This window comes from Lentzea sp. NPDC054927, from assembly GCF_053610285.1.
Window position 1 is genome coordinate 55,334 of record NZ_JBSGXZ010000029.1, and the last position, 57,671, is coordinate 113,004.

Annotated in this window: 45 protein-coding genes (2 of these 45 running past the window's edge); 22 read left to right on the forward strand and 23 right to left on the reverse strand. The window is 68.5% G+C overall.

What is annotated here, in order from left to right:
• The 3 genes from ACWGE0_RS30525 to ACWGE0_RS30535 form a co-directional block, all read right to left on the reverse strand.
• Positions 1-747, reverse strand: the 5' portion of a protein-coding gene (locus ACWGE0_RS30525; protein WP_452264350.1) for an AAA family ATPase. The gene continues 2,127 nt to the left of window position 1, outside the view; 747 of the gene's 2,874 nt are visible here — the first part of the coding sequence; the start codon lies at positions 745-747; its stop codon lies beyond the left edge, outside the window.
• Positions 748-835: 88 nt separating this feature from the next.
• Positions 836-1,024, reverse strand: a complete 189-nt coding sequence (locus ACWGE0_RS30530; RefSeq protein ID WP_452264351.1) for a hypothetical protein — start codon at positions 1,022-1,024, stop codon at positions 836-838.
• Entirely contained in the window at positions 1,021-3,630 is a 2,610-nt protein-coding gene (locus ACWGE0_RS30535; protein ID WP_452264352.1) for a type 2 lanthipeptide synthetase LanM family protein, read from the reverse strand. Before ACWGE0_RS30535 ends, ACWGE0_RS30530 begins: the two co-directional genes overlap by 4 nt.
• Positions 3,631-3,772: 142 nt before the next feature.
• Between ACWGE0_RS30535 and ACWGE0_RS30540 the strand changes: the two genes are divergently transcribed.
• Positions 3,773-5,068, forward strand: a complete 1,296-nt coding sequence (locus ACWGE0_RS30540; protein WP_452264353.1) for a helix-turn-helix domain-containing protein — start codon at positions 3,773-3,775, stop codon at positions 5,066-5,068.
• Positions 5,069-5,095: 27 nt separating this feature from the next.
• Here ACWGE0_RS30540 and ACWGE0_RS30545 read toward each other — a convergent pair whose 3' ends face one another.
• The gene (locus ACWGE0_RS30545) at positions 5,096-5,683 is read right to left on the reverse strand and encodes a superoxide dismutase family protein (RefSeq protein ID WP_452264354.1); all 588 of its coding nucleotides are present in this window, start codon (positions 5,681-5,683) and stop codon (positions 5,096-5,098) included.
• 13 nt (positions 5,684-5,696) lie between these two features.
• Positions 5,697-8,090 (reverse strand): hypothetical protein, encoded by a 2,394-nt coding sequence (locus ACWGE0_RS30550; protein ID WP_452264355.1) that lies wholly within the window; start codon positions 8,088-8,090, stop codon positions 5,697-5,699.
• 118 nt (positions 8,091-8,208) lie between these two features.
• Between ACWGE0_RS30550 and ACWGE0_RS30555 the strand changes: the two genes are divergently transcribed.
• Positions 8,209-10,083, forward strand: a complete 1,875-nt coding sequence (locus ACWGE0_RS30555) for a S41 family peptidase (RefSeq protein ID WP_452264356.1) — start codon at positions 8,209-8,211, stop codon at positions 10,081-10,083.
• Positions 10,084-10,133: 50 nt separating this feature from the next.
• Here ACWGE0_RS30555 and ACWGE0_RS30560 read toward each other — a convergent pair whose 3' ends face one another.
• Together ACWGE0_RS30560 and ACWGE0_RS30565 are read right to left on the reverse strand one after the other, a co-directional pair.
• Positions 10,134-10,727 (reverse strand): hypothetical protein, encoded by a 594-nt coding sequence (locus ACWGE0_RS30560; RefSeq protein WP_452264357.1) that lies wholly within the window; start codon positions 10,725-10,727, stop codon positions 10,134-10,136.
• A 73-nt stretch (positions 10,728-10,800) separates the two neighbouring features.
• Positions 10,801-11,727, reverse strand: coding sequence for a LuxR C-terminal-related transcriptional regulator (locus ACWGE0_RS30565; RefSeq protein WP_452264358.1), 927 nt, complete (start codon positions 11,725-11,727; stop codon positions 10,801-10,803).
• Positions 11,728-11,909: 182 nt separating this feature from the next.
• Here ACWGE0_RS30565 and ACWGE0_RS30570 point away from each other — a divergent pair, with 182 nt between their 5' ends.
• Complete coding sequence (locus tag ACWGE0_RS30570; RefSeq protein ID WP_452264359.1) at positions 11,910-13,700, forward strand: S8 family serine peptidase; 1,791 nt, start codon at positions 11,910-11,912, stop codon at positions 13,698-13,700.
• Between the two features lie 55 nt (positions 13,701-13,755).
• On the opposite strand, the gene ACWGE0_RS30575 is transcribed toward ACWGE0_RS30570, so the two are convergent.
• Entirely contained in the window at positions 13,756-14,991 is a 1,236-nt protein-coding gene (locus ACWGE0_RS30575; RefSeq protein WP_452264360.1) for a glycosyltransferase, read from the reverse strand.
• A 100-nt stretch (positions 14,992-15,091) separates the two neighbouring features.
• Between ACWGE0_RS30575 and ACWGE0_RS30580 the strand changes: the two genes are divergently transcribed.
• On the forward strand, positions 15,092-15,841 hold the full coding sequence (locus ACWGE0_RS30580; RefSeq protein WP_452264361.1) for a PIG-L family deacetylase: 750 nt from the start codon (positions 15,092-15,094) through the stop codon (positions 15,839-15,841).
• A gap of 52 nt (positions 15,842-15,893) precedes the next feature.
• On the opposite strand, the gene ACWGE0_RS30585 is transcribed toward ACWGE0_RS30580, so the two are convergent.
• The 4 genes from ACWGE0_RS30585 to ACWGE0_RS30600 form a co-directional block, all read right to left on the reverse strand.
• The gene (locus ACWGE0_RS30585; protein ID WP_452264362.1) at positions 15,894-16,520 is read right to left on the reverse strand and encodes an LPXTG cell wall anchor domain-containing protein; all 627 of its coding nucleotides are present in this window, start codon (positions 16,518-16,520) and stop codon (positions 15,894-15,896) included.
• A gap of 131 nt (positions 16,521-16,651) precedes the next feature.
• Positions 16,652-19,516, reverse strand: a complete 2,865-nt coding sequence (locus ACWGE0_RS30590) for an AAA domain-containing protein (protein WP_452264363.1) — start codon at positions 19,514-19,516, stop codon at positions 16,652-16,654.
• A gap of 92 nt (positions 19,517-19,608) precedes the next feature.
• Complete coding sequence (gene ku / locus ACWGE0_RS30595; protein ID WP_452264364.1) at positions 19,609-20,271, reverse strand: non-homologous end joining protein Ku; 663 nt, start codon at positions 20,269-20,271, stop codon at positions 19,609-19,611.
• A 105-nt stretch (positions 20,272-20,376) separates the two neighbouring features.
• The gene (locus tag ACWGE0_RS30600; RefSeq protein ID WP_452264365.1) at positions 20,377-21,762 is read right to left on the reverse strand and encodes an SDR family NAD(P)-dependent oxidoreductase; all 1,386 of its coding nucleotides are present in this window, start codon (positions 21,760-21,762) and stop codon (positions 20,377-20,379) included.
• Positions 21,763-21,798: 36 nt separating this feature from the next.
• Here ACWGE0_RS30600 and ACWGE0_RS30605 point away from each other — a divergent pair, with 36 nt between their 5' ends.
• The 4 genes from ACWGE0_RS30605 to ACWGE0_RS30620 are packed head-to-tail and all read left to right on the forward strand — an operon-like array spanning position 21,799 to position 24,815.
• Complete coding sequence (locus ACWGE0_RS30605; protein ID WP_452264366.1) at positions 21,799-22,518, forward strand: HAD family hydrolase; 720 nt, start codon at positions 21,799-21,801, stop codon at positions 22,516-22,518.
• Positions 22,515-22,673, forward strand: coding sequence for a hypothetical protein (locus tag ACWGE0_RS30610; RefSeq protein WP_452264367.1), 159 nt, complete (start codon positions 22,515-22,517; stop codon positions 22,671-22,673). Before ACWGE0_RS30605 ends, ACWGE0_RS30610 begins: the two co-directional genes overlap by 4 nt.
• Before the next feature lie 43 nt (positions 22,674-22,716).
• Positions 22,717-23,919, forward strand: coding sequence for a hypothetical protein (locus ACWGE0_RS30615; protein WP_452264368.1), 1,203 nt, complete (start codon positions 22,717-22,719; stop codon positions 23,917-23,919).
• Positions 23,916-24,815 carry a hypothetical protein gene (locus tag ACWGE0_RS30620; RefSeq protein WP_452264369.1) on the forward strand — a complete coding sequence of 300 codons (900 nt, stop codon included), beginning with the start codon at positions 23,916-23,918 and terminating at the stop codon, positions 24,813-24,815. Before ACWGE0_RS30615 ends, ACWGE0_RS30620 begins: the two co-directional genes overlap by 4 nt.
• A 290-nt stretch (positions 24,816-25,105) precedes the next feature.
• Here ACWGE0_RS30620 and ACWGE0_RS30625 read toward each other — a convergent pair whose 3' ends face one another.
• Positions 25,106-25,789 carry a DUF2306 domain-containing protein gene (locus tag ACWGE0_RS30625; protein ID WP_452264370.1) on the reverse strand — a complete coding sequence of 228 codons (684 nt, stop codon included), beginning with the start codon at positions 25,787-25,789 and terminating at the stop codon, positions 25,106-25,108.
• A 90-nt stretch (positions 25,790-25,879) separates the two neighbouring features.
• Here ACWGE0_RS30625 and ACWGE0_RS30630 point away from each other — a divergent pair, with 90 nt between their 5' ends.
• The 9 genes from ACWGE0_RS30630 to ACWGE0_RS30670 all read left to right on the forward strand — a co-directional run bounded on the left by ACWGE0_RS30630 (position 25,880) and on the right by ACWGE0_RS30670 (position 38,564).
• Positions 25,880-26,095 (forward strand): RNA-binding S4 domain-containing protein, encoded by a 216-nt coding sequence (locus ACWGE0_RS30630; RefSeq protein ID WP_452264371.1) that lies wholly within the window; start codon positions 25,880-25,882, stop codon positions 26,093-26,095.
• Between the two features lie 422 nt (positions 26,096-26,517).
• Positions 26,518-27,972, forward strand: a complete 1,455-nt coding sequence (locus tag ACWGE0_RS30635; RefSeq protein ID WP_452264403.1) for a sugar transferase — start codon at positions 26,518-26,520, stop codon at positions 27,970-27,972.
• A gap of 14 nt (positions 27,973-27,986) precedes the next feature.
• On the forward strand, positions 27,987-29,009 hold the full coding sequence (locus ACWGE0_RS30640) for a Gfo/Idh/MocA family protein (RefSeq protein ID WP_452264372.1): 1,023 nt from the start codon (positions 27,987-27,989) through the stop codon (positions 29,007-29,009).
• Positions 29,009-30,040, forward strand: a complete 1,032-nt coding sequence (locus ACWGE0_RS30645; RefSeq protein ID WP_452264373.1) for an NAD-dependent epimerase/dehydratase family protein — start codon at positions 29,009-29,011, stop codon at positions 30,038-30,040. The genes ACWGE0_RS30640 and ACWGE0_RS30645 overlap by 1 nt, the downstream gene beginning before the upstream one ends.
• Positions 30,041-30,188: 148 nt before the next feature.
• Entirely contained in the window at positions 30,189-31,331 is a 1,143-nt protein-coding gene (locus tag ACWGE0_RS30650; protein WP_452264374.1) for a DegT/DnrJ/EryC1/StrS family aminotransferase, read from the forward strand.
• A gap of 148 nt (positions 31,332-31,479) precedes the next feature.
• Positions 31,480-36,261, forward strand: a complete 4,782-nt coding sequence (locus ACWGE0_RS30655; protein ID WP_452264375.1) for a DUF4082 domain-containing protein — start codon at positions 31,480-31,482, stop codon at positions 36,259-36,261.
• 22 nt (positions 36,262-36,283) lie between these two features.
• On the forward strand, positions 36,284-36,931 hold the full coding sequence (locus ACWGE0_RS30660) for an acetyltransferase (RefSeq protein ID WP_452264376.1): 648 nt from the start codon (positions 36,284-36,286) through the stop codon (positions 36,929-36,931).
• The gene (locus tag ACWGE0_RS30665) at positions 36,928-38,010 is read left to right on the forward strand and encodes a DegT/DnrJ/EryC1/StrS family aminotransferase (protein ID WP_452264377.1); all 1,083 of its coding nucleotides are present in this window, start codon (positions 36,928-36,930) and stop codon (positions 38,008-38,010) included. Before ACWGE0_RS30660 ends, ACWGE0_RS30665 begins: the two co-directional genes overlap by 4 nt.
• Complete coding sequence (locus ACWGE0_RS30670; RefSeq protein ID WP_452264378.1) at positions 38,007-38,564, forward strand: acyltransferase; 558 nt, start codon at positions 38,007-38,009, stop codon at positions 38,562-38,564. Before ACWGE0_RS30665 ends, ACWGE0_RS30670 begins: the two co-directional genes overlap by 4 nt.
• A 375-nt stretch (positions 38,565-38,939) precedes the next feature.
• Here ACWGE0_RS30670 and ACWGE0_RS30675 read toward each other — a convergent pair whose 3' ends face one another.
• On the reverse strand, positions 38,940-40,118 hold the full coding sequence (locus tag ACWGE0_RS30675; protein ID WP_452264379.1) for a DUF222 domain-containing protein: 1,179 nt from the start codon (positions 40,116-40,118) through the stop codon (positions 38,940-38,942).
• Positions 40,119-40,239: 121 nt separating this feature from the next.
• On the opposite strand from ACWGE0_RS30675, the gene ACWGE0_RS30680 reads away from it, so the two are divergent.
• Complete coding sequence (locus ACWGE0_RS30680; RefSeq protein ID WP_452264380.1) at positions 40,240-41,100, forward strand: helix-turn-helix domain-containing protein; 861 nt, start codon at positions 40,240-40,242, stop codon at positions 41,098-41,100.
• Between the two features lie 34 nt (positions 41,101-41,134).
• On the opposite strand, the gene ACWGE0_RS30685 is transcribed toward ACWGE0_RS30680, so the two are convergent.
• Both ACWGE0_RS30685 and ACWGE0_RS30690 read right to left on the reverse strand, forming a co-directional pair.
• On the reverse strand, positions 41,135-42,466 hold the full coding sequence (locus ACWGE0_RS30685) for an O-antigen ligase family protein (protein ID WP_452264381.1): 1,332 nt from the start codon (positions 42,464-42,466) through the stop codon (positions 41,135-41,137).
• The gene (locus ACWGE0_RS30690) at positions 42,445-43,302 is read right to left on the reverse strand and encodes a hypothetical protein (RefSeq protein WP_452264382.1); all 858 of its coding nucleotides are present in this window, start codon (positions 43,300-43,302) and stop codon (positions 42,445-42,447) included. The genes ACWGE0_RS30685 and ACWGE0_RS30690 overlap by 22 nt, the downstream gene beginning before the upstream one ends.
• Before the next feature lie 137 nt (positions 43,303-43,439).
• On the opposite strand from ACWGE0_RS30690, the gene ACWGE0_RS30695 reads away from it, so the two are divergent.
• Entirely contained in the window at positions 43,440-44,405 is a 966-nt protein-coding gene (locus ACWGE0_RS30695) for a hypothetical protein (RefSeq protein WP_452264383.1), read from the forward strand.
• On the opposite strand, the gene ACWGE0_RS30700 is transcribed toward ACWGE0_RS30695, so the two are convergent.
• Genes ACWGE0_RS30700 through ACWGE0_RS30710 form a run of 3 tightly spaced genes read right to left on the reverse strand, consistent with a single transcriptional unit; the run spans position 44,398 to position 48,088 of the window.
• Positions 44,398-45,591 carry a rhamnosyltransferase WsaF family glycosyltransferase gene (locus tag ACWGE0_RS30700; RefSeq protein WP_452264384.1) on the reverse strand — a complete coding sequence of 398 codons (1,194 nt, stop codon included), beginning with the start codon at positions 45,589-45,591 and terminating at the stop codon, positions 44,398-44,400. The genes ACWGE0_RS30695 and ACWGE0_RS30700 overlap by 8 nt on opposite strands.
• Complete coding sequence (locus ACWGE0_RS30705) at positions 45,588-47,105, reverse strand: lipopolysaccharide biosynthesis protein (protein WP_452264385.1); 1,518 nt, start codon at positions 47,103-47,105, stop codon at positions 45,588-45,590. Before ACWGE0_RS30705 ends, ACWGE0_RS30700 begins: the two co-directional genes overlap by 4 nt.
• Positions 47,063-48,088 carry a glycosyltransferase gene (locus tag ACWGE0_RS30710; protein ID WP_452264386.1) on the reverse strand — a complete coding sequence of 342 codons (1,026 nt, stop codon included), beginning with the start codon at positions 48,086-48,088 and terminating at the stop codon, positions 47,063-47,065. The genes ACWGE0_RS30705 and ACWGE0_RS30710 overlap by 43 nt, the downstream gene beginning before the upstream one ends.
• A gap of 110 nt (positions 48,089-48,198) precedes the next feature.
• On the opposite strand from ACWGE0_RS30710, the gene ACWGE0_RS30715 reads away from it, so the two are divergent.
• Positions 48,199-49,044 (forward strand): glycosyltransferase, encoded by an 846-nt coding sequence (locus tag ACWGE0_RS30715; RefSeq protein WP_452264387.1) that lies wholly within the window; start codon positions 48,199-48,201, stop codon positions 49,042-49,044.
• Here the strand turns inward: ACWGE0_RS30715 and ACWGE0_RS30720 are convergent.
• From ACWGE0_RS30720 to ACWGE0_RS30730, 3 genes are read right to left on the reverse strand one after another with little or no spacing between them, the layout of a single operon-like run.
• Positions 49,016-50,242 (reverse strand): MFS transporter, encoded by a 1,227-nt coding sequence (locus ACWGE0_RS30720; RefSeq protein WP_452264388.1) that lies wholly within the window; start codon positions 50,240-50,242, stop codon positions 49,016-49,018. The two genes, ACWGE0_RS30715 and ACWGE0_RS30720, sit on opposite strands and share 29 nt — an antisense overlap.
• A 5-nt stretch (positions 50,243-50,247) precedes the next feature.
• On the reverse strand, positions 50,248-52,071 hold the full coding sequence (gene asnB / locus ACWGE0_RS30725; protein ID WP_452264389.1) for an asparagine synthase (glutamine-hydrolyzing): 1,824 nt from the start codon (positions 52,069-52,071) through the stop codon (positions 50,248-50,250).
• A 5-nt stretch (positions 52,072-52,076) separates the two neighbouring features.
• The gene (locus ACWGE0_RS30730) at positions 52,077-54,083 is read right to left on the reverse strand and encodes a glycosyltransferase (RefSeq protein WP_452264390.1); all 2,007 of its coding nucleotides are present in this window, start codon (positions 54,081-54,083) and stop codon (positions 52,077-52,079) included.
• Positions 54,084-54,194: 111 nt separating this feature from the next.
• On the opposite strand from ACWGE0_RS30730, the gene ACWGE0_RS30735 reads away from it, so the two are divergent.
• Both ACWGE0_RS30735 and ACWGE0_RS30740 read left to right on the forward strand, forming a co-directional pair.
• Entirely contained in the window at positions 54,195-55,526 is a 1,332-nt protein-coding gene (locus ACWGE0_RS30735; protein ID WP_452264391.1) for a glycosyltransferase family 4 protein, read from the forward strand.
• On the forward strand, positions 55,526-56,821 hold the full coding sequence (locus tag ACWGE0_RS30740) for a UDP-glucose dehydrogenase family protein (RefSeq protein ID WP_452264392.1): 1,296 nt from the start codon (positions 55,526-55,528) through the stop codon (positions 56,819-56,821). The genes ACWGE0_RS30735 and ACWGE0_RS30740 overlap by 1 nt, the downstream gene beginning before the upstream one ends.
• A gap of 279 nt (positions 56,822-57,100) precedes the next feature.
• Here the strand turns inward: ACWGE0_RS30740 and ACWGE0_RS30745 are convergent, their stop codons facing one another.
• A protein-coding gene (locus tag ACWGE0_RS30745) for a PIG-L deacetylase family protein (protein ID WP_452264393.1) crosses the window boundary here: on the reverse strand, positions 57,101-57,671 show its 3' portion. 125 nt of this gene lie beyond the right edge of the window; the window shows 571 of its 696 coding nt (coding positions 126-696); the start codon falls outside the window, past its right edge; the stop codon is at positions 57,101-57,103.

Sequence of the window (57,671 nt, forward strand, 5' to 3'; positions counted from 1 at the left end):
CACCATGCCGTGCAGCAGTTCCTCGATGACGAACGGGTTTCCGGCGCTGTCCGTCCACAAGCGATCTGTGAGCTCGGCCGGCACCCGGTCGCTTTCCAGGCAGGCGGCCGTCATCTGCCCGACCTCGTCCTGCGTCAGCCTGCGCAGTTCCATCAGGCTGCCGGAGCCGCGCTGCACCATCCGGTGGATCAGCTCCAGTGCGTTGCCCGGCTCGGTGCGGATCGTGGCGAGCAGCAGAACCGGTTGCTCCTCCAGGTTGTCCGCGAGGTACTCGATGACGGCGAGCGTCTCGGCGTCGGCCTCGTGCAGGTCTTCGAGGACGAGCAGGCACGGCGTCTTCCGTGCGACGGACCCGAGCAGTCTGAGCACCGCTTCCGCCAGCACGAGGACGGATTCCGACGTGGACCTGTGGTCGTTCCACTCCGGGATCAGCTTGCCCAGCACGGGTTTGTACGGCCCGAGCGCGGAGTCGTCCGGCGGTTCACCGCGGAAGAGGCCCAGAAGGGCCTCCGCGATTGGACGAAACGGCACCATCGGGCCGATCGTCGTGCCGCGTCCTTTCAGCACCCGCATGCCCAGCTCGAACGCCCGGCCGGCGGCGTAGCGGGCCAGCCGGGACTTGCCGATGCCGGCCTCGCCGGTCAGGAAGACCGCGCCACCACGGGATCCGCGCGCGTGTCCGAGTGCCCCCGTGATGGCCGCGACCTCTCGATCACGGCCGACCACGTGGGGCGCTCGGGTCTGCATGGCTGGACCCTAGCGGCCGGGACGTCCGTTCCGTATCGGCTGCCCAGGCATATTCGACGTCGAAGTTTCTACCCCGAGTGTGTTGGGTCTACTGGACGCTGACGCTCGTGTCCGACAGCGTGGGCGTGATCGACGCGAAGGCACCCACCGCCAGCGTCAGGCCCACCATCGCGCGGGCCCGCGCACCCGCGAAGGTCTTCGGGGTGAGCTCCATGTCCCCGATCACGTGCTCGACCTCGTCGGTCTGGGCGGCCGGGCGGTGCAGGGATTCGTTCATCTGGTGCACTCCTCGATGTGTTGTGTTGGTTCCAGCAGCAGGACCGATGGCACCGGGAACCCTTGGCGCAGCAGGCCGTGGCCGATTCCGGCCAGGCCCGTGAGCAGGCCGGGCGATGGCACGCCGCCAGGCGTGGCGCAGCGCGGGCCGTGGTCGTCCAGGGCTCCCAGCAAGAGCGCCGTGCGGCGGGTCGCGGCGCTGGGGTGGTACGCGGCCAGTGCTTCGACGATGCCCAGTTCGCCGTGGCAGAGACTCATGTCCCGCAACGGTTCCCGTGATGCCAGCAAGCCGGCCAGGCGTTCGTCGTCTCGTGCCACGGCCACGCCCGCGAGACCACCGCACCAACCGGAGTCGGTCGGGTCGATGGCGTCGCTCTCCAGGAAGGCCAGGCCTGTCACATCTGTTGACTCGTTCGAAACCGTTGCCGCGTAACGCCGCAGAGCCCATCCGATTCCCGCATGACCACGGGCGAAGCCATTCGTGGAACAAATCGCCCCACGTAGGACCGTCGCGTAGTGGTCCGCGAGCGCCAGAGAATCACGGGTACCGACGGCGAGCATCGCGGCGAGCGAGCCCGCGACACCGTCCACTACGCTCATCGACGAATCTTCCAGCGGCATCAGCGACACCGCCGTTGAGAGCAGTGCGGGATCGAGGCTGAGCAACGGGGTCAGCCGCGCCAGCCCGTAACAGATGCCGCCCAGGCCGTGCAGTCCTCCGCCGGCCGCCGAGACGAGTTCCGGCGTCGAGGCGAACAGCTCCAGCAGCGCTGGCAGGGGGCGCATCGCGTCCACGGCGAAGTCGACGTACCTGGCCGCCCCGGTCAGCGCTCCCAGCTCCGCGAGGAACAGCGCGACACCCGTGTAGCCGTTGGACAAACCGGCTCCGAGCGGCTGCACCGCCCAATGCCTGTCGTCGACCAGTTCGAGCCCGAGCCAGTTGACCCGGTTCTCGCCGGTGACCGCGTGCGCGAGGATCTGGTCCGCGATCCCGCAGGCGGCGACCAGCAGCCGTGCCGGATCGGGGTCGACCGGGGCGACGTCGCAGGACAACGAGGCGGCGGAGTGGTGCGAGACCGGTCTCGGCCGCGACGCGAGCGCCGCCGCGATCACCCATTGCTGGTCGTGCCGGTCGACCTCGCTCATCGCCGCGATCTTGCGTTCGACGGCGTGCAGTCCGGGCTCCGGCAGCATCCCCGGCAGCCGGAGCCCGGACCCGGTCCACAGGTCGCGGGAGCCCGGCCGGCAGGTGAACAGCGGCACGTCACCGCGCCACAGATCAGCGACCTCGAACGGCACCAGCCGATCGAGCAGGGGATCGTCGACCACGAGAACACCAAACGCCAGATCGCGGTCCAGCGCATCGGCCAAGACAGACGGATGTGTCGACTCGTCGAGCAATCTTGCGTATTGACGCGTCGCCCGCGCCACGAACCGCACCTCGTCGTCCGCGCACGCCCGCACCAGCCGCAGCAACTCGTCCCGATGCGCCACGATCGCGTCGTAGCCCGCGCGGAACCCCGCGAGCAGCGAGTCCTGGTAGTCGGCGGGCTCGGCCGGGGTCCCGTGCAGCAACGGCCGGTTGAACGCTCCAGCGGACACGCTGGGCCGCCGCACGAGCCGCATCCGGTCCGTTCCCGCGTCGGCCCAGTCGACGACGTCCAACGGCGACGGCGCGCCCCGGTCACCGCCGACGCCGCCCACGTCCACGACGCCGTTGTCGCCCAGCAGCACGTGGGGGAGCAGTGCCGTGCGGTACACCGAGCGGGCCAGCGCCAGTGCCGCCGGGTCCTCGGACCCGCCGGGCGTCGGGTGGAACAGCGTCTCCACGTCCACGAGCACCGGCTGGTCCCCGCACGCGATCAGGTTCTCGTAGTGCATGTCCGTGCCGTCGACGGCGTAGAGCAGGGCCAGCAGCGCACCCAGCCGGCGGTAGAACTCGGCGACCCCGGCCACGTCCGCGCACGGTTCGTACTCGACGTGTTCGAGCCACCCGTACCCGTCGCGGGTGAGCAGCCGTGGCGATCGGAAGGCGATTCCAGTCCGCGTGGAAAGCCATGCCAGTTGGGCGACGAACCGGACGTGCAGGTCGGCCGGTCGTGGCCGGTAGACCAGCTTCGTCCCGGACTCGAAACTCAGGATCGCGACCGTCCGCCCCTGCAGGTGCGGATCCCCCAGGCCCGTCTCGATCGACACCAGCGCACCGGGATCGAGCCCGCCGAACACCTCCCGGACGATCTCCGCCCGGTCGCGGGTGAACCGCGACGACAGCTCGTGGTGCACGGAAACGGCCTGCTCACAGGCCTGTGCGAGCAGCCGCGCCAGCACCGGGTAGCGGGAGAAGACCGCGGACAGGTCGAGCGTCCGGGTGAAGTCGTCGAACCGCTCGGCCCCCGTGCTCCCGTCCAACGTGCCGCGGGCCCGGTGCAGCTCCAGCACCAGCGTGCGGGCCGCGATGCCCACCAGCCGCCGGCCGAGTTGCTCGGCGAACGCGGCGTCGAACGGCGGCGCGATCTCGGTGCGGGCAGCGTCGATCAACGGGCGCAGCGCGTGCGCGAAGGCCGCTGTCCAGCTCTCGCCTGTGCTGGTCTCGGCAGCGGAGGTCACACCGGAGAACTTCGCACGCGCGACCCGCGAGCACATGGGGACGAGACCCCCAGATTTGCGTCCGGACGTGAATATGGGGGACCACACCCCATGTTTCCCCGCTCCCACGGCCTGAGACTCGAGGTCCGAGGAGGGAACGGGCATGAGGGAGTTCGGCGAACTACTGCGCACGCACCGCATCCACGCTGGCCTGACCCAGCAACAGCTGGCTGACTTCGCGATGGTGAGCGTGCGGGCCATCCGCGACCTGGAATGCGGGCGCACCCGGTCGCCACGCGCCGAGACGGTGCGCCTGCTCGCGGACGGGCTGCGGCTGGACGAGGGCAGCCGCGCGAACCTGCAACAGGCCGGCGGAAGGCCGGTGGGCCCGGTGCCGGTGGCACCGCCCGCGCCGACCGCGGTGATCGTGGGCCGCGAGGTGGAAACCCTCGCACTGATGGACCTGCTGGCCGAGTCCCGTGCCGCGGAGGGTGCGGTCGTGGCTCGGGGCCGCCAGGGCGGCACGGCAAGTGGTGGTGTGGTCTCGGACGGCGCGCTCGCCGAGGGGAACGGGACCGAGGGCCCCACCCGGTCCCCAGGTCGTCTTCCCGGCGGCGCGGCGCTGACGGACCTGCTGGCGACGGGCGTCGGTGCGATGGCCGAGGGGTGCGCTGCGGACGGGGCGTGTGCCTCCGGGCGGGAGGCGGGCGCGGGACGGCGGCTGGTCACGATCACGGGCGTCAGCGGGGTCGGCAAGACACGGCTCGCGCTGGAGGTGGCGGGCGAGCTGCACTTCCGGCTCGGCTGGTCGGTGTTGTGGCATCCGACGCGCACGCCGGTGATCGACGACGACCAGGACACCGTCCTCGTCACCGACCGCCTGCCCGACCTGTGCCTGCTGGCCGCCCACCCGCGGCTGCGGATCGTGGTCACCGCGCTGGCACCGGCCGGGCTGCCCGGCGAGCACGTGTTCCCGTTGGCGCCGTTGGGTGATGACGCCGCGGTGCGGTTGCTGCTCACGCACGTGCACCGGGTGCGGCCGGGGTTCCGGGCGGAACCCGGCAACCAGGCCGCGCTGACCGGGCTCGTGCACGAGCTGGACGGGTTGCCGTCGGCGCTGGAGTTCGCCGCCGGGTGGTTCATGGTCTACTCGCCGCAGCACCTGCTGGAACGGCTGCGGTCCAACCCGATGGACCCGACGTCGGCGCACCTGCGCGACTCGCTGCGCCGCTCACTGTCCACATTGGACTCCGACGAGCTCGCGCTGCTCACGCGGATGGCTGACGGGCACGACGCCGGGTACGACACCGGCGACGACGACGCGCGCGGCTTGTGCGTGCGCGGACTGGTCCGCCGCGCGGGACCCCGATACGAGGTGCTCAACCTCGTGCGCGCGGCGGTGCTGGAACCGGTGTCAGGGCCACACCTCGCTGGGGGTGTGGCCCTGACCTGGCCCTGACCTGGCCTGTTAGGGATCTGCGAACGGCTAGAACTGAGCGGTCAGGCAGGCGAGGCGGTCACCGGCGGTGCCCGCCTTGCCGTGCTCGGTGCTGGAGTGCGTGGCGTGCACGATGACCGCGTTCGCCTCGCCCTTGCGGAACTCCCACTTCACCGTCGCGGTGCCGGTCGCGGCGCCCTGCGCGTCGGTGGTGAAGTCGAGCCAGATCTCGTTCTGGGCGTTGGCGTACTTCGGGTCGACGCTCGGCGTCACCGGGTCCTTCTCGTTCTGGTAGTGCGGGCCCGAGTCGGCGGGCTTGGCGCCGCACGGCTTGGTGTGCACGTGCGAGCCGTACTTGGTGTTCGGCAGCAGGCCGGACACCTTCAGTTCGACGGTCGTCTGTCCACCTGAGACGGACGAGCCAACGGAGAGCTTGGCGCCCAACGGGATTCGCTTGACATCGTAGGTGATGCCCTTCGGCTGGTCGCCGGAGCCCGCGGGGGCCGCGACGTCGGTCTCGGCCACCGGCTTGATGGCGGGCGGCGCCTGAGAGGAGGACGGGGCCTCGCTCGAGCAGGCGGCCAGTCCGGCGGTGAGCAGTACGGCACCCACGAGGGCGGCCACAGTCGTGCGCATGTCTCTCCTTGAGTCAACGGCTTTCCAGGTTCCCACCCCCTCCACGTCCACCATCGGGTGACTGGTTCAGATCAATTGAGACGAGGTCGGTGAACGCCTGCCGATAGGCCGCACACAGGTGATAACCGCCGTGAGTCTCCACTTTGTCCGGAGAGCCGTCCGTCTCATTTGCCCGGCGATCAAGCGGGTTGTCCTCCCAGCCGTGCACCGGGAAGCCGAGATAATCAGTGCGGCGCCACAGGTTTATCCAGTTCTCGCCCAGCAACGTCGTGAGGCCGCGTTCCGGCGCCTCGCCAGGCTTTCGCCGCCACGGATCGCACGAGAACAACGCGCCCGCCCGCACCTCGGGCGTGCCGAGCACGGCGGGACCGAGCAGTTCGGGGAAGATCCGCCCGAAGTACGGCCGCAGCTGCACGCCGTACGTCAGCAGCTGAACCCGCCGCAAATACCCTTCCGGCAACGCGAACAGCGCCGCCACGGCCAGCACCGCGCCCAGGCTGTGCGCGGACAGCACCACGCGATGATCAGGCGACTCGTCCAGGAACTCGCGGGAGCGGTCGGCGATCTCCGGCACCGCGCGCTCGGCATAACAGGGCGGTGCGAACGGATGCGCCGTGCGCGGCAGGAAGCACATCAGGTCCCACAACAGCCCGAGCGGCCGGCGGTTGGTGAGCATTCCGGCTCCGACGAACGACCCGATCACCGCGACCCCGGCGAGCCCGGTGATCCAGTCGCCCTTGCCCGCCACCCACGTCACGCCCTGCCACTGCGACCACGAAGGCGCGTCGAACGTCAGGTAGCAGGTCAGGATCAACGCGAGCACGCCGAGCGTCGACAGCACGCCGACGACGTTCTCCGAACGGTGCGTCACGGCGACCATGTGCCGCACCCGCACGACGAGCACCTCGGCCTCGCCGTCGAGCACGGCGGGCGCGAGCAGCCGCGACAGCAACGTGACGGCCTGGGCGATCACCAGCAGCACCAACGGAACCAGCGCCACCGCGAACGCCGCGCTGAACCACGAGTAGAACGACGGTGCCCGCAGCCCGGTCCCCACCCAGCCGCGGAACGTCAGCACCAGCACCGCCGACAACATCACCGACGAGGTCAGCGACAACCCCAGCAGCACACCGGGTCCCGCCCCGCGCCACGCCTGCCACTCGTCACCGTGCCGCGGCCGCGCCCGCCACGCGAGCACCCCGCCGGCCACCGCCGCGCCGACCCAAGCGAGTGAAACCCAATACGTGGCAACCATGAACACGACGAACAGCACGAGCAGAATCAAAGGCCCCTTGGCGTCGTTGCGCCGCCACGACCACGCCGCCAGCACCGATCCGAGCAGCGCCACCGTGACGACCGGCGGCCCCCACGACGTCAGCCACAGCGGGCCGGTGAAGTCCGGCGCGATCGCGTACAGCGCGAACCCGTGCGCCACCAGCACGATCACCGACGAGATCATCAGCAGCCACGACCACAGGCCGCCCTTCTCGGTCGACGGCACGTCCGGGCAGTCCGTCGCCGTCACCACCACGCGACCCATGACCAGGGCCAGCAGTCCACCGGCGAGCACGGTGAGTATCAGGAAGAACGCGTGCTGCAACTGCTGAGCGCTCGTCACCAGCACCACCACGCAACACCCGGCCGCGATGTGCAGGCGGGTGAGCCGGCGGATCCGCGGGCTGCCCTCCCACATCGACGACCGGCTGAGCATCACGCCGGGTCGCCGCACCGGCTTGCGCCGCATCGTCGTCCCCTCGTACCTGCTGCGGGACAACGACGTCAGCGCGAGCAACCCGAGCAACAGCAACACCGGCACGGCGGACGCGGCGAGCACCCTGACGTGCCGCGCCGGATCACCGAGCAGGTCCAGGAACTCCGGCAGCCGCTTGCAGGTCGTGCCCGGCAACGAGCATTGGACGGCGTAGATGTCGATCGCCACCTCGCACACGGACAGCACCAGCAGCACCGTGAGCCCCAGCCCGAACAACCGCGTGGAGGCCGCGCCGCGCCCGGCGTTCCACCACACCATGTGCTTGGTCGTGGGCACCGAGTCATCCGGCAACCGACGTGACCAGTAGGCCACGTTCGCCAGCCCGAACGGCAGCAGCAACGCCCACCCGATCCGCCCCAGCACGTTCGCGAGCACCGACGGCACCCCGCTGCCCGGCACCCCGGGAGTGCTGCGCGCCATCCCGCCCCACGAGTACGCCTCGCGCCGCACGTCCGCGGGCACCTGCCCGGCGTGGTCGGGCGGCAGATCGGCGAGTTTGTCCGGCTTGGGCCTCCAGAAGCTGCCGAACCGGTCGCCGCGGAACTGTTCGACCGCGTGATCGGGGAGCGCCAGCATGGCGTCCGGGGGCGTGTTGTTGACCCCGTGGATGCGCAGTTCCAAGGCCCGTGGACTCATCGCCGGCCTCCCTTTACTCCAGTTGTCGTCCGGAAAACTGCTCCAATTAGCGGCCGAACGGGTGAAAAAGGTGTATCCAGCCGCCCTGGAAAGCCTCTACTTGGCAAGGAGGCCCGCCATGACCGCAACCGCTCACCCGAATGTCGCAAACTCCGTCGGACTCGCCGAGTTCCTCGCGACGTCGGGCACGCTCACCCTCGCGCAGCGCAAGCTGATCGTCGACCAGGCGCTCGTGCTGCTGGAACAGAACTACGCGCATCTGCCCCTCAAAGTCGCGATGCACGCGGTGAACCCCGTGCAAAGACTCAGGGTCTTACGAGCCAGACTCGAACGGCAGACCGACGCCACGGCCGAGCCCGAGTGGCAGTTCCACCGCGAGCTGTCGAGCACCTTCCACTCGGTGCGCGACCTGCACACGAACTACCTGCTGCCCGCCCCGTTCGCGGGCAAGATCGCCTTCCTGCCGTTCCAGCTGGAGCGCTGCTTCGCCGAGGACGGCACCGAGGAGTACCTCGTCGCCCGCACGGTCGCGAACTTCTCCGGTCTCGCCGCCGGTACCGAGGTGACGCACTGGAACGGCATGCCGATCGCCCGCGCCGTCGCGTTGAACGGCGCGATCTTCGCCGGCAGCAACACCGCCGCGAACCTCGCCCGCGGCCTCGAGTCGCTCACGTTGCGGCCCTTGGTGATCCAGCTCCCGCCGGACGAGGACTGGGTCGTCGTGACCTACCGCGGCCCGGCCGGTGCCGAGGAGATCCGGGTCGACTGGCAGGTCACCGACAACCTGCCGCCGATGACGGACGTCGACTCGCTGTCGCCCGCCGCGGCCGCGCAGGGCGTCGATCTGGACTCCGACGAGAAGGCCCGCGCCAAGAAGTTGTTGCACGCGCCCAAGGTCGTGCAGGCCGAGGCCTCCGGTGGGGCCGTCGCGATGGCCGCGCAGGACGTCCCGACGACCATGCCCGGCGTGTTCCGCGCCCGTCCGGTCAGCACGCCGTCCGGCGAGTTCGGCCACTTGCGGATCTTCACGTTCAGCGTGGACGACCCCGAGGCGTTCCTCGCGGAGTTCATCAGGCTCGCGGCCCTGCTGCCGCAGAACGGGCTCATCGTCGACGTCAGGGACAACGGCGGCGGCCACATCTTCGCCTCGGAGTTCCTGCTGCAGACGATGACGCCGCGGCGGGTCGACCCGGAACCCGTGCAGTTCCTCAGCACGCCGCTGAACCTGCGGATCTGCCGCCGGCACGCGGACGACCCGACCGGGCAGATCGACCTCGGCCCGTGGTTCCCGTCGCTCGACTCCTCGACCGAGACCGGCCAGGCGTTCTCCTGCGCGCACACCATCACGCCGGTCGACGGCGCGAACGCGGTGGGCCAGACCTACCACGGCCCGGTCCTGCTGATCACGGACGCGCGCTGCTACTCCGCCACCGACATCTTCGCCGCGGGCTGGGCCGACCACGAACTGGGCCCGATCCTCGGCGTGGACGACAACACCGGTGCCGGCGGCGCGAACGTGTGGACGCACGGGTTGTTGATGACGCTGCTGAAGATCCCGGCGCCGGGCGACACCGAGTCGCCGTACAAGGCGTTGCCGGGCAAGGCGAACATGCGCGTGTCGATCCGCCGCACGCTGCGGGTGGGCAAGCTCTCCGGCACGCCCGTGGAGGACCTGGGTGTGCGGCCGACGCACCAGCACAAGGTGACGCGGGCAGACCTGTTGCAGGGCAACGTGGATCTGCTCGCCAAGGCGGGCTCGCTGCTCGCCGCGATGCCGGTGCGCAGGCTCGGCGTGGCGGTCGACGGGACGACCGTCTCACTGGACACCGTGAACCTCGACCGGGTGGACGTCTACGTCGACGGCCGCCCCGCCACCTCGCAGGACGTGACCGACGGCGCGCACATCGTGACGTTGACCGCGGCCGGGCGCGAGGTGCGCGTCGAAGGGTTCGCGGAAGGGCAGCTGGTGGCCGCGCGCAAGGTCACCAGTTGAGAGAGCGGGCGCTTCCGGTGACTCCATGACCGGAAGCGCCCGCACCAGACCTACCTGGTGAACGTGTAGGCGCGGTCGGCGGCCACGACCGCCAGTTGAACCCGGTTGTCCTGCTTCGAGCCCTGCGTCCAGACGACCTCGCCGTTCGGGCGGAAGTTCGTCGCGATGCTGATGTTGTACTGGTCGAGCTCGCTGAAGACGATCACGCCACCCCGGTGATCGCTGACCGTGCCGGTGCACTTCTCGCGCTCGCAGAGCTGCTGTGGCGAGTCCCTGTAGAAGCCGGGAGCGTTGACCTGCGTGATGACGCTGACCTTCCGGCCCTGGTACGTGAACGAGACGTCGTTGGCCATGTACTGCATGTCGTCGAACACGCCCGCGGCCTCGCCGCCCCACGGTCCCGGCGTGATGTGCTGCGCGCCGGGGTAGACCCTCTTGTAGCTCTTCTGCTGGTGGGCGGAGAACTCGTCCGCCTGCTTCTGCAGCTCCGCCTTGGTCTTGTGGACCGGCGTGATGTCCTTCGGCGGCCACACGAGATCCGTGGAAGCCGAAGCCGGGTCCGATGCCGACGCCGTCGCCGTGCCCGCGAGACCGATGAGTGCCAGGCCCGTCAGGGCAGCCGCCATCACGTTGCGCATGCGCATGTATCCCCCTGGTGATGTGTGCTTGCACAGAGGGAGACGCCGCAAGATCACCAAAGGTTGCTACGAGTTCTTGCTAGAGCCAGCCTCGCCGCATCGCCTGAACTCCGGCCTGGAACCGGGTCTGCGCGCCGCACCGGTCCATCAGCTGCCGCACCCGCCGCTGCACCGTCCGCGGCGCCAGCCCGAGCTGCCGTGCGATCGACTCGTCGGTCAGGCCGGCCGCGAGCAGCCCGAGCAGGTTCGGGTCGATGTCGGCCGCCGCCGCGTAGATCCCGCCGGGGCTGAACGGGATTCCCTTGTCCCAGTACAGCTCGAACGTCGACCGCAGCACGTCCAGCAACGCCGACGGCCGGATCAGCAGCACCTTGTCGATCACGTCACCGGACGCCACGGGCAGCACGGCCGCGTGCGCGTCGATCACGGCGAGCTTGAACGGCAGCGTCGGCGTGACGCGGGCCCGTTCGCCTGCCGCGACCAGTTCGATGATCTCGGTGACCCGGCCCGGCAGGTCCACCGCGGACCTGTCGTAGACCACCCGCCACTGCACGTCCCGTTGCCGCGTCGAGTCCTCGAGCTCGGCGTGTTCCTCCTGCGGCGACAGGTACGGCGGCTGGTCCAGCACGCAGACCTCTTCGCGCGCACCGCCCAGCAACGTCCGCCACAGATCGCGCACAGCGTCCTTTCCGGACACCACCTCGACGAACGCGTTGTCCGCCAGCTCCTCGTCGCGGTTGCGCAGGTACAGCTCCATCAACGGGCCGACGTCCGCGCGGGCCCGGCGGTTGGCCTCCTCGCGGGCCGCGATCAGCGCCTCCACGGCGAGATCGGGCGGGACGGCCTGCCACACGTCGCCGGGCAGGTGCCGGACCATGCCGAGCTCCCGCATCGACTCCAGCAGGGAGGCCGAGGCGCCGATCTCGTCGGTCGTGCGGCTGCCGCCCGTTACCAGAAGCTCGTAAACAGCGGTCTGTTCCGCGTTGACGCCCAGGTGTCCCAACACGGCCACATTGTGCGCCATTCAGACCAATACCCCTGTCGTGAACACGCCAGTGTCGTCAAACAGCCTCCTCTAGACCTGTTTTCGCAGGTGTGACCCGGCTTACGGTCCCTCCACCTCCGCAGCCGGTTCAGAACACTGACGCCCTCAACGGCACGCGAAGGCCCTGCGTGGAAGGACCTCACGTGAACGGATTGCGACGCACGACCCTGTGCGCCGCGGCAGTTTCCGCCGCCGTGTTCAGCGTTGTCTCACCCGTCAACGCCGCTCCATCTCAAATCCAGTCCCAGCCGGACTCGACCCAGGTGAACCGTCCCTTCGAGCGGCTGATCGTCGGCTACAAGCCCGGCACCGCCGAGGCCTCGTCCGACACCGCTGCCTCGGACGACGCCCGCAAGAAGGGCAAGTCCGTCCACCGCCGCACGGCGAGTGGCGCGGTCGTCGTCGACCTCGGCGCGAAGACCATGAACGCCGACAACACGATCCAGGCGTTCAAGAACGACCCGAAGGTCGCCTACGTCGAGCCGGACCTGCTGATGCAGCCGTTCGCCGACCCGAACGACACCGAGTACTCCCGGCAGTGGGACCTGTTCGAGGCCACCGCGGGCATGAACGTGCCCGGCGCGTGGTCCAGCACCACCGGCTCCGGTGTGACCGTCGCGGTCATCGACACCGGCTACGTCGCGCACAGCGACCTGGCATCCAAAGTCGTCGCGGGGTACGACTTTGTTTCCGACTCCGCTCGTGCTCGCGACAACAACGGCCGTGACTCCAACCCGGCCGACGAGGGCGACTGGACCGCACGCGGTGAGTGCGGCACCGACGCCAACGGCCAGCCCGTTCCGCCGTCCGACCAGGGCTCGTCCTGGCACGGCACGCACGTGGCCGGCACGATCGCCGCGTCCACGAACAACAGCAAGGGCATCGCGGGCATCGCCTACGACGCCAAGATCCAGCCGTTGCGCGTGCTCGCCAAGTGCGGTGGCGCCACCTCGGACATCGCCGACGCGATCACCTGGGCGTCCGGCGGCACGGTGAGCGGCGTGCCCGCGAACGCGACGCCCGCCAAGGTCATCAACATGTCGCTGGGCGGTCAGTCGTCCTGCTCGACGACCTACCAGAACGCGATCAACGGTGCCATCAACCGCGGCACCACGGTCGTCGTCGCGGCCGGCAACTCGAACGCCAACGTCGCGAACTTCACCCCGGCCAACTGCAACGGCGTGGTGACCGTCGCGGCACTGGGCCGTGAGGGCAACAAGGCGTTCTACTCGAACTTCGGCACCCGCATCGACGTGGCGGCGCCCGGCGGCGAGACCCGTCGCGGCACCGACACCCCCGGCACCATCACCACGCCGGAGAACGGCATCTGGTCGACGCTGAACGCCGGCGCGACCGTCCCCGGTGCCGAGAACTACAAGCCCTACCAGGGCACGTCGATGGCCGCACCGCACATCGCGGGCCTCGCGGCACTGCTGGTGGCGAAGAAGCCGTCGCTGACCCCGGCCCAGGTCAAGGACCTGATCAAGACCAACGCCAGGGCGATCCCCGGCACGTGCAGCGGTGGCTGTGGCGCCGGCCTGGCCGACGCGACCAAGACCGTGAACGCGCTCGACACCACGCCGCCGCCGAGCGGTGGCCTGGAGAACACCACGGACGTGGCGATCGTCGACCTCGGCACCGTCACGTCCTCGATCAGCTCCACGGTGACGGGCAACGCCTCCGCCACCACCAAGGTCGGCGTGGACATCGTCCACACCTACCGCGGCGACCTGGTGATCGACCTGGTCGCGCCGGACGGCACCGCCTACCGGCTGAAGAACTCCTCCTCGTCCGACAGTGCCGACAACGTGGTGGCGACCTACACGGTCAACGCCTCGTCCGAGGTCGCGGCGGGCACGTGGAAGCTGCGGGTCCAGGACGTGTACTCGGGTGACACCGGGTACATCAACTCCTGGAACCTGACCCTGCGATAGCTCCACGAGTTCGCCGAGGGGCGGCGCTCTCCTTCCTGAAGGAGGCGCCGCCCTTTCACATGCTCACGAGTTTCCTGTTGCGCTGCACGATCCGTTCCAAGTACTCGGCCACCGTCCGGATCGACGGCAACCCGAGCATGTGCCGCTGGGCCTTCCTCGCTCCCTGCCGCACAGCCGCGTTCGTCAGTGCGTACCGGCAGGCAGAGGCCACCGCGTCCGCTTCGAAGCCCTGCACCCGGACACCGATCCCGAGCTCGCCGACCCGGTGGGCGTTGTGCATCTGGTCGTGCAGCACCGGCAGCACCGCCACCGGCACCCCGGCCCGCATGGCCTCCCGAATCGAGTTGTAACCCCCGTGCGACACCAGCAAGTCCGCCGCCTGCAACAACAACGCCTGCGGCAACGTCTCGACCAGGTGCACGTTCGCGGCTCCGGCGTCCTGCACCGGCAACCCGCCCGTCAGCACCACGGCCTCGCAGTCCACAGAGGACAGCCCGGCCACCACCGTCTCCAGGTGCGCCAACGGCGAATGCCGCAACGCCTGGTCCGGCAGCGCGTCGAAGTCGAACAACCGCAACGCCGACTCGGTGGCGAACACCCCACCGGACGTGCTCGTCGACGCCACCACCAGCGGCCGCGACGGATCCAGATCCGCCACCCACTGCGGCAGCCGTTCCCCAGCGGAGTGGTGCGACGGCTGCTGGAAGGCGAACGCGGCGGGCATCGGCTGGCGGGCGAAGGAGTAGCCCGGCGGGACCGCGTCCAACCGCCCGTACCGGTGCGCCGAGTCGAGGGATTCGTGCAGCGGCAGGCGAAGTTCCGCGCGGCGTTCGTTCAGAGCGTTCAGCAGCGTCACCCGGTCCAGGTACGGACCGACCCCGGACGGCGCCGCCACGTGCGGCACCCCCAGCCGTTCCGCCACCAGCAGCCCCGCGAACTCGATGCCGCCGCGCAGCACGAGATCAGGCAGGAAGTCCGCGGCCACCGGCAGCAACGCCCGCGCGGCGTTCGTGATGTGCGGACCCGCGGCGAACTCGACGATCATCTCGTCGGCGAACGGGTCGTAGTCCGGTGGGAGCGCTAACACCTCGCCCTGCAACAGGTCCGCCAGCTGGTCGCACACCTCGGGCAGCACACCCGCGGTCCGCACCGGTTCGCCCGCGAACCCGGCCAGCACCGAACCCGGGCCCGCCACCAGCACCTCGTGCCCCAGCGACGTGAGCATCGACACGAGGGGGAGGGTGGCCCGTGCGTGGGCAGCCGAGAACGCGACCGTGCACAGCACGCGCACGACAAACCTCCCCTGCCCGCCTAGGGTCCGTTCCCCACGGTAAAGAGCCGCGAGTGTCTGAAGGAATGGCGAAGTTCCACTCGCGGGTAACGTCGAGGGCATGGCGACACTGGTGACGTTCCACGCACATCCCGATGACGAGTGCATCGTCACGGGCGGCGTGATGCGGAAAGCCTTCGAAGAGGGGCATCGGGTCGTGCTCGTGGTCGCGACCCGCGGGGAGTCAGGCGAGATCCCGGACTTCCTGGAGGAGGGCGAGGAACTCTGGCAGCGGCGGGTAGTCGAGACGCAGGTGGCGGCCGACCTGCTGGGTGTGGCGCGCGTGGAGTTTCTGGGCTACCTGGACTCCGGGATGATGGGCGACGAGCTCAACGACCGGCCGGGATCGTTCTGGACGGCCGACGTCGAGGAAGCCGCCCAGAAACTCGCCGCGATCCTGCGGGAAGAGGACGCGCAGGTGCTCACGATCTACGACAGCTTCGGCGGATACGGCCACCCGGACCACGTCCAGGTGCACCGGGTCGGCAAGCGCGCGGCCGAGATCGCCGCGACACCGGCTGTGTACGAGGCGATGGTGAAGGAGTCCAAGTTCCGCGACGCGATCGACCGCGCGGGGCTCGACCAGCCGCCGCCGCTGGGAGAGGACGCCGTGCCGGAGTCGGAGATCAACGTCGGCGTCGACGTGTCGAAGTACCTCGACGTGAAGCGGGCCGCGATGCGTGCGCACGCCTCGCAGATCGCCGAACACTCGCTCTTCCTGGCGCTGGACGACGAGACGTTCGCCGACGTCTTCGGCACCGAGTGGTTCATTCGCCGAGGCCACGGTCCAGAGGACGCTTTGGAGCTCTAGCAAACAAAACGGGGGCGGCCGAGTGGCCGCCCCCGTTCGTCGTTCAGCTAGTTCACGCGCTGCGGCGGCGGCGCAGGAACAGCAGCGTGCCGGCACCGGCACCCACCAGGCCCAGACCCGAGAGCAGCAGCCACAACGGCGACGCACCGGTCGCCGCGAGCGGCGGTTCCGGCGTGCTGCCACCGGGAGCCGGGGCGGCCGGGGTCGACGACGACGGCGGCGTCACGGAGGACGAGGGCACCTCCGGCTGGGTCGGAACACCAGGCTGCTCAGGCTGCGGCGGCTTCGGCTCTTCCGGCTTCGGCGGCGTGTTGTCGCACACCGTGGTGGTGTACGTGAAGTGCTTGTCGTAGTTCCTGCCCTTTGACTTGTCGGTGTCGTAGGCCTTCACGTCGACGGTGAACGTGTGTGCGACCTTGCCGTTCAAGCCCTTCTTGTCCACGCTCCACTGCGAGCCGAACTTCTCGGTGGGGACCAGGACCTTGTCACCGTCCATGATCACAACGGTGTTCTTCTTCTCGGGCGCGAACTGCGTGAGGTCCACGTGGAGGACGGCGTCCTTCCCGTCGCACTTCGCCCACCCGTCAGCGGTGTGCGCGCTGGCAGGGGTGGCCATCACCAGAGTGGCCAGTGCGGCGGTGCCAGCCACCACGAACGCGCCGAGAACTCTACTTGCCAACGGTTTTCTCCTGCTCTGGTTGGTGCGTGGCGGATCGAGCGATTCACTTTCTTGATCACCCGACCGGGTGAACCGCGCCACGCTAGCAACACAGAGCGCTCGGAAGGTCACCGTATGACAACGCTAAGGTGTCACCACGGACAGATCCTCATGTTTTCTGTTAGGCCGATCATTCCGGCCACCAAGCGCATCTGTTCGACGCCGCGGACGTCCGCGTTCAGCAACTGTGGCGAGCAGATCATCACGGCGAGCGCCTGGGCACGCGACAGTGCCACGTTCAATCTGTTACGTGACAAAAGAAAGTCCAGGCCACGCGGCAGGTCCACGGTGGACGACGACGTCATGGACATGATGACCGCGGGTGCTTCCTGACCCTGAAAACGGTCCACAGTGCCCACCCGAGCTTCGTCGAAGCCCGCATCTGCCAACCTTCGCCGGATGACCCTGACCTGCAGGTTGTACGGCGCGACCACGAGAATGTCCGCATCGGTCAGTTCGCGCGTTTTGTCGTTGTCCGTCCACGTACGACCGACGATCGCGCGCACCGTGTCCACCACGGCGTCGGCTTCCTCGGTCGACGCCGTTATGTTGTGGCGGTGATCGACCTCGCGCAGGTAGATCCCGGGCTCGATGCCCTCGATACCCCTGTTCGCCGCGGATTCGTGCGAATGGAGCAGCCCGGCATAAGAAAGTTCTGACACCGGCTTGCAGACTGCCGGGTGCATCCGGCGCGTCTGGGCCAGGAAGTAACCGAGGTGCTCGGGGATCACGTCCGCGTCGCCGAGCAGGTGCCCGAGCGCGGACGCGTCACTGCCGGGCGGGTGCACGCCCTGCACGACCTGCGGCAGTTGCTGCGGATCTCCCAGCAGCACGAGGTTCTTGGCCGCCGTCGCCACCGCCACCGCGTCGGCCAGTGCGAACTGGCCCGCCTCGTCGATGATCATCACGTCGAACGGCTGCGCCTTGATCACGGCGTTGGAGAACGTCCAAGCCGTACCGCCGACGAGGTGTCCCTGCGGGTGTTCCTCACGCCAGCGAGCCAGCGCGCCGTTGTCCTTCGGCTGGTCCCACGGCACGTCCTCCTCGGGCTTTCCCTTGGGGCGCTTGGCCATCGGGATGTCGGCGTCGGCCGAGCGCAGCACGTTCTCGACGGCCTTGTGCGACGTGGACGTCACCGCGACCGTCTTGCCCTGGTCGATCAGGTGCTTCACGAGCTTGGTCGCCAGGTACGTCTTGCCGGCGCCGGGCGGTCCCTGCACGGCCAGCGTGCCGCCGTCGAGCTGGTCGACGGCCTTGATCACGGCCTGCACCACGTCGGGGTGCTGCGGCAGCTGACCGGGCGGCGTGCGCAGCAACAGGTCGATGCCGGGGTTGCGGGGGAGCAGCGGCAGCAGGTGCACGGCCTGTTCGGCGAGTTCCGCGACGGCTTCGTCCTTCGGCGACGCCGGCACCGGGCTGCCGGGCAGCACCGCGACGGGCAGTTCGCCGTGCTCCTGCGAGTTGCTCTCGGTCAGCACCAGCTCGTACGGGTTGTCGTCCGACACAACGGCATTGCGCGTGACGTTGCCGGGATAGAGCAGCCGGACCTGCTCCCCGGACCCGAACGGATGCGGCCGCTCCGGGTCGATCCGCGCGTGCACCTGCCGTTTGTGCGTCCGGACCCGCCCGCTCGGCGGCACCCAGTCCTCGGTTCTGACCGTGATCGGCACCGCGCAGTGCGAGTCCGTCTCCAGGTCCGAGATCGGCGCGCTGGCCTGCCGGAAGAAGTCACCCCACGCGGGACTGGCCTCCCGCCGGTGGTACCCGACCGTCGCCGCGAACAACGCGTGCCCCTCGGCGAGCAACGGCTCGGTCAGCGCCGCCATCCTGCGCGCCCGCTCGGCAGCCTTCTCCAGCGCGGCCTCGTCCCGCTCCTCGCGCACCACGGTCTCGACACCGTGCTCGCGCTTGATCTTCTCCAGCAGATCGCGGACACCCCGAGTAGGAACTTCGTCGTCCACCAACGGTTTCAACGCCGGCAGCGTGTACTCCCGCGTCGACACCCTGATCACCCTCCGGGTCAACGCCCCCAGATCCACGCACCGCCGCACGAGTTCGTCCACTTCGGACTCCAGCGTCGCCGCGCGGGCAGACCTCGCAACGAGATCGTGCGGCGTGAAGTGGTACACCGTGCCCGCCGGCGTGCGCTCGACGAACTCCGCGAACGTGCCCTGCCAGCCCGGCGTGCGGAACGTGTCGCCGTCCACCTCGAGGAACACGTCGTCCTCTTGCGGGTCGGGCAGGTTCTGCAGTGCTTCCGGCGCGACGACCTCATAGCTGGTCACGCCCGTGCGTTCCTGCTGCACCTGCAACCGTGCCTGCGCGGCCAGCGCCGTGAAGCTGGCGGGGGACAGCGTGGCGGGCCGCTCGTCGGTCTGCGCAAGCGCGTCGATCGTGTCGATGCCGGCCGAAACCAGCTTCCGCCGCTGGTCGGCCCTGAGCCCGGCCACGAGCGACAGGTCCCGCGCCTCCTCACGCCCCGAAGCGCAGTGGCGGGCGAACCGGCACCCGTTGCACGCGGCCCTGACATCACCCCACGACCGCTTCGGCGCAGGTGAGGGCTTCGCGAGCCGCGTCTGGAGGCGGCCGAGCAGGGGCACGAAGTCGGCGACGCGGAACGACGTGCGCCGGCCGTCGATGATCAGGTGCGCCCGCTCGGCACCCAGCGCCTGTGCCGCCGCGGTCAGGCTCAGGACGGCGAGGGGAGTGGCCTCCTGCACTTCCTCACACGGCTCGTAGCCGTCAGGAGTGAGCACCAGCGTCTGCGCCGAGCAGTGGAAGACGCCGTCGAAGAACACGGCGTTCTCGACGATGTCCTGGCCCGAGCGCATCTCGGCAGCGGTGCGTTCGGCAGCCGCGGAGAGTTCGTCCGGGTCGCCCCGCCTGTCGTTCCGCCCCAGGTAGCTGCGGTGCTCACATTCGAGCAGGTCGACGAGATCGGGCGGGCTGGCGAGCATGGCTGCCGATGCTAGCGCCCCTGGCGGCACGGGCGGACGACCCGCGTTCATCCCCGATACGCGCGTCGTCCGCCCGCACGGCCAGGAGCTGTCTAGACGTTGGCCTCCACCAGCTGCAACAGGGCCTCGTGGTGCGTGTTCGGGTAGTCGTGCGGCCTGAACGGACGCGTCTGGGCCCGCACCAGCGCGGCGGCAGCGGCCAGTTCGCCGGTGCGCACCTCGGTGTCGCGGTGCAGGAAGGCGAAGTGTGGCTCGCGCACCTCGTCCGGCCACAGCAACGTGTGCAGCACGAGCACGCCGTGCTGTGGCCGCAGCGCGGCCAGGGTTTCCCTGCCGCGCAAGGCGAACTTCACGATCGCGGCGGTCTTGGTGCGCTCCAGGGTCTCCCGCAGCAGCACGTATGAGCGGACGGCCAGGTCGTCCGGCTCGACGTAGTAGCTGCGGTGCAACGCGACCGGGTCCAGGTCGGTCTGCGGCGCGAACTGCTGGACGTCGATCACGCCGTCCTCGGGTGCGGGGAGGTCGTGCGGATCTATCTGCACGATGCGGCCGTCATCGAGCTCGTAGCCGCGGCCGATGTCGTCCGGTGTCAGGCGCAGCGAGCACTCGCCGCACACCTGTTGGTGCCGCACGCGCCCGCTGTCCTCGCGGTGCACCAGGTGCACCTTGCTGCGATGTTCGGTCGACGCGGACACCAGCCGCACCGTCATCGTCGTCATGCCGAACCGAAGTGCTCCCCGCCACACAGTCCTCATGACAAATGGGTACTCGAACACGTGGTCGAATAGACCTGCCTGGTGACGAAAGGGCTCGTTCGGGCGCGTCCGACGGGTACCTCGGACACGTGCGTCAGCTGAACTTCACCAATTCGACGGCGCGTAGTCCTTCAGGAAGCAGCCGTACAGGTCCTCGCCGGCCTCGCCGCGCACGATCGGGTCGTACACCCGCGCGGCGCCGTCGACCAGGTCCAGCGGGGCGTGGAAGCCCTCGTCGGCGAGCCGCATCTTCATCGGGTGCGGGCGTTCGTCGGTGATCCAGCCGGTGTCGACGGCGGTCATCAGGATGCCGTCGGCCTGCAGCATCTCCTCGGCGCTCGTGCGCGTCAACATGTTCAGCGCGGCCTTGGCCATGTTCGTGTGCGGGTGCCCGGAACCCTTGTAGGCGCGGGAGAACTGGCCTTCCATCGCCGACACGTTCACCACGTACTTGCGCCGGTGCGGCGACTTCGCCATCGACGAACGCAGCCGCGAGATCAGCAGGAACGGCGCCGTCGAGTTGCACAGCTGCACCTCGAGCAGCTCCACCGGGTCGACCTCGTCGACGTTCTGGATCCACGAGTTGACCGGGGCGGTGTCCGGCACCAGGCCGCCCGCGTCGATGTCCTTGGAGCCCGCCATCAGCGCCAGCGTCGTCACCGAGTGCGCTTCGGGGACCGCGGTGCCGGGCAACGCCAGCTGGCCGTGGCCGCCGAACGAGATCAGCTCCGGGCGGCGGGCGTCGCCGGTCAGCGCCTCGTGCTCGGCGTTGGCCAGCGGCGCGTAGGCGGTGGAGGAGCGGCGGACGGTCTGCGCGGCGTTGTTGATCAGGACGTCGAGCGGTCCGCGGGAGGCCACCTCGTCCGCCAGCGCCAGCACCTGGGCCGGGTCGCGCAGGTCGATGCCCACGATCTTGAGCCGGTCGATCCACTCGGCGGAGTCCGGCATCGAGGCGAACCGGCGGGCCGCGTCCTTCGGGAAGCGGGTGGTGATCGTGGTGTGCGCGCCGTCACGCAGCAGCCGCAGCGCGATGTACATGCCGATCTTCGCGCGGCCACCGGTCAGCAGGGCGTTGCGGCCGGTCAGGTCCGTGCGCGCGTCGCGTTTGCCGTGGTTGAACGCGGCGCAGGACGGGCAGAGGTTGTGGTAGAAGGCGTCCACCTCGACGAACCGCTGGCGGCACGTGTAGCAGGAACGCGCGCGCAGCAGCGTGCCCGCCGTGGCGCCCTGAGCGTTCGAGACCAGGGGGAGGCCCTGCGTCTCGTCGTCGATGCGGTCCGGCGACCCGGTGGCGGTCAGCGCGGTGACGGCCCGGTCGTTGGCCGTGATGGCGGCCTTGCGCTCGGTCTTGCGGAACTTCTTCGCGGCTTTGAAGATCTTCGCGGTGGCCCGGCGGACGCGCACCGCGTCGTCGTGCTCGGCGGGCAGGTCCTCGACCTGGGCAAGCACGCGCAGGCAGACTTCCAGCTCTGCGGGGTCGATCGAGGTCATGAGCAGGGATTTTACGGGTCGAGGGGAGGTGGTCCGGTGACCGGGCCCGAACTGCTGGTGCTGTGGGACATCGACAACACGCTGATCTCGGCCCGTGGCTTCGGCGGACTGATGTACCGCGAGGCGTTCCTGACCGCGTTCGGCATGCAGCTGAAAGGGCCCGTCGACCTCGGCGGACGCACCGAACTCGACATCATCGCCGAGACCCTCGGGCAGCACGGCATCGAGCACACGGACGAGGCCTCGCAGCTGCTGGCCACCGCCCTGGCGAACTCGTTCGAGACCCGGCGCGCGGACCTGCCCGGCCACGGCGAGGTGCTGCCCGGTGCGCTGCAGGCCCTCGAAGCGTTCGCGAACGACCCGCGCGTGCACCAGGGCGTGCTGACCGCGAACCTCCAGAGCGTCGCGCGGATCAAGCTGGAGGAGTTCGGGCTCGCGCACCTCGTCGACTGGGACGTGAGCGCGTTCGGCGACGACCACGCGGACCGCGCCGAGCTGGTGACGTTCGCCCGTGAACGCGCGCGCCACATCCGGCCGTTCGCATCCGACGAGGTGGTGCTGATCGGCGACACCCCGCACGACGTGTACGCGGCGGTGACGGCCGGAGTGCGGCTCGTCGCCGTCGCCACCGGCCGCAGCACTGTGGAGGACCTGCGCCGCGCCGGCGCCGACGTGGTCTTGCAGGACCTGGCCGACCTCGACGAGCTGACCAGGCAGGTGTGGACGGGCGCCGCGCAGGGAAACCGCCGCACATGAATCCCGAAGCACCGGACGCGGACGTGCAGGAACAGCAGCGGGAGGTCGTCCCGCACGAGCCACTTGAGACGTCGGAGACGCCGCTGGAGGCGAACGAGGCCGACGTTCACGAGCAGCGGCAGGACGTTCCCGTGGACGACGAGGACGAGGTCTGAACGGCTCTGGTCTGCGATCGATCACGGCGTTATGGTGCGCGGCATGCCCACAGCAGGCGGCCCGACAGTCAAACGGCTGTCCCAGCCGGACGCCGACATCAAACCCAAGGCCCTCGGCTTGCCCCGGGGGCGGACGGTGATCTCGGTCTTCGGCTCCACAGAAGACATCGAGACGGATCTCGCCGCGAAGTTGTTGCCGGTGCTCAGATCCGTCGTCGTGACCGCGGCCCGCAACGGCGCGGTGTTCGTCACCGAAGGCACCGACAGAGGCGTTGTCCACTTGCTGGGCATGGCTTTGCAGGCGTGTGAACAACGCTGGCCCGTCGTGGTCGGCGTCGCGCCGAGCAGCAAGGTGCACGACGTCACGGAAAACTCCACCAACGGTCAGATCGCGCTGGAACCCAACCACAGCGTCGCGGTGATCGTGCCCGGTTCGGAGTGGACGGACGCGACCCCGGTGCTGTTCCGCGCGATCGACGCCATCCGGCACAAGAAGCCGGTGATCGCTCTCGTAGTCGGAGGCGAGAACGAGCAGGAGGTGATCGACCACCTCAGCGGCGACAACGCCTTGCTGGTGCTCGCCGGCACAGGTGGCCTCGCGGACCGCATCGCGACCGGCAACCTCAGCGGCGACCTAGCGGTGCTGGTGCGCAGCGGCAAGATCTTCATCGTCCACGTGGACGAGGGTCCCGGCAAGACCGTCACCGCACTGGAACGGTTGCTGGGCAAGGAGAAGCCCATCCGGCCGCCCAAGATCTGGCCGAAGGTCCGTTACCGCGCACCGGAAGCACGCCCGCTCGTCGACCCCGGCTTCGTCGTGGCGTACCCGGCACTCGCCGACGCCATCCACGACGCCAACCAGGTCGTCGCACCGGCGTTCCAGGAACTCGACGCGCAGGCCGAGGTGGAGCAGAACCGCTACCGCCTCACGGCCGTGCTGGCGATCGGCGGCGGCCTGACCACCACGGTGTTCGCCGCGCTGCAGACGTGGCTCAAGGACACGCCGTGGCCGGGCGTGCTCGTCGTGGCGGGCGGCGCGTTCGCCGCGGCCATCACGATCGTGGCGCGCAAACGCGAGTCACTCGACAAGTACCTCACCGCCAGGTCCCGCGCGGAACGCCTGAGGGCCCTGTACTTCGCCCATCTCGCCGCTCCGGCACCGACCTCCGAGGACGCGCGGCTGGACCGCGTGGCAGACCTGGAGGCCGCTGTGAGCGACCGCAAGCACGAGGTGGTGCGGACATGAGCACGGAGAAGGACGAGAAGGCCGCGAAGACCGAGAAAGAGACCGTCGTGGACGAGGCCCAGCCAGCGACGCCGGAACCGGCCGCGACTCCGGCCTCGAAGGCGGACGTGAAGCCGGAACCGACGGGGAAACCGGCCTCGAACGCGACGTCGGACCCGGCCGCGAAAACGGCCCCGAACGCGACCTCGGAACCGGCCGCGAAAACGGCTCCGCGCAAGACTCCGGCCGACCCGCAGGCCAAGACTCCTCCCGCCGCACCAGCAGCTCCGCCGGCGAAGTCCGCCGCGCCCGTGCCGCCGAAGGCCGTCCCGCCGAAGTCCGCCCCGCCCGCGGACAGGCCCGCCGCCAAGCCGGCCCTGTCCGCGTCGAGCCATCCCACGATCCGCATGGCGCCGGTAACCCCACCCCCGGTCCAACCCCCACCCCGCGTCGCCCCGCCCCCACCTCCGGCCTCGCCGCCCCGCATCCCACCCCCACCCGCGACCACCAAACAGCGGGAAGGCCAGTTCGTCGAGGCCTACCTGCGCCACCGCTTCCAGGACCGGCTCGACCACTTCGAACGCAGCCGCAAGCGCTACTCCGCCGCTCGCACCTGGACCGTCGCACTCGCCGCCACCTTCTTCATCGCCGCGGCAGCAGCAGCGGCGGTGGGCATGGCGGACGGTCCGCGCCGAGCCATGTGGGGTTTCGCCGCAACGACCCTGGCAGCACTGGGCACCGCGATGTCGTTGTACGAGGCCACGTTCGGGTTCCGCCGCCTGGCACGGGAAAGCGCCACTACTTCTGTTGCGCTGCAACGGCTCGCGGTGGACGGTCCCACACCGGACGATGTGGACGGTGAAAGCCTGGTTGAATTTGTGACCGAAGTGGAGTCCGTGCTGCGGTACGGCCGGTGACGTGAAATCCTGGCAACAATCGATCAAGCCGCAGCCCGGAAAACGCTTTCTCCAATGATCCGGGCTGCTGCACGCTCCGTGGGTGGATGATTACGGAAAGCACCAGAGCTGGTGTTTCGGACATCCCCTTGTCATGATGACCACATCCCCCGATGCGGAAGCAGGCACGACATGACTTGGGCGCGTCCCGCGATCGCCGAGCCCGAAACCGGCACCTTTGCCGAGGCCAAGGCTCTGGAAAAGGAGCACAGCACGATTCAGAACAGCAAGGCGGCGCGCACCGTGGCCTGTCACGCCACGAACGCGCTCGACTGCGCTGACCTGCTCGAAATGCTCGGGCTCAACGCTGCGGAGGGCAAGGTCCGGGTGTAACCCCGCGACTGGATCCACCACTCGGCCACCAGCAGGTTCACCACGAACGACAGCCAGTTCGCGGTGGCGAAGACCAGCAGCCCGTCCCCGTCGGGCACGAGCGTGCCGAGCAGCAGGCCCCACAGGCGACCCGTCACGGCGGCGCCGGTCAGAGCGAAACCGCGGATCATCCAGATGCGGTGTTCGCCGAACCGGCGCCGCCGTGCCGTCCGCAGGCCGAGGACCGCGGTGACGAACCACAGCACGGACAGGACCGTCAGCGGCCCCGACGAGGCCAGCCCGTAGAACGACAGCTGGGCGCACACGATGCCGAGCAACGACGACGGCAGCACCGCCCCGAAGTAGACGCGGCCCATCACGCGGTGCACCCGCGGATGTCTCGTGCGCAGACCGGGCCAGAACTGCGAGACACCCGCAAGGACCGCGACCGTTCCGGTGAAGATGTGCGCGACCAGAAGGCCGTAGTGGACCGGACCGTGCAACGCCGGCCTCGCCTGGCTCATGTCCAAAGTCACGTACGCGCTCGCGGCGAAGATCGTTATCGCCACGCACACCAGTCCCGACACCGCCAACCAGGCGACGTACCCCCGCGAAGTTTTCATCCTTCAAGGCTGTCAACGACTTCACCCGTCCGCGCTGGTGCGTGCCCCCGAGCGAGCGGTGGGGCGCGCCCTACTGGGATGATGGGACTCATGCGGACGGTCGAGATCTCCGAAGAGCCGATCAGGCTAGGGCAGTTCCTCAAGCTGGCGGCACTCGCCGAGGACGGCGGGCATGCGAAGGAGCTCATCGAGGACGGGGAAGTCCACGTCAACGGCGCTGTGGAGGTCCGGCGCGGTGCACAGCTGCGCGCAGGAGATGTCGTGGTCGTCAACGGTGAGGAAGTTCGCATTTCCGTTCGGCCGTAACTGATTACTCCGTTCAGCGGTAAGTACATGCACAATCGCAGTCGATCGGACTAGGGCCTGAAGACCTGATCTGAACGATTTCCTCGCGACATCCGTAACCTTTATGTCCCTTGTGGACACGCAGGAATCGTCTTGCGTCGCTTACGGTTTCCAGGTGGTGAGACGCGCGTCACGTCCGGTATTCGGTCATCGGGAAACTTTTTTCCAAGGCCTGTAACGCCGATGCCGGTACGCGCGAATCATCGGTTGCGAGCTTCGGCCGTGGCGCTGCGAATCCAGGCGTTGCCGGAGGTCACAAGATTGAGGTCCTCGGGGTGACCTGCGTACGTGCACGTCCGAATCGCCGCTGAGCCGGGGAGATCAGAACGATGAGTGAGCAGGTCCGCGCTGCCCGTGACGTCGCTGCCCGTGACGCCCAGGGCATGCGCTCCACGCTCAATCCTCTGTCGGAACACAGACAGACGCACCCACCCGTAGCCCGCTGGGAAAGTCGCTACCGCTATGCCGTGATCACCGCCGACGTGCTGACCATTGCCCTGGTCGTCATCGCCACCGGTGCTGTCATGAGCATGCGACACGCCGCTTTTGGCCCGATTTCCCTTGCACTGTTGGACATACTCACAGTAGTTGTCGTCGTCGGCTCGCTCGCGATCAACCGCGTGTGGACGCCGACGGTTCTCGGTCAAGGTGCCGAGGAGTTCCGAAGACTCGGCCGGGGTTTGTTCGGTGCCGTTGTGGCGCTCGGCCTCGGAGCGCTCGCCGTCGACATCCCCGGCGCCCGCCTGTGGATCTTCGTCGTGGTCCCCGCGATCGCCCTGGTCGCGTTCCCCATGCGTTACCTCCTGCGCCGCCCACTGCACCGCGGCCGCAGTGAAGGACGTTTCCTGCTCTCCGTCCTCGCCGCCGGCAACCTGGACACGGTCGAGGACCTCATCACCCGTACGCGCCGCGTCGCCCACCTGGGCTGGCGCGTGGACGCGATCTGCACCATCGACGGCCGCGGCCGCTCCGGCACGGACGTCGACGGCGTGCCCGTCGTCGGTCAGCTCCGTGAGCTCGCCGAACACGTCCGCCGCGGTGGCTACCGCATCGTCGCCGTCACGCCCGACGCCTACTGGACACCTCGCCGTCTCCAGCAGCTCGCGTGGGCGCTCGAAGGCTCCGGAGCCGAGATGGTGGTCTCGCCCGGCCTCATGGAGGTCGCCGGCCCCCGTCTGCACATGAGCGCCGTGCTCGGCATGCCGCTGTTGCGGGTGAGCGAACCGGCGCTGAGCGGATTCCGCCGTCTGGTCAAGGACGTCGTCGACCGCGTCGGCGCGTTCGTCCTCCTGCTCCTGCTCGCACCACTGATGTTCGCCGTCGCGGCCTTCGTGATGATCGACAGCCGCGGTCCCGTCTTCTACCGCCAGAAGCGGGTCGGCAAGACCGGCGTGCCGTTCACGATCATCAAGTTCCGCACGATGGTCACGAACGCCGACGCGCTGCGCACCAGGCTGGCCGCCGCCAACGAAGGCCACGGCCTGCTGTTCAAGATGAAGAAGGACCCGCGCATCACCAAGGTCGGCACGTTCCTGCGCCGGTACTCGATCGACGAGCTCCCGCAGCTGTTCAACGTCCTCGCGGGCAGCATGTCGCTCGTCGGCCCGCGCCCGCCGCTGCCGGAGGAGACCGCGAAGTACTCCTCGGACGTGCGGCGCCGCCTGCTGGTGAAGCCCGGCCTGACCGGTTTGTGGCAGGTGAGCGGCCGGAGCGATCTCTCGTGGGAGGAGTCGATCCGCCTCGACCTGCGCTATGTCGAGGACTGGTCGCTGGCCCTCGACCTCGTGATCATGTGGAAGACCTTCCGCGCCGTCTTCGGCGGCCAGGGGGCCTACTGATGGAGAAGACTCCTGTGATTGGCATTGCCGTCATCGGGGCCGGGTACTGGGGGCCGAACCTCGTTCGCAACGCCCAGGCCACGCCCGAGCTCCGCCTCAGATATCTGTGCGACCTCGACGTCGGCCGCGCCCAGCGCGTGCTCGGCGACTACTCGACGGTCCGCGCCACCGCGTCCCTCGACGAGGTCCTCGCCGACCCCGAGGTGCACGCCGTCGCGATCGCGACACCCGCCGCCACGCACCTGCCCGTCGCACTGGCGGCGCTGGAGGCCGGTAAGCACGTCCTGGTGGAGAAGCCGCTCGCGGCCAACTTCGAGGACGGCCTCAAGCTCGTCGAGACCGCCGAACAGCGCGGCCTCACACTGATGCTGGACCACACGTTCGCTTACACGTCGTCGGTGCAGCACCTCCGCAAGATCATCCGCGGTGGCGAGCTCGGTGACATCCAGTACATCGACTCCGTGCGCATCAACCTCGGTCTGGTGCAGCCGGACGTGGACGTGCTGTGGGACCTCGCGCCGCACGACCTGTCGATCTTCGAGGCGATCCTGCCCGACGACATCACGCCGGTGGAGGTCGCGGCGCACGGCTCGGACCCGATCGGCGCGGGTGTCGCGTGCGTCGGCCACCTCACGGTGCGGCTGTCCAACGGGGCAATCACGCACGTGCACGTGAACTGGCTGTCGCCGACGAAGATTCGCACGATGGTCATCGGCGGTTCGCAGCGCACGGTGGTGTGGGACGACAACAATCCGTCCCAGCGACTGTCCATTTACGACCGGGGCGTCGACCACTCCAAGGAACAGCGCACGATCTCGTACCGCACGGGTGACATGGTCGCGCCGGCGTTGCTGGAGCGCGAGGCGCTGCGCACGATGATGGCGGAGTTCGCGGCCTCCATCACCGAGAAGCGCCCGCCCCTGACCGACGGCCGCGCGGGTCTGCGCGTGCTGGCGGTGCTGGAGGCGGCGTCGGAGTCGTTGCGCACCGGCGGTGTTTTCGTTCCTGTTCAACAAGTTGAAGGCAAGGTTTCCTGATGTCCGGCCAGACGGAATTGGGTCAGAAGGAATTGGGTCAGCCCATCGCGGGGCAGCGCGCGCTCGTCACCGGTGGTGCGGGCACGATCGGCTCCTCGGTGGTGGACCAGCTCGTCGAGGCCGGCGCGGCCGAGGTCGTCGTGCTGGACAACTTCGTGCGCGGCCGCCGGGAGAACCTGGCCGGGGCGCTCGAGTCCGGTGTCGTCCGGATCGTCGAAGGCGACATCAACGACAAGGCGCTCGTGCGGGAGCTGACCGAGGGCAAGGACCTGGTCTTCCACCTCGCCGCGATCCGCATCACGCAGTGCGCCGAGGAACCGCGCCTGGCGCTGGAGTGCCTCGTCGACGGCACGTTCACGATCCTGGAGGCCGCCGCGGCCGCCGAGGTGAAGAAGGTCATTGCGTCGTCCTCGGCGTCGATCTACGGCCTGGCGGAGTCGTTCCCCACCAACGAACGGCACCACCCGTACAACAACGACACCTTCTACGGCGCCGCCAAGGCGTTCAACGAAGGAATGCTGCGCAGCTTCAAGGCCATGTACGACCTCGACTACGTGGCGCTGCGCTACTTCAACGTGTACGGCCCGCGGATGGACGTCCACGGCCTGTACACCGAGGTGCTCATCCGCTGGATGGAGCGCATCGTCGACGGCAAGTCGCCGCTCATCTTCGGCGACGGGGCGCAGACGATGGACTTCGTGCACGTGCACGACATCGCGCGTGCGAACATCCTCGCCGCCAAGGCGCCGGTCACGGACACGGTGTACAACATCGCGTCCTCCCAGGAGACATCGCTCAAGGAGCTCGCCCTCGCGTTGCTTGCCGCGATGGACTCCGACCTGCCGCTGGAGCACGGCCCCGAGCGCAAGGTGAACGGCGTGACGCGCCGGCTCGCCGACATCAGCCTCGCGGCCACCGAGCTCGGGTGGAAGCCCGAGATCGAGATGGACGGCGGTCTGCGCGACCTCGTCGCGTGGTGGCGTGCCGAGAAGGCCGCCGCCGAGCAGAACAGCGCCGAGCAGAACGCCTGATCTTCCAGACCGCGGCTGCGGGCGCCGCCGACACCCCCAGGTCGGCCGCTCCCGCAGCCGCACCCCCGTTAGGGCGTCTGCAAGTACCACCAACTTCGCGGTTGGCGGTACTTGCAGACGCCAGATCCGCAAGCGAAGAGGTAGTGCTGTGATTCCGGTTATGCGGCCGTTGCTCGGTGAGGAAGAGGCGCTCGCCGCCGCCGAGGCCGTGAGGTCCGGATGGGTGGCGCAGGGTCCGCGGGTCCGGCAGTTCGAGGAAGAGTTCGCCGCGTCCGTCGGGGCGGCACACGGTGTCGCCGTGTCGTCCTGCACCACGGGCCTGCACCTCGCCGTGCACCTGCTCGGCATCGGCCCCGGTGACGAGGTCGTCGTGCCGTCGCTGTCGTTCATCGCGACCGCCAACGCCGTCCGCTACACCGGCGCGACCCCGGTCTTCGCCGATGTCGAGGCCTCGACCGGCAACCTCAGCGCGTCCACAGTGGAACCAGTTCTCACCGAACGCACCCGCGCCGTCATGGTCGTGCACCAGGCCGGCGTGCCCGCGGACGTCGACGCGCTCAAGGCGTTGTGCGAACCGCGCGGCATCGTCGTGATCGAGGACGCGGCCTGCGCGGCCGGCTCGACCTACAAGGGCAAGCCGGTCGGCACCAACGCGCTGCTCGCCGCCTGGTCGTTCCACCCGCGCAAGCTCCTCACCACCGGTGAGGGCGGCATGGTCACCACCGACGACGCCGACTGGGCCGTTCGGCTCAAGCGCTTGCGGGAACACGGGATGAGCGTTTCCGCGGCGGACCGCCACAACGGCGGGTCGGCCGTCATCGAGCAGTACCTGGAGACCGCGTTCAACTACCGGATGACCGACATCCAGGCCGCCGTCGGCCTGGTGCAGTTGTCCAAACTGGACACGATCATCGCTCGTCGCCGTGAGCTGGCCGCGCGCTACCACGAGTTGCTCGAAGGCACTGGTGTCACCGCCGTCGGTGACCCTGAGTACGGCACGACGAACTACCAGTCGTTCTGGATCTGGCTGCCGGAAGGCTCGCCGGATCGTCAGGAAATCCTTGCGGGGCTTGCCGAACGTGGAGTGTCGGCACGCCGCGGAATCATGGCGTCACACCTCGAACCCGCCTACGAGGGTCACCCCAGCGCTGCGCTGCCGGTGACGGAGGCCTTCACGGCCAGGACGCTGATTCTCCCGCTGTTCCACGACATGACCGAGTCCGAACAGGACACCGTCGTGTCAGCGTTGTCAGAAACTCTCCACACAGTCCAAATGACCGTACGTGGTTGAAAGATAAAGATTCAGGTTGCGCCGGAACATTTTTACGTTGACACGTAACAGTTTTAACCAGATCGCCGACGTTCGGAGTAGCAGCCCTGTGCTGTCCAGCGTAGTGCGTGGATCACACACGGTAACTCCGTCCGAGAGGTGAAACCCAATGGTGGCTCAGCAGTCGCGTCTCGTGCGGGTGCTTGTGATCACGGCATTAATCGCATCGACGATGTTCGTGCTCGGGGTGTTCAACGCCCCCAACGCCAACGCTGCTCCGTGTGACTTCCCGGTCAGCAACAAGGTCGCGTGTGAGAACACGCAGCCCGGCGCGGACAACTGGCAGGCCCAGTACCGCGACGACACGATCCTCGGGTACACAACGGACATCAGCTACAACGTGGGACAGACCGTCAGCTTCAAGATGCTCACGTCCGCGTCGTCCTACAAGCTCGACATCTACCGGATGGGTTGGTACAACGGCAAGGGCGCCCGGCACATGGGCACGGTCCAGCGCAACACCCCGCAGAACCAGCCACCATGTCTGCGGGACGCGCCGTCCGCGCTCATCGACTGTGGCAACTGGGCCGTGTCGCTCACCTGGAACATCCCGTCCACCGCGACCTCCGGCATCTACTACGTGCGCATGACGCGCAACGACACCGGTGCCGAGAACGAGATGGCGTTCGTCGTCCGCGACGACAGCTCGACCTCCAAGGTCTTCTTCCAGACCTCCGACGCCACCTGGGTCGCGTACAACCGCTACGGCGGCAACAGCCTCTACTTCGGTGACGGCCCCGGCCAGGGCGGCAGCTCGTACAAGGTCAGCTACAACCGTCCGTACACCGGCGGTGACGGCGACGAGAACTTCATCTTCAACGCCGAGTACCCGATGCTGAGGTTCTTGGAGCGCAATGGGTACGACCTCAGTTACACGACCGATGTGGACTCCGCCCGCCGCGGCAATCTGATCAAGAACCACAAGGTCTTCATGGCGGTCGGCCACGACGAGTACTGGTCGAACGAGCAGTGGAACAACGTGATGGCCGCCCGCGACGCCGGCGTGCACATGGCGTTCCTCACCGGCAACGAGATCTTCTGGAAGACCAAGTGGGAGAAGAGCATCGACTCCTCCCAGACGGACTGGCGCACCATCTCCTGCTACAAGGAGACCAAGGGCACCCAGAACGACGGCACGAGCACCTGGACCGGCACCTGGCGAGATCCTCGGTACAGCCCACCTCAAGACGGTGGTAGACCGGAAAACGCCTTGCTGGGCAACATGTTCACCGTCAACGGCCGTCGCGACGACGCGCTGCAGGTCCCGGCCGCGTACGGCAAGATGCGGCTCTGGCGCAACACCGACCTGCCGAACCTGGCGTCGGGCAGCACCTACACGTTCCAGCCCGGCACGCTGGGCTATGAGTGGAACACCGTCTACGACAACGGTCACCAGCCCGCCGGCGTCGCGCAGATGTCGCGCACGACGGTGAACCTCGAGGGCTACTACGGCCTGAAGAACTACGGCGACGAGTACGGCGGCGGTCCCGAAACGCACGCGATCACGTACTACCGCGCGCCGTCCGGTGCGCTGGTGTTCGGCGCGGGCACGGTGCAGTGGGCGTGGGGCGTCGACGACGAACACGCGTTCCTCACCAACACCCCGACCTCGGACAAGCGGATCAAGCAGGCGACCGTCAACTTCCTCGCGGACATGGGCGTGCAGCCCTACCAGCTGTGGGGAGCCGACCAGCTCGTCATCTCCGGCGCCATCAACGACAACGCGGCGCCGGGCGTGCAGATCACGACCCTGCCGGCGCAGTCGACGGTCGGTCAGCCCTACACCTTCAGCGGCACGGTGATCGACGCGTCCGGCAAGGTCGCGGGCGTCGAGGTCTCCACCGACGGCGGCACCCGCTGGCACTACGCCAACTGGCAGGCCGGGCAGACGACGTGGAGCTACACCTACACACCGTCGCAGTCCGGTGCCTCGGCACTGCGGGTCCGTGCGGTGGACGACTCACTGAACCTGTCCACGCCGGTGCAGGCGTCGCCGAACGTCGGCGCGCGCACCTGTCCGTGCGGCATGTTCTCCGGCCAGGAGGTTCCGAAGGTCACCTCCGCCGACGACAGCTCGCAGCTCGAGCTCGGCGTCAAGTGGAAGGCCGCGAGCAACGGCTACGTCCGCGGTGTGAAGTTCTACAAGGGCACCGGCAACACCGGCACGCACACCGGTTCGCTGTGGTCCTCGAACGGAACCCTGCTCGCCACCGGCACGTTCACCAACGAGTCGCCGACCGGCTGGCAGACACTGCTCTTCCCGTCGCCGATCGCGGTGACCGCGAACACGACCTACGTGGTCTCGTACTTCACCCCGACAGGCCACTTCGCGTATGACACCGGCGGGTTCTTCAACCAGCAGGCGTACATGGAACCGGTCACCGGGCTGAAGTCCGGTGTGGACGGTGCGAACGGCGTGTTCCGCTTCGGCACCGGCTTCCCGAACAACACCTTCGACGACACCAACTACTGGGTCGACGTGGTGTGGGCGACGGACCCCGGTCCCGACACCCGCGCGCCGATCCAGTCCGCGATGTCCCCGGTGTCCAACGCCGGCTCCGTCGCGCTGAACACCACGGTGTCCGGCACGTTCGACGAGAACGTCACGCTGAACTCGGCAGTGGTCACGGTGACCGGCCCGAGCGGCGCGGTGTCCGGCACGAAGTCGATCTCGCCGGACGCCAGGACCGTGACGTTCACGCCTTCCGCACCACTGGCGGCCGCCACGGCCTACACGGTGACGATGAAGGCCGCCGACGCGTCGAACAACATGTCCACGCAGTCGAACTGGACGTTCACGACCGGCTCGCCTCGACCGGCGGCCTGCCCGTGCACGATCTGGGACGACTTCACCGCACCCGCCGTGATCGACGCGGGTGACACGACCCAGGTCGAGCTCGGCACCAAGGTCCGCTTCGACGGCAAGGGCGAGGTGCTCGGCGTCCGCTTCTACAAGGGCACCGGCAACACCGGCACGCACACCGGTTCGCTGTGGACCTCCACGGGCCAGCTGCTGGCCCAGGGCACGTTCACCGCGGAGACCACGTCCGGCTGGCAGAAGCTGATGTTCACCTCGCCGGTCCAGGTGCAGGCGAACACGACCTACGTCGTGTCGTACTACGCCCCGAACGGCAGGTACTCGGTCAGCTCCGGCTACTTCAACGGCCAGGGCGCGGGCTACCAGTCGCTGCACGCGCTGCAGAACGGTGAGGACGGCGGCAACGGCGTCTACCGCTACGGCGGTGGCGGCGGGTTCCCGACCTCGTCCTACAACGCGACGAACTACTGGGTCGACGTCATCTACCGCAACGGTCTCAACGGTGACACCACGCCGCCGACCGTGACGAACCGCTCTCCGGGCGTCGACGCGACGAACGTGGGCCTGCAGAGCCCGCTGACGGCGACGTTCAGCGAACCGGTCGACCCGGCGTCGGCGCAGATCTGGCTGACGGATCCCAAGGGCGCCAGGCTGAACGGCTCGGTGTCGCTGTCCGGCGACCAGAAGACCGTGACGTGGACGCCGTCCGGCAAGCTCGTGTCCGGCACGCGGTACCAGGCGCACGTGGGCATCGCGGACGTCAACGGCATCGCGATGCCGACACCCGCGGAGTGGGGCTTCACGACCTCGACCACGGCGATCTGCCCGTGTTCGTTGTTCAGCACCGCAACGGTTCCGACCGTGACGTCGTCCGACGACGGTGGCGCGTACGAGCTGGGCGTGCGGTTCAGCCCGACCCAGTCCGGCCAGATCACCGGTGTCCGCTTCTACAAGGGATCGGGCAACACCGGCACGCACACGGGCTCGCTGTGGAGCGCGTCCGGTCAGCGCCTCGCGACCGGCACGTTCTCCGGTGAGACCGCGTCGGGCTGGCAGACGCTGACGTTCTCGCAGCCGGTCGTGGTCAGCTCCGGCCAGACCTATACCGCGTCGTACACGACCACCACCGGCCATTACGCGGTGAACGCCGGGTACTTCGCGACGGGTCCGGTGAACTCGGGACCGCTGACGGCACCGCAGGAGCAGAACGGCGTGTTCGTGCCCGGCAACGGGTTCCCGACGATGACGTACGGCTCCGGCAACTACTGGGTCGACGTCGTCTACCAGCCCAACGCGGACAACGTCGCACCTGTGCTGCAGTCGCACACCCCGCTGACCGGGGCGTCCGAAGTGGACCTCAACTCGGTGGTCACCGCCTCGTTCGACGAGCCGGTCGACCTGAACGGCGCGCAGTTCACCGTCACCGACCCGGGTGGCGCGAGGATCGCCGGCACGCTGGCGCTCTCGCCCGACAGCAGGATGGTCACGTTCACGCCTGCCGCCAGGTTCGCCGCGTCCACTGTGTACTCGGTGAGCGTCAAGATGTCCGACACGTTCGGCAACATGATGGCGAACCCCGTCACGTGGTCGTTCACCTCGGCGACGACGCAAACGTGCCCGTGTTCGTTGTTCAGCGGAGCGACCGTGCCCACGGTAACTTCGGCTGATGACAACGGTGCGTACGAGCTGGGCGTGAAGTTCACGTCCACGGCCAACGGCCAGATCACCGGTGTGAAGTTCTACAAGGGCGCCGGCAACACCGGCACCCACACCGGGTCGCTCTGGTCCGCGGACGGCCAGCGCCTCGCGACCGGCACCTTCTCCGCCGAGACGGAGTCGGGCTGGCAGACGCTGACGTTCTCCTCGCCGGTGTCGATCACGGCCGGGACCACCTACGTGGCCTCGTACACGACCACCACAGGTCATTACGCGGTGAACGCCGGCTACTTCGGCTCGGTCACCTCACCGCCGCTGGCCGCCACGGCTTCGGCCGGTGTGTTCACCGCCGGGTCCGGGTTCCCGACCTCGACCTACAACGGAGGCAACTACTGGGTGGACGTGGTGTTCCAGTGACCACGACTACTAGGACAGATCTGTGACCGCACGGCCACTGCTGTTCATCGGGGCAGGTGGACTCGCTCGCGAGACTCTCGCGGCGGTCCGCCTCCTCCCGGACGTCTGGCAGCCCCTCGGGGCGCTGGACGACACCACCGCCCTGCACGGCACCCTGATCGACGGGGTGCCCGTTCTGGGCGGGCTCGACCACCTGGCCTCGCATCCGGACGCGGCCGTCGTCATGTGCATCGCGAACGCACGGCGGCCGTTGTCCCGGTTGGCGTTGGCTTCTCGGTTGGACCTGCCGGAAGAGCGGTGGGCGACCATCGTTCATCCGGCGGCCGTGACGTCCGGTGCTTCTCTGGGCGCCGGCACGGTGTTGCTCGCGGGTGTCGTGATCACGACCCCACTGTCTGTCGGCAGGCACGTCGTGGCCATGCCACACGTGCTGATCACCCACGACGACGAGGTGTCGGACGGCGTCACGTTCGCCGGCCGCGCCTCGCTCGGGGGTTCTGTGCACGTCGGGGAATCCGCGTACCTGGGCCAAGGCTCGTCGGTGCGCGAAGGTGTGAAGATCGGCGCCGGTGCCGTGGTCGGCATGGGAGCCGTTGTCCTGCAGGACGTTCCGGCAGGAGAGACGTGGGCCGGCGTGCCGGCCCGCCCGTTGCGTGGGGAGAGCGCGTGATCGAGATTCCACTGGTGGACCTGCGTGCCCAGCACGAACAGGTGGCCGACGAGGTGGCCGACGGCTGGGCAGAGGTGCTCAAGACGACAGCCTTCATCAACGGCCCCCAGGTCGCCAGGTTCGAGTCGGAATTCGCTGCCTACCAAGAAGTTCCGCACGCCATCGGGGTCGGCAACGGCACCGACGCCATCGAACTGGCGCTGCGTGCACTGGGCGTCGGCCACGGTGACGAGGTCGTGCTGCCCGCCAACACCTTCATCGCCACGGCCGAGGCGGTGGCCCGTTGTGGCGCCACGCCGGTGCTCGTGGACTGCGTGGACGACACGCTGCTGATCGACGTTTCGGCCGTGTCCTCCGTGGTCACTTCGCGCACCAAGGCCGTTGTGCCCGTGCACCTCTACGGCCAGGCCGCCCCGGTCGAGCTGCTGCCTCTCGGCCTGCCGGTCGTGGAGGACGCCGCCCAGGCCCAGGGCGCCCGCCGCAACGGCGTCGCCGTCGGTGGCCTCGGTGCCGCCGCCGCGACCTCGTTCTACCCCGGCAAGAACCTCGGCGCGTACGGCGACGGCGGCGCGGTGCTCACCACGTCCGACGCCATCGCCGAGTCCGTGAAGCTGCTGCGCGAGCACGGTTCACCGCGCAAGTACGAACACCCGGTGCTGGGCTTCAACAGCCGCCTCGACACGCTGCAGGCCGTGGTGCTGTCCGCGAAGCTGCGCCGCCTGGAGGGCTGGAACCAGGCCCGCCGCGCGGCCGCCGGGCGCTACTCCGAGATGCTCGCCGACGTGGAACGCGTGCGGGTCCCGGTCGTCCTCGACGGCAACCTGCCCGTGTGGCACCTCTACGTCGTGCGCGTGCCAGACCGCGACCGCGTGCTGTCCTCGCTGCACGCCGCGGGTGTCGGCGCCGGCATCCACTACCCGACGCCGCTGCACAAGACCGGCGCGTTCGCCCACCTCGACGGCTCGTACCCGGTCGCCGAGTCGTCGGCTCAGGAACTGCTGTCGTTGCCGCTGTTCCCGGAGATCACCGAGCAGCAGCAGATCCGTGTCGTCGAGGCGCTGACGGAGGCGCTGCGATGACCGTTCGGGTGCACCCACAGGGGCTGTGCGAGTCCGATGACGTTGGCGACGGCACGCGCGTGTGGGCGTTCGCGCACGTGCTGCCGGGCGCCCGCATCGGCCGTGACTGCAACATCTGCGACGGCGCGTTCGTCGAGTCGCGCGCGGTGCTGGGCAACAACGTGACGGTCAAGAACGGCACGTTGGTGTTCGACGGCGTGACATGCGAGGACGACGTGTTCCTTGGTCCGAACGTGCTCTTCACCAACGACCTGCGCCCCCGCGCGCACGTCAAGAAGACCGGCGACGCCCTGGAAACGACTTTGGTCCGTCGTGGGGCCACGCTGGGCGCGGGTGCGGTCGTCGTGTGCGGCACGGTGATCGGCGAGTACGCGTTCGCCGCGGCTGGTGCGGTGGTCACGAAGTCGGTGCCCGCGCATGCGTTCGTGGCGGGCAACCCGGCGGTCGTGAAGGGCTGGGTCTGCGCGTGCGGTGCCCGGCTCTCAGCCGACCTGTCGTGCGCCGAGTGCGGTACCCGGCACGAGGAGACCCCGGACGGCCTGAAGGCTGTCTAGCCTTCCGCAGAGCCGCCGCAGCCGGGTTTCCTGGTCGCGGCGGCTCTTGTGTTTTCCGAGCGGCGGGTCAGGGCGAGAAGACCTGCGAGGGATTCGGAGCTTTGAGCGGTTCCACCGGACCGGCGAACCAACCAGGTGACGATCACGACGGCGAGAAGGCCGGCCATCGCGACTGCTTGGCCTACACGGTGGGTATCGCTATCCACACATTGGCGAATCCTTTGGGACGGTCAGGTGCCCGTGGCGAGGTGTCGGGCGGGCGTGAAGCGGTTGCTGGCGCTGTGGGACGGATCGGGCGATCGGCTTGCGGGTGGATCGAGGTTGCGGCTCTCGGAGCCGATGACTGGTCAGGTGGACCGTCGGTCGGGACGTTCGCTAGCCGGTGCGGAGCAGGTTTCGTTGTGGGGTGCGGTGCGGGTCGATGAACGAGGGCGGGCGGAAGACCGGCAGGCCTGCGGCCATGTGGATCTGCCAGTCGGAGTGATGGACCAGGTCGTGGTGTCGGCGGCAGAGCAAGGTGAGGTTGTTCAGGTTGGTTTCGCCGCCGTTGGACCAGTGGCGGATGTGGTGGGCTTCGCAGTGTTTGGGTGGTCTGGTGCAGCCTGGGAAAGCGCAGCCGCCGTCTCTGGCTACGAGCATGCGGCGCAGGCCAGCGTTGATGGTTCTGGTTTTGCGGCCCACGTCGTGGATTTGGGAGCGGCTGCCCAGGAGCATCGGGATGATGCCGGCCTCGCAGGCGATCTTGCGGACCTGGTTCATCGGGATGTGCTCGCCGTTGTCGAGGCGGGCGGTGCCGATGCCGGTGCGGAGCTTGTCGTGGTCCACCGTGATGGTGAGCTGAACCCGCTCACCGCCGTGGATGCGGTGCTGATCGGCGCGCATGGCGAGGGCGACGATCTCGCAGAACGCGTCGCCTTCGCGTTCTGGTGCGAATCGCAGGTCCTCGGGTCCGGGCTTGGCCAGGGGGTCGATCAGAGCGTCGAGCTTCGCGCCGGTTTCGGCGTCGACATCCGCGAACAACTGGTAGCGCCCGCCCTGCCAGCGTCGCCGGACCACGTTGCGCGGCTGCACCGGCTCGGGCTCTTTGGGTTCGGGGCCGTCCTGGTCGAGCCGGTAGGCGAGTTCCTTGCAGAACGCCTTGGCTGAGCGGGGCTCGTGCTGAAGCGCGTACTCGACGACGTGCTCCTCGGCCACGGCGGGAAGGTCGGCCATGGCGTCGGTCAGGACGTCCACGTGGTCTTCGGACAGGGCGCCTTCGGCCATGGCGGCTGCGACCGCGGGCAATGCCGGCTCCACATGGGAACCGGTGGGAGTCACCGTTGGACAGACGGCCTGTGCCTGCGCCAGTTTGCGGCGGGTGGTCTTCGGGTCCCAGCGCAGGGTGTGCTTGAAGAGTTCGACGAGATCCTTGTATCCCAGCGTTTCCGCCGCGCCCTGCTGCTGCAGCGTACCGACGATCTCCAGGACCTGGAACTGAAGCTTTTGCAGCGCAAGGACTTTCCGCTTGAGCTCGTCGAGGAGCTCAAGCGGGGAAGCCAGTCCGAGTGCCGTCATGCATTCATCGTGGCATGAACACATGTTCGAAAGCTATTCCACGATCGGGCGAATGAGGTGGTCCGTTTTCACCCGAACGAGCCGTTCATTGGAGTTACTTCAACACCTAGCGTTGGAGAGCATGACCGCGATCATTTCCACTGCGTACAGCCGGGATCTGGGCGACGAACTGCGCAGGCTGAGGGAGAACTGCACGAGTCTGGGCGGCCGCGGGATGGCCGTCCAGCTCGGGTGGGACCCGAGCAAGGTCTCGAACATCGAGACGGGCAAGGCCCGCGCCAGCGACGTCGACCTCGCCCAGTACCTGGCGACGTGCGGCAAGGACCTGGACTTCCTGCAGGAGTTCGGCAGCCGGTACCGCCATGCCTTCGACCTCAACTATGCCCAGGAACCCGGCTCTCTGCGCACGCTCGCCATGGCCGAGGCGATGGCGAGCAAGATCTTCGCCTACGAGGTCTTGTCGATTCCGGGCCTCCTGCAGACGGAGTCCTTCGCACGCGCTCTGTTCACGGAGATCGGCTGCCATTCACCGGAAGAAGTCGAGCAGGGTCTCGAGCGCCGCATGGGTCGGCAGAGCATCTGGCGGCGGCCGTACCGCCCCGAAAGCGTGTTCTACATCCACGAACTGGCGCTGTGGATGCGGATCGGCGACGACAAGGTCATGGAGGACCAGTACCTGCGGCTGCTCTTCAACGCGCACATCGTGCGAATCGTGCCGGCGAACGTCAAGCCCGTCGCGTTCCACTCGAAGTGCACGTTGTTCGAGTTCGGCAAGGCGTCACCCTTGGCTTTCACGGAGACCGATCTGGGCAAGGTGTTCGCCCAGGGCGACGCGGCCGTCGCGGCGAGCAGGAAACTCTTTGAGCGGTTGGATGCGGTCGCCTTGGATGAGGAGCAGTCGAAGAACAAGCTGGCGGAGTACATCAGCGGCCTTCGAGAGGACTCTCAAGATTGGCGAACGGCCTTGGACGAGAGTTCCTGATCCGGAACTCCTACCCCTGCCTGGCGCGACCTGATCAGCTGGCTGGGCTCTCGCTGACCACCGCGGTTCTCGCCGCGGCCTCGGCCTTCGCTATTCGCAGCAACGCCCCGGACACCCCGATCAGCAGGAACGCCATCCCGGTCGCCACGCTGAAGCTGAGCTGGTCGAACGTCGCGGCGCCCAGGGCCGACGTGAGCATCGCGCCCACCAGGCACACCGCGATCCCGCGGATGCTCTCGTCCTTGGACAGCGCGCGGGCCCTCAGTGCCGCGTAGATGCCGCCGACGAACAGCAGGACGTAGGCGAGCAGGCCCAGGTAGCCGTTCTCGATCATCGTCAGCAGGTACTGGTTGTCGAGGATCGTGTACTTCGACGGCAGGAAGGTGCCGAAGCCGCGGCCGAGCCACGGGTGTTTGGCGATCTCCAGCCACGCGCCGTCGTAGTCCTTGGTGCGGCCCTGGAACGACGGGTCGTCCTCGATGTTGGAGAACATCGACGTCACCGTGCCGAACAGGCCCGGCACCACGGCCGAGGCGCCGCCGAGGAACAGTGCGCCGGCACCGAGCAGCGGCAGGCCGCGTTTGCGGGGGAGCAGCAGGCCGAGCACGATGCCCGTCACCACCAGGCCGATGATCGCCGTGCGGGACAGCGACAGGATGGCCATCAGGCTGAGCAGCGACAGCGCCGTCCACCAGCGGCCGACCGGTTCGCCGCGGTCCTTCGCCTGGAACACGAAGTGCGCGGCGAACGGCACGCCCAGCACGCAGACCAGGCCGAACTCGATGGGGTGGTTCACGGTGCCGGCCGGGCGGAAGAAGATCGACCGCGACTCCAGCGCCGAGTAGCCGTTGTCCTGCACGCGCAGGCCAGGCAGCGTGATGTACGACGCCAGGTCGAGGCCCAGGCCGAACTGGATCAGGCCGACGAACGCGCCGAACGTCAGGCAGCCGACCATCACCTTGAGCATGCGGCTCATGCGTTCGCCGCTGCGGACCGCGTCGATCACGAACACCGCGAGCGCGGACATCGCCACGATCCGGATCAGCGCCGAGTCGGACACCGACAGCTCGTCGGCCGGCAGGTACCGGCGGGTGGCCAGCGCGTACGTCATCAGGTGCAGCGAGACGTAGACGCCCAGCAGCGTGCGGACGGTGTTGCGGCCCTTGGCCAGGCCGAGGTGGTCGACGAGGTGCGCGGCGAACCACACGATCGCGAGGCACAGCGCCACGAACAACGCGGGCGGCAGCGTGATCGGGACGAACGCGATGGTGAACCTGGCGGGGACGGCGAGCAGCGCCAGCAGGTAGAAGATCAGCAGCGTGGCACCGTCGGCACGCTGCTGGGTCAGTCGTCCTTGGTCGGCCATGCCGGGTCTGGGAGCTTGGGTGCGGGGATGATGACGGTCTTCTGGTGCGCGTTCGGCAGGCCCTGGCTCTGGGCGATCGGCCGCTGCGGGTGGCCGCCGTTGCCGTTGCCCGGCGGCGGCGCGTGCGGTTGCGGCCGGACCGGGGCGAGGGGCTGCGGCGTGGTGTCCTTCTCGGACGGTGCCGCGCCGGACTCCTTGTCCTTGCGGCGTTTCGCCTTGAGCATGATCGAGTCGGCGGCGAACGTCGAGGCGATGGTCAGCAGCAGCAACACGACGGTGGCCGCGCCGACGTACCGGACCTTGCCGCCGATCTTGGCAGAGGCCGTCGTCGGCTTCACCAGGATCTGCGCCGTGATGAACGTCTGCTCGGGCGCGTTCAACGCCTTCTGCTGCGCCGCGAGCTCGTTCACGGTCTTCTCGAGCACCTTGCCGACGAGCCCCTCCGCCGACTCGGCCGAGTCCGCCTCGGTCGAGACGAACAGCAGCGGGCCGCCGACGGGACCGGTGTTCGCGGTGTAGGTGGCGGTGGAGCCCTTGCCCGCCAGTTCCTCCGCGGTCTTCGGGTCACCCAGGACCTGGGTGAGGATCTGCGCGGTGGTCGTCAGGCTGCCGTCGAACTGCAGCAGCGGGTTGACCTTGACCACGTCCTCGGGCTTGGTGTTCCCCGAGTACTTTCCGCCGGCCGCGGGGGAGGTGAGGACCAGCACGCCGCTCGACTCGTACCGGGTGGGCACGGTGATGTAGACGTACAGCGCGAGGACACCGGTGAGCAGCACCGCGGGCAGGGCTATGTACCACCGCCGCCGCAGCACTCGTACGGTTCCCCAGAAGTCCATCAAAATCCCCGATCCGCGGCTCGGTCTTGCGAACGCACAATTCGTAGGGTATCGCCTGCCAGGAAAATCGGGGTGAGCTGCCAACTGTTACAGGCCGTAGCTGACGAGCGATGAAGGAAAGGAATCCAGGAGGCAGCATGCGTGCAGGACGACTGACCGTGACCATCGCGGCCATTCTCGTGGTCGTCGGTGGGACAACGGCTTACGTCGTCTCGGCGGCCGGTGACGCGAAGACCCCGGAAGGGGCTCAGCAGGTGTCGCAGGCCAAGGCCGGTGATCTGTTGTTCGTCGATCTCGCGGGCGGGCAGAACCGGGTCGAGAAGCTCGCCGACGGTGGTGCGCGCACCCCGACCGAGCTCGCCTGCCAGCGGTTTTACGCCGCCGGTGGCACGAGCGTGTGCCTGAAGCTGTCCGGTCCCGGCCCGTCCTACGCCGCCGAGGTCAGCCGCGAGGGCAAGCCGGTCAAGACCATCCCGCTGCCGGGCATCCCGAGCCGCGCGAAGGTGTCGCGGTCCGGGAACGTGGTGTCGTGGACCAGTTTCGTCACCGGCGACTCGTACTCGGTGCCCGGTGGCTTCTCCACGCGCACCGGTTTCTACGACGTGCGCACCGGTGAGACCGTCGAGTCGATCGAACACTTCGCCGCCACTGTGGAGGGTGCACCGCTCACTGCCAGTGACGCCAACTACTGGGGCCTGACCGTGGGTTCGGACGACCTGACCTTCTACGCGACGCTCGCCAGCGGCGGCTTCACGTGGCTGGTCAAGGGCGATCTGGTCAGCAAGTCCGTGACGTCGTTGCGCCGTGACGCCGAGTGCCCGTCGCTCTCGCCGGACGGCACGAAGGTCGCGTACAAGAAGCGCATCGGCCGTCTCGGGCCGTGGGACCTCGCTGTGCTCGACCTCGCCACCAACACGGAGAAGCGGCTGCCCGGCACGGCCGGCATCGACGACCAGGCGACCTGGCTCACCGCGGACGAGCTCGCGTTCGCCGCGGTGCCGAAGGACGCCAAGCTGCCCGCGGTTCACGTCGTCCCTGCCGACGGCTCGCAGCCCGCCAGGGTGCTGATCCCGGACGCCACGTCGCCGTCCCCGGTCATGTAGCGAGCTCGCGGCGGAGCACCTTCTCCAGCTCATGTCCTGCCGCATCCCAGGAACGTCCCTCCACACTGGACGCGGCCGCTCTGGCGATCGCGTCGAAGTCCGGCGATGTGACCACTTCGGACAACGCACGCGCCAGTGAGTGCGGGGTGGGCGCCGCGTACCGGACGTGGTCGTTGTCCAGGACTACGCGGTTGAAGTGCGCGTCGTTCACCACAGGGACACATCCGGCCGCGAGCATCTCGTGCGGCACCAGCGACACGTTGGTCATCGACAGCGACAACCCGGCGAAGCAACGGTTGTAGATGGCGTTGAGCTCGTCGGGCGTGACGAGGCCGTGGTCGTGGAACTGCGGCCCCAGCTGCCCGATCTTCTCGCCGTAGACGTGGATCTTCAGGTCCGGGTGCTTCTCGGCGAACACTTCCAGCGCGAGCAGGCCGAGTTCGAACGCCCGCCGGGGTGCCTTGCGCCGGGCGTAGAACACGATGCCGTCGCGCTTGTCGTCGCCCAGCTTGTACCTGTCGGCGTCGCAGCCGAAGTCGAAGTGGTCGGCGGGCATGCCGTGGTCGTCGCGGACCTTGTCGGCGAGGAACCGGCCGGCGGTGAAGCCGTGCATGCCCATCCGGTAGGTGTTCTCCGCCAACGCGTACAGCCCGCCGGACGGGTAGAACCACGGCTCGTAGTCCTGCACGAGGTAGAACCTCTTGCCGGCACAAGGGTCGTTGAACGCCGGATACGCGGTGATCCACGCCGTCGCGAACACCGCGTGCGCGTCGGCCATGCCGTCCGTCACGTCGTGGATCGAGCCCTGGAAGAACGGGAACGCTTCCCTGATACCGGGTTCGAGGTCGGCGACCGTGTTGCCGAACGTGTCGTACAGGTAGAGCTTGCACTCGTGGCCGAGCGACTCGAGGTGCCGGACGAGCCGGAACATCGTGGTGTGGCCGCCGGAACCCTTGGACGGGGGAGTGGTGACCCAGTTGACGACGAGCTTGCCGTCTTGGGGGATCGGCGGGATCACCACGGGTTTGCGCGACTCGACGTCGGCCTTGCGGACGTCGTCCAGGCGTACGGGCAACTCCTCGCCCTCGACGCCGAGCCGGCGGGACGCGGCGGTGAGCAGGCGGGCGCCGAGCTTGCGCGCTCCCTGCTCCCGGACGATCTTCGTGACCTGCCTCAGCCGTCTCATGACGCCTTCCTCCGCAGCACGCCAAGGATTTCGTGCCTCATCGGGAACACCACGGCCGCGTAGGCGAGGCAGGACAGCGCGCCGCCCACCAGGATCTGCAGCAGCTCGCTGTCGATCACGTTCCGGACCGCCAGCACCACGGCGACCATCAGCACGCCACCGAGGAACGGCCGCAGCAGCCGTGCTCCCAGCGCGCCCGCACGAATGCCGTAGGGCTTGAACGTCACGAGGTACGCGGGAGTGATGATCAGGACGGCGACGATCACGTGCGCCGCCGCGACCCCGCGGATGCCGTCGAGATGCGCGCCCAGTGCCAGCAACGGCACCAGCGCGGCCAGCCACACCAGGTGGATCCACAGGATGGCCCGGGACCGGCCGGCGGACGCGAGGAAGTCGTAGCCGAGTTCCAGAGCGACCCGGACCGCGCCGAGCAGCACCAGCAACGCCAGCGCGGTCGCTGCGGGTGCCCAGCGTTCGCCGTAGACGACGCGGATGAGCGGTTCGGCCAGGGCGGCCAGCAGCACGCACGCGGGAACGGTGACGAGCGCTAGGAGTCCCAGCGCGCGGCCGAACGACTTCTGGAACAGCTCGGGATCCTCGCGGACCTTCGAGAACGCGGCGAGCGACACGCTTCTGACCGGCGCGGAGAACGCCGCCACCGGCCAGCTCGCCAGGTTGAACGCCAGCAGGTAGAAGCCGAGCGGCACCGTGCCGAGCATCGCGCCGACCACGATGTAGTCGACGTTCATCACACCGAAGATCAGCAGGCTCGATCCCGCCAGCGGCAGGCCGAACGCCAGCAGTTCCTTGGCCTGGACCCGATTCCAGCCCGGCCGGAAGCGGTCCTTGGTGAGCCAGAACATGATGACCGCGGCCGAGAGGTTCTGCGCGATCCGCTGCCACGCGAGGCTCCACGCGCCGAAACCCATCAGCGCCAGCACGACGGCGACCGCGGTGCCGCAGACGAACGCGGCAGTGTCGGCGTAGAACTTGTGGTCCTGCCGGAAGTTCCGTTGCATCATCGCGCCCGGCACTGCGGTCGCGCCGGCGATCACCAGCGCCACGGACATGAGCTGGATGACACCAGCCGCCTCGGGGGCGTCCATGGCGTTGGAGAACCACGGCGCGCCGACCCAGCAGATCAACGCCAGCAGCGTGCCCGACGCGAGTGACAGCGTCGTGACGGTCGGCGCCATCTCCTCGATCGGGCCGTTGTGGCGCACCAACGCGGCACTCACGCCGAGTTCGGACACGCTCAGCACGATGTTGAGCACGACCAGGGCGACCGCGAAGACACCGAACTGCTCGGGCGCGATCAGCCGGGCCAGCAGGATGCTGATGCCGACCGCCGCGAGGCGTTGGAGCAGCGAGTTGATCGCGCTCCAGCGGATCGCGCTGGAAACCTTGCTCTCGAGCTTGCCGGTGTCCTGGTCGGATCTCTTCTGGTCGGGGGTCTTCTGGTCCGCGGCCGTCACCACTCGCCCCGCCACTTCCAGCGCTGCGTGCTCGCCCACAGCTTCGCGCGCTTGTAAGCGTGCGGGGCGAGGAACAGCTGGGTGCGGCTGAGGAACGACGGGCTGAACTTCTGGCGGCGCAGGAGTGCCTTGTACTCCGGCAGTTGCTCCATCTCGGGGTACGTCTCGCGGGCGAAGTCGACGAGTTCCTTCTCGGTCCCGTCGAGCTGGTCGCGGTCGTGCAGCCGGACCGCGCGCCACAGCGCGTCACTCGCGATCGCCTTGCGCGCCGAAGTCCTCAGCCGCGCGGGCAGGCGGGGGTTCTGCTCCAGCACCAGGTCGAACACGTCCCGGCGCTGTTCGAGGTCGGCGAACACCGACTTGAACGTCGTGCGCATCATGGAGTTCTCGTGCACCCGGTAGTACGCGCCGGGTTTGCCGCTGACGTAACCGATGTCGGAGACGGCCGCGATGCGCAGCCACATCTCCAGATCGCCGGCGTGCGGCAGGTCGGCGCGGTAGCCACCGACCTTCTGCTGGATCTTGGTGCGCACCACGACCTCCGGTGAGGAGATCACGTTGCGGCTGCTGCGGAAGCGGTTCTCGATCCAGTCCTCGCCGCGCCAGACCTTCGCCGACGTCGGCAGCTGGGTGACTTTCGGCAACGCGTTGTGGTCGCTGTAGTAGACGACGCGGCCGTAGACCATGCCCACTTCGGGGTTCTGCTCGAAGACCTCGGCCGCGCGCTGCAACGCGCCGGGCGCCAGCAGGTCGTCCGCGGACAGCAGCACCGTGTAGTCGGCGCTCGCCCAGTCCAGCAGGCCCTCGTTGTAGGTGGCGATGTGCCCCTTGTTGACCTCGTGCCGGTATCCCTCGACGCGCTTGTCGGCGGCCATCAGCTCGGCCATCACCTCAGGAGTGTTGTCCGACGACGTGTCGTCGATCACCAGCACTCGGACGTCCACGCCTGGTTGGTCGAGGACGCTGCGGACGCAGACCGGTAGGAAGTGGGCGTAGTTGTAACAGGGGATCACGACGTCCACTGTGGGAAGCGTTGGCACAACCTGACTATCGGTACCGCGCCCCATTCGTTAGCCCCGCAACGTTTTGGGCCCATCGGGCGATGTAGGCGATGACCGGAGTAAGGGGAGTCATGGCCGACCACGTCATCCTGACGCGCTTCAACCTGCCTTCAAAGGGCGCCGAAAGTTACGTCCGGGCAAAGGAAGGATGGCTGACCGAGCGCGTTGCGCTGTTCGAGCGCTACTGCCTGCCATCGGTGCTGGCGCAGACGGACAAACGGACGCGTTGGCTCATCTATTTCGACCCCGAATCACCGAAATGGCTCAAGGACAAAATCGCTGAACATGGCGATGCGTACACGCCCGTTTACCGCGCGGAGGTTTCGCGGGAAGAGCTGAGATCGGACATCCGGTCGCTTTTCAGCCAGGTCGGCTCCGAGCTCATCACCACGAACCTCGACAACGACGACGGCCTGTCCGTGGACTTCGTCGAACGCCTCTGCGCCGCACCCCGCCCCACCACGACGGCGGCGTACTACCTGGTCAACGGCCTGATCAAGTCCCCTGGCGGCCTCTACCACCGGGTCGACCGGCACAACGCGTTCGTCTCGGTCCGCGAGACGTGGGACGAGCCGGTGACCTGCTGGGCGCACTGGCACAACCACATGCACCTGCACTTCCCCGTCGTCGAACTCGGCGGCGCACCCGGTTGGCTGCAGGTCGTGCACGGCAGCAACGTGTCGAACCGCACACGTGGCCGGCTCGTCTCGCCCGGGCCCTACCAGGCGTCGTTCGGCGCGTCGTTGGACGACGTGGCCGAGCCGGGCTCGCTGGCCGTGGCGCAGGACCTGCTGGTGTCCCAGCCCGTCCGGTTCATGCGTGACTCCGGCCGGGTGGCGGCCAAGAACGCGGCCATGAAGGTACTGGGCAAGGGCGGCTTCGAGAAGATCAAACAGAAGCTGGCTGCTCGCGGTTGATGCCGTAAGCCACGATGAGGGTGACGGTGAGTGCGATCAGCGCCACCGTCACGCCCGTGCCGAAGCTCGCGAACTGCAGCAGCAGTCCGAACGCGACGGACGAAACGAGACGGCCCAGCGCCTGTCCGGTCTGCACGACCGACAGCCCCGACGCGCGGAGTGACTCCGGCGCCGACTCGCTGACCTTGGCCGACAGGACGCCGTCCGTGGCCGCGTAGAACAGACCGTGCAGCAGCAGCGCGGCGATCGCCACGCCCAGCCCGCCCTCCGGGATGAACAGCAGCGCGTACACGCCCAGCAACAGGCCGTGGCCCATGAGGAACATCCGCCAGCGCCCAGTCTTGTCGGCGAGTTTCCCGAGCGGCGCGGCGGCCGTGAGGAAGACGACCGCCGTGCCGAGCGGGAGCAGGGGCAGCCAGCCGAGTGAGATGTTCGTGGCTTTCTGCACCAGCACGTAGACGAACGCGTCCGACACCGTCGCCAGCCCCAGCATCCCGGCCGAGAGGGTGGTCCGGCGGAAGTGTTTGTCGGTGAGCAGGTTGAGCCCGGCCTTGAACGACGGCCGCGGCCCCTTCGGCACCTTGTCGGTGGGTGTGTCCCGCACGAACGAGATCAGCACGATCAGCCCGATGACCGCGAACGCCGCGGACACCGCGAAGATCGGCCCCGGCACCATCCCGATCTGCGCGAGCAGCAGGAACGTGATCAACGGCCCCAGCAGCGCGCCGAACGTGTCCATGCTCCGGTGCACGCCGAACGCCGCCCCGAGCCGGTCCTCCGGCGTGGCCAGCGAGATCATCGCGTCCCGCGGCGCCGTCCGGATGCCCTTGCCCGCCCGGTCCGCCGCCATCAGCGCGCCGATGCCGAACGGCGACCCGCCCACCAGCGGGAAGAAGATCTTCGTGACGGCCGAGAGCCCGTAGCCGGCGGCCGCGACGGCCTTGGGCCTGCGGAACTTGTCCGACACCGCGCCGCCGACGAGCCGCAGCGCCGCCGTGGCACCGGTGTAGATGCCGTCGAGCAGGCCGAACTGCGCGTAGCCCAGCTGCAGCGTGAACAGCAGGTACACCGGCAGGAACGCGGTGATCATCTCGGCCGAGATGTCGGTCAGCAGGCTGACCGTGCCCAGCGCGAACACCGTTCCCGGCAACCGTTTGCGGAAGTCGGTCTTGGCGGGGCGGGAGGAGGCGACGTACATGGGGCCTACCAGCTCAGGGTCTGGTGCCACACCTCGAGCGACAACAGCGTCCAGATGCGCGGCTGCTCGTTGCGGTCACCAGAGTCGTGGTCGTCGAGCAGCGATCGCACCGCGGCCCGGTCGAAGGTCTTGCCCACGAACGACGTGGGCCCGGTCAGCAGGTCGTACGCCATGTCCCGCAGGCCGTCGCGGAACCACGCGTCCAGCGGCACCTTGAAGCCCGACTTGGGGCGATCCACGATGTCGGCGGGCAGGTGCTGGCGCGCGACCTCCTTCACGACCCACTTGGTCGTGCCGCCGCGCACCTTCACGTTGCTGGGCAGCGAGAACGCCAGTTCGGCGACCCGGTGGTCGAGGAACGGCGGGCGCAGCTCCAGTGACGCGGCCATCGACATGCGATCACCGCGTTCGAGCAGGTTGTCGGCGAGCCAGGTGTGCGAGTCGGCGTAGAGCATGCGCCGCAACGCGTCCCCGCGCCCGTTCTCGTACGGGGCCAGCACGGACCTAGTCGCCGGTCCGCCCAGCAGCGTTGCCCGTTCGGACACCGTGAACGGCGCGAACCAGCCGCGCATGCGTTCGGCGTACGAGGGCTCGGCGATGGCGCGCAGAGCGATGCCCAGCCGTGCCTTGGAGGCCGGGAGCGCCTTCTCCAGCCGCCGCAGAGCGAACGAGGGGAGTGCGCCGGCGATCCGGGTGGCCTGGGCGAAGCGGTACTTCGGGTAGCCGCCGAACAGCTCGTCGCTGCCCTCGCCGGACAGCACGACCTTCACGTCGCGGCGGGCCAGTTCGGCGAGCCGGAACACGGCCACGTCGGCGGGTTCGGACAGCGGCGCGTCGCGGTGCCAGGACAGCTTCGCCCAGCTGTCGCGGAAGTCGTCGGCCGTCACGATGACGTTGTAGTGCCTGCTGCCGACGATCCCGGCGACCTTCTCGGCCCAGTGGATCTCGTCGACGCGCGGGTCACCGAAGCCGGCGGAGAACGTGTGCAGCTCGGAGTCGCCGCGTTCGCGCGCCACCAGAGCGGTGATCAGCGACGAGTCGACGCCACCGGACAGGTACGCGCCGACCGGCACGTCCGCGACCAGTGCGTCGCGCACGGACGCGGTGAGCGCCTCGTCGACCAGCCGGACGGCTTCCTCTGGCGTGACCTGCCTGATCTCCGACGAGCGCGGCAGCTCCCAGTACGGTGTCGTCCGCACCTCGCCGGAAGCCGAAACGACCAGGTGGTGGCCCTGCGGCACCTTCCGGACGCCGCGCACCAGCGTGTACGGCGCGGGCACCGAGCGGTGCGCCAGGTAGTCGTGCAGCGACTCCTGGTCCACCTCGGCCGAGCCGATCACGGGCAGCAGCGCCTTGATCTCGGACGCGAACGCGAACATCGAGGAGTCCGCGTAGTAGTACAGCGGCAGGATGCCCAGCCGGTCGCGGAACAGGTGCGTCTCGCCGGTCTTGGCGTCGTGGATCGCGTACGCGAACTGGCCGCGCAGCTTCGCCACACCCGCCGGGCCGTGCTGTTCGTAGAGCGCCAGCAGCACCTCGGTGTCGCCGTTGGTCCTGAACGGGTACGCGAGACCGGTCCGCAGCTGCTTGTAGTTCAGGATCTCGCCGTTGAACGCGATGGTGGTCGTCCCGGACGCGCCCGCCATCGGCTGCGGCGAGCCGGCCAGGTCGATGATCGACAGCCGGGTGTGGGCGAAGCCGATCGAGCCGTCCGACCAGAACCCGCTGTCGTCCGGGCCGCGGTGGTGCAGCCGCTTCGCCATCTCGGCGAGCAGCTCACGGGAGACGGGCGCGCCGTCGAACCGTCTGATGCCTGCGATTCCGCACATGTGGGTTACCGGTCCTCTGCGAGCTGCATCAGTTCACGGGCACGGGAGTCCCACGACGCGGTCAGCACGGCCGCACGCCGGTCGGCCGGGGTCTTCAGGCCGCCGTCCTTCAGCGTGAGCCGGATCCGGTCGATGAAGTCGTCGTGGCCGGAGGCGATCCGGATGACGTCGGAGTACCGCTCCACCTCGGGGAAGTCCGTGGACACCACGGCCAGGCCGAGCGCCAGGTACTCCTTCATCTTGATCGGGTTCGCGTGCTTGATCCAGTCGTTGTCGAGCCAGGGCATCAGCGCCACGTCGAACCCTGAGCCGTAGCCGGGGATCTGCTCGTACGCCCGGAAGTCCAGCCAGTGCACGTTGGGGTACTTCTCGTAGCGCTCCATCGAGCAGGTGGCGTCGCCGATCAGCACGACGGAGGCCTCGGGGAACTCCTGCGCGACCTTCTCGATCAGGTCGAAGTCCACCAGGTAGTCGTCGAGGCTGCCGAAGAACCCGATGCGCGGCCCCGGGATCGACGCGATGTCGGCGGGCAGTTCGGTGCGCCGGGTGAAGTGGTCGACGTCCACGCCGTGGTCCAGGAAGTGCGCGCGCTCACCGGTCAGCGCGGATTCCTCTTCCTGCAGTGCGCGACTCACGTAGAGCACGGTGTCCGAATTGGACAGCAGCTGGTTCTCCAGTGCGGCGATGGTGCCCTGGTCGGCCTCGGGGAACGCCGAGTGCCGGTCCGAGCGGTTGAAGATCAGGCCCTTGGTCTTCATGGGCTGCACGACGTCCCACGCCGTGGGGATGGTGGCCACGACGACCGGCGTGCCCATCCGCAGGAAGAAGCACACGGCGCGAACTTGAGTCCGCACGAGGACGGAGTTCAGCTTGCGCAGCCACGGCTTGCCGTAGAACGGCAGGGGAGCGGGCGTCATCACGTAGAAGTTCGGCGTCTCGGGGATCGGCCGGCGCACCAGCATCGCGACGCTCTTGGCCTTGCGCAGGATCCGGCGCAGGAACTGGGTGCTCTTGCCGGGTGACGGCATGCGCAGGCCGATGCTGTTCACCAGCAGCACCTTGCGGTGCTTGGCGACCCGGCGCAGCAGCTGGAAGTCCGAGTGCGCCCGGTTGTGGTACCACCAGTCCTGCGCTGAGAAGCACAGGTAGGCCGGTCCCTCCGAGGCCACTTCCTCCGGCCACTTCCGCATCCGGAACAGTCCCTTCAGAGCCGCCCGGTTCTTGGGCGTGCGGAAGCGCAGGCCTTCGTTCAGCAGCACGACGAGCCACATGAGGATCGCCGCGAACCTGCCGTGCCGTTCGCGGTGCAGGCGGACCCGGTTCGCGGCCAGCAACGCCCACAACCGCGGGTTCGTGTTCGACTCGCCGCCGATGTGCGTGGCGATCGCCCGCGGCTCGAACCACACGCCACCGGCGCGCAGCATGTACTCGACTTCCTCCGAATAGAGGAAATAGCGTTCGTCCAAAAGGCCGTGCTTCTCGATGGCCTCGCGCTTGATGAGCCACGCGCACCCGGTCGCCCACTCGCCGTGACAGGCGCCCTCGTAGTGCTTGTCGCCGAACACCGTCGCGCCGAGACCCATCCGGCCTGCCCGGACGCCGCCGAGGAGCGCTTCGGCGAGCGAGGTGCGCAACGTGGGCTCGCGGCGCAGCGAGTAGTGCACCCACCCGTCCGTGCTGAGGAGCTTCGGCACCGTGATGGGCTTGTCCGCGGCGCGCAACGTCTCGATCGCGCCGGGGTTCAGGCGGGTGTCCGCGTTGAGCACGAGAACGTCGTGGCCGACCGCTGCTTTGATGCCGAGATTCACACCCGTCGCGAATCCTCCGTTGACAGGATTCCGGATGATTTGTGCGTCCGGTCGTGTGGCGGCGACCACACTCACGGTGTTATCGGCGGAAGCGTTGTCGACGACGATCACTTTCACGTCGTCCGGCAGCGAGGTCAGGCACCCCTCGATGACCTGTTCGCTCTGGTACGTGACGATGACCACCGCGACAGGTGACCGTTCCACAACCCGCTCCTCGCATTTGGCTTGTGCCCGCTACATCGAGTGTCCCGGAACCACCGTTACGAGAATGACCGAAGGTGTAACCGTTTCGCCCTCCGGAACGAGAACCAAGGCGTGACGTCATCGCCGCACGTGTTGATCATCGTGCAGAACCTCCCCGTGCCGCTGGACCGCCGGGTGTGGCTGGAATGCCGCGCTCTCACCAACGCCGGCTACGAGGTTTCGGTGATCTGCCCCAAGGGTCCGGGTGATCCCGCTTACCAACTCCTCGACGGAGTGCACATCTACAAGTACGCTCCGCCGCCCCAGGCGGAAGGCGCGCTGGGCTATGCGTGGGAATTCCTGTACTGCTGGGTGCGCACGGCGTTGCTGAGCGTGAAGGTGCGTGCCCGCAGGCGGTTCGACGTCATGCAGGCGTGCAACCCGCCGGACACGTACTGGGCGCTCGCGCTGCTGTGGCGGCTGGGTGGCGTGAAGTTCGTCTTCGACCACCACGACCTCAACCCCGAGGTGTTCCTCTCGCGGTTCGGCGAGCCCAAGGGTGTCGCGGGCAAGCTGCAGTACCGGATCCTGAAGTGGCTGGAGCGCCGGACGTTCCGCACGGCCAACCGGGTGACGTCGACCAACACCTCATACCAGAAGATCGCGTGGACGCGCGGTTCCGTGCCGCCCGAGCACACCTCCGTCGTGCGCTCCGGCCCGGACACCACCGTGATGCGGCCTGTCGAGGGCGTGGACGAGCTCCGACGCGGCGGCAAACATCTGGTGGCCTATCTGGGAATCATGGGCCCGCAGGACGGCGTCGACGGTGTGCTGGAAGTCGCGAAGAGGGTCGTTTTCGACCGCGGCCGCACCGACGTCCGGTTCGCGCTGCTGGGCTTCGGCGACTGCCTCGAAGACCTGAAGAAGCAGGCCACGGCCTGGGGACTCGATCCGTACGTGGAGTTCACCGGACGGGTTGGGCCCGAACAGATCACCCGGTACCTGTCCACTTCCTCCGCCGGTCTCGGCCCGGATCCGTTGTCGCCTTTGAACGACGTGTCCACTATGAACAAGACCATGGAGTACATGGCCTACGCGCTGCCGGTCGTCACGTACCGGTTGCAGGAGACCGTGGTGTCCGCCGGTGACTGCGCCGTGTTCGTCGAGCCGGGTGACGTCGAGGCGTTCACCACGGCGTTGCTCGACCTGCTCGACGACGCGGAACGCCGCGGCCGCCTCGGCTTCGAGGGCCGCCGCCGCTGCGAGGCGGAACTGGACTGGCGCCCGCAGGCCGAGAACTACGTGGCGGTGTTCGACGGGCTCACCGGCTTCGCCTCGCGCGGCCCGTTCCCCGACGGCAGGCCTGAGCTCGGCGCCGGCTCCGACCAGTGGGGCAACAAGATGATCGACGTGAGCGACGACGCCGTGCTCCGCGCGTTCGCCGTGAACCGAACGGGAGAATGATGTTCGTCAGAAGGATCGCGGTCGTCGGCACCGGCTACGTCGGCCTGACCACCGGCGCCTGCCTCGCGTCGCTGGGCCACCGCGTGGTGTGCGCGGACGTCGACGCGGGCAAGATCGAACGGCTGTCGCGCGGCGAGGTCGACATCCTCGAACCGCGCCTCGCCGAGCTGGTGGCGGAGGGCATCGCGTCCGGCCGCCTGTCGTTCGTGCTCGGCGCGTCCGCCGCGGTGGCCGACGCCGAGGTGGTTTTCCTTTGCGTGCCAACGCCGATGGGCGTCGGCGGCATCGCGGACCTGACGGCGGTCGAGTCCGTTGTGGACGAGACGCGCGACCTGCTCCCGTCCGGCTGCGTGATCGTGAACAAGTCCACGGTCCCGGTCGGCACGGCGGTGCGGACCGCAGAGCTGTTGCGCCGTGACGATGTCGCTGTGGTGTCGAACCCCGAGTTCCTGCGCGAGGGCTCGGCCGTGCACGACTTCCTGAACCCGGACCGGATCGTCGTCGGCTGCGACCAGCAGGACGCCGCCGAGCGCGTCGCCGCCCTGTACGCACGTCTCGGCGCGCCGACGGTGCTGACCGACGCGGCCTCGGCAGAGATGGTCAAGTACGCGGCGAACTGCTTCCTCGCGATGAAGCTCTCGTACGTCAACGCGGTCGCGGAGCTGTGCGAGCGGCTCGGTGCGAACATCACCGACGTCACCGAGGGCATGGGCTACGACAAGCGCATCGGCCAGGCGTTCCTGAACCCCGGCCCCGGCTGGGGCGGTTCGTGCCTGCCCAAGGACACGCACGCGATGCTCCAGGTCGCCGACGCCGCGGACTTCGAGTTCCGCCTGCTGCGCGCCACCATCGACACCAATGAGCGCCAGCGTCAGCGGATGGTCGAGAAGGTCCGCCTGGCCGTCACCGGCAAGCGCGGCGGCTCGCTGTCCCACGTGCGACTGGGACTGCTGGGCCTCACCTTCAAGGCAGGCACGGACGACCTGCGCGACTCGCCGTCGCTGGCCGTCGCGGCGATGCTGAAGCAGGCCGGTGCCGACCTGGTGGGCTACGACCCGGCGCTGTCCGGCGGCAGGGACCTGGGCGCGGTGTCCGTTGTGGACGATCCGTACCAGGCCGCGAAGGACGTCGACGCGCTGATCGTGCTGACCGAGTGGCCGGACTTCCGTTCGCTGGACTGGGCTCGCCTCGCCGAGACCGTCCGCCAGCCCGTGGTCGTCGACACCCGCAACATCCTGGACCCGGACGTCATCCGCCGCGCGGGCTTCACCTGCACGTCACTGGGCCGTCGCTAGTCCATTTAAGACAGTCCATTTAGCTCAATGGTGTGACAGGGCGCGCGAGATTGTTGTGCTAGCGCTTTGATTCCCGGCAACACCCGGTGGGACCAGCCCGCCGGGTCTTGCCGGGAGGTCTCCACCGTGGCCGGAATCATGGAACTCGTCAGCGGACTCGTGCACCAGGCCAGCGGCCTCCTCGCCCAGGCGAGCGACCTCGCGAGCGGCCTGCTCTCCGCACTGCCGGTCTAAAGGCCTGCGGGGGCGTTCGTCGTGAACGGCGAACGCCCCAAGGTCTCACCAGCGCGGCAGATCCGGCCCGCTGGTGGTGATGCCGGCGAACAGATCGGTCTCCGGCAGCGGCGCGTCGGTCGTGTCGAGCGCACGGAAGTAGTGCTCCTCCAAGCCGAACGCCCCGTGCACCTGCTGACTGGCGTGACACCGCAACGCCTGCCGCTTCACGTCCACGACCTCGCTGATGTCGATCGTGGTCGACCCGTCCTTGGCCGTGAGGTAGAGCTTGGCCGGGATGCCCGTGCGGTACACGGCGAGCTTGGCCATCCGGATCACGTGCATGTGGTCGCGGTGCGAGCTGTAGTGGGTGACCACGACCTGAGGCAGATAGTGCTCGATCAGAGCGGCGAGCCGGCCGGCCGCGGTCTCCACCGGAATCGTGCAGAGCCCGCCCTGCGGCACCTCACCGAGGTGCCCGGAGTCGTGATATCCCAGCAGTTCGAGGTCCGAGATGCCCAACGCGTCACAAGCCGCGTGCAACTCGGCCCTCCGATGCGCCGCCACGGCCTTGGGGTGATGCCCGACCTCGCCAGGCGTGGCACCGCTCAACGCGTCGTCGAACTCGCCGTTGGTG

Bases quoted from the DNA above. Each gene is read 5' to 3' on its own strand.
- ACWGE0_RS30530 (WP_452264351.1), bottom strand. From the start codon at position 1,024: ATGAACGAATCCCTGCACCGCCCGGCCGCCCAGACCGACGAGGTCGAG.
- ACWGE0_RS30540 (WP_452264353.1), top strand. From the start codon at position 3,773: ATGAGGGAGTTCGGCGAACTACTGCGCACGCACCGCATCCACGCTGGC.
- ACWGE0_RS30545 (WP_452264354.1), bottom strand. From the start codon at position 5,683: ATGCGCACGACTGTGGCCGCCCTCGTGGGTGCCGTACTGCTCACCGCC.
- ACWGE0_RS30550 (WP_452264355.1), bottom strand. From the start codon at position 8,090: ATGAGTCCACGGGCCTTGGAACTGCGCATCCACGGGGTCAACAACACG.
- ACWGE0_RS30555 (WP_452264356.1), top strand. From the start codon at position 8,209: ATGACCGCAACCGCTCACCCGAATGTCGCAAACTCCGTCGGACTCGCC.
- ACWGE0_RS30560 (WP_452264357.1), bottom strand. From the start codon at position 10,727: ATGCGCATGCGCAACGTGATGGCGGCTGCCCTGACGGGCCTGGCACTC.
- ACWGE0_RS30580 (WP_452264361.1), top strand. From the start codon at position 15,092: ATGGCGACACTGGTGACGTTCCACGCACATCCCGATGACGAGTGCATC.
- ACWGE0_RS30590 (WP_452264363.1), bottom strand. From the start codon at position 19,516: ATGCTCGCCAGCCCGCCCGATCTCGTCGACCTGCTCGAATGTGAGCAC.
- ku (WP_452264364.1), bottom strand. From the start codon at position 20,271: ATGAGGACTGTGTGGCGGGGAGCACTTCGGTTCGGCATGACGACGATG.
- ACWGE0_RS30600 (WP_452264365.1), bottom strand. From the start codon at position 21,762: ATGACCTCGATCGACCCCGCAGAGCTGGAAGTCTGCCTGCGCGTGCTT.
- ACWGE0_RS30610 (WP_452264367.1), top strand. From the start codon at position 22,515: ATGAATCCCGAAGCACCGGACGCGGACGTGCAGGAACAGCAGCGGGAG.
- ACWGE0_RS30615 (WP_452264368.1), top strand. From the start codon at position 22,717: ATGCCCACAGCAGGCGGCCCGACAGTCAAACGGCTGTCCCAGCCGGAC.
- ACWGE0_RS30620 (WP_452264369.1), top strand. From the start codon at position 23,916: ATGAGCACGGAGAAGGACGAGAAGGCCGCGAAGACCGAGAAAGAGACC.
- ACWGE0_RS30625 (WP_452264370.1), bottom strand. From the start codon at position 25,789: ATGAAAACTTCGCGGGGGTACGTCGCCTGGTTGGCGGTGTCGGGACTG.
- ACWGE0_RS30630 (WP_452264371.1), top strand. From the start codon at position 25,880: ATGCGGACGGTCGAGATCTCCGAAGAGCCGATCAGGCTAGGGCAGTTC.
- ACWGE0_RS30635 (WP_452264403.1), top strand. From the start codon at position 26,518: ATGCGCTCCACGCTCAATCCTCTGTCGGAACACAGACAGACGCACCCA.
- ACWGE0_RS30645 (WP_452264373.1), top strand. From the start codon at position 29,009: ATGTCCGGCCAGACGGAATTGGGTCAGAAGGAATTGGGTCAGCCCATC.
- ACWGE0_RS30655 (WP_452264375.1), top strand. From the start codon at position 31,480: ATGGTGGCTCAGCAGTCGCGTCTCGTGCGGGTGCTTGTGATCACGGCA.
- ACWGE0_RS30670 (WP_452264378.1), top strand. From the start codon at position 38,007: ATGACCGTTCGGGTGCACCCACAGGGGCTGTGCGAGTCCGATGACGTT.
- ACWGE0_RS30675 (WP_452264379.1), bottom strand. From the start codon at position 40,118: ATGACGGCACTCGGACTGGCTTCCCCGCTTGAGCTCCTCGACGAGCTC.
- ACWGE0_RS30680 (WP_452264380.1), top strand. From the start codon at position 40,240: ATGACCGCGATCATTTCCACTGCGTACAGCCGGGATCTGGGCGACGAA.
- ACWGE0_RS30685 (WP_452264381.1), bottom strand. From the start codon at position 42,466: ATGGCCGACCAAGGACGACTGACCCAGCAGCGTGCCGACGGTGCCACG.
- ACWGE0_RS30690 (WP_452264382.1), bottom strand. From the start codon at position 43,302: ATGGACTTCTGGGGAACCGTACGAGTGCTGCGGCGGCGGTGGTACATA.
- ACWGE0_RS30695 (WP_452264383.1), top strand. From the start codon at position 43,440: ATGCGTGCAGGACGACTGACCGTGACCATCGCGGCCATTCTCGTGGTC.
- ACWGE0_RS30700 (WP_452264384.1), bottom strand. From the start codon at position 45,591: ATGAGACGGCTGAGGCAGGTCACGAAGATCGTCCGGGAGCAGGGAGCG.
- ACWGE0_RS30715 (WP_452264387.1), top strand. From the start codon at position 48,199: ATGGCCGACCACGTCATCCTGACGCGCTTCAACCTGCCTTCAAAGGGC.
- ACWGE0_RS30720 (WP_452264388.1), bottom strand. From the start codon at position 50,242: ATGTACGTCGCCTCCTCCCGCCCCGCCAAGACCGACTTCCGCAAACGG.
- asnB (WP_452264389.1), bottom strand. From the start codon at position 52,071: ATGTGCGGAATCGCAGGCATCAGACGGTTCGACGGCGCGCCCGTCTCC.
- ACWGE0_RS30740 (WP_452264392.1), top strand. From the start codon at position 55,526: ATGTTCGTCAGAAGGATCGCGGTCGTCGGCACCGGCTACGTCGGCCTG.